The 49,584-nt window shown below is 58.8% G+C and carries 50 protein-coding genes and 2 pseudogenes (1 of these 52 only partly in view); 23 read left to right on the forward strand and 29 right to left on the reverse strand.

What is annotated here, in order from left to right:
* Together RID42_17875 and RID42_17880 are read right to left on the reverse strand one after the other, a co-directional pair.
* Positions 1-341: the beginning of a hypothetical protein gene (locus RID42_17875; protein ID MEQ8249547.1), read on the reverse strand. The gene continues 352 nt to the left of window position 1, outside the view; the window shows 341 of its 693 coding nt (coding positions 1-341); its start codon is at positions 339-341; the stop codon falls past the left edge of the window.
* Entirely contained in the window at positions 338-1,510 is a 1,173-nt protein-coding gene (locus RID42_17880) for an adenylosuccinate synthetase (protein ID MEQ8249548.1), read from the reverse strand. The genes RID42_17875 and RID42_17880 overlap by 4 nt, the downstream gene beginning before the upstream one ends.
* Before the next feature lie 539 nt (positions 1,511-2,049).
* Here RID42_17880 and RID42_17885 point away from each other — a divergent pair.
* Positions 2,050-2,616 (forward strand): hypothetical protein, encoded by a 567-nt coding sequence (locus RID42_17885; GenBank protein MEQ8249549.1) that lies wholly within the window; start codon positions 2,050-2,052, stop codon positions 2,614-2,616.
* Between the two features lie 130 nt (positions 2,617-2,746).
* On the opposite strand, the gene RID42_17890 is transcribed toward RID42_17885, so the two are convergent.
* Both RID42_17890 and RID42_17895 read right to left on the reverse strand, forming a co-directional pair.
* Positions 2,747-2,986, reverse strand: coding sequence for a hypothetical protein (locus RID42_17890; protein ID MEQ8249550.1), 240 nt, complete (start codon positions 2,984-2,986; stop codon positions 2,747-2,749).
* A complete protein-coding gene (locus tag RID42_17895) occupies positions 2,979-5,030 on the reverse strand; it encodes a DEAD/DEAH box helicase family protein (protein ID MEQ8249551.1) in 2,052 nt (683 codons plus the stop codon). The genes RID42_17890 and RID42_17895 overlap by 8 nt, the downstream gene beginning before the upstream one ends.
* 83 nt (positions 5,031-5,113) lie before the next feature.
* Here RID42_17895 and RID42_17900 point away from each other — a divergent pair, with 83 nt between their 5' ends.
* The gene (locus RID42_17900) at positions 5,114-6,649 is read left to right on the forward strand and encodes a DUF2779 domain-containing protein (protein ID MEQ8249552.1); all 1,536 of its coding nucleotides are present in this window, start codon (positions 5,114-5,116) and stop codon (positions 6,647-6,649) included.
* 502 nt (positions 6,650-7,151) lie between these two features.
* Here the strand turns inward: RID42_17900 and RID42_17905 are convergent.
* On the reverse strand, positions 7,152-7,556 hold the full coding sequence (locus RID42_17905; protein ID MEQ8249553.1) for a lecithin retinol acyltransferase family protein: 405 nt from the start codon (positions 7,554-7,556) through the stop codon (positions 7,152-7,154).
* A 49-nt stretch (positions 7,557-7,605) separates the two neighbouring features.
* On the opposite strand from RID42_17905, the gene RID42_17910 reads away from it, so the two are divergent.
* Positions 7,606-7,986, forward strand: coding sequence for a helix-turn-helix transcriptional regulator (locus RID42_17910; GenBank protein ID MEQ8249554.1), 381 nt, complete (start codon positions 7,606-7,608; stop codon positions 7,984-7,986).
* 465 nt (positions 7,987-8,451) lie between these two features.
* Here RID42_17910 and RID42_17915 read toward each other — a convergent pair.
* A protein-coding gene (locus RID42_17915) for an IS3 family transposase (GenBank protein ID MEQ8249555.1) occupies positions 8,452-9,575 on the reverse strand; the annotation gives its coding sequence in 2 pieces (ribosomal slippage) (positions 8,452-9,329 and positions 9,329-9,575; 1,125 coding nt in all).
* Positions 9,576-9,859: 284 nt separating this feature from the next.
* On the opposite strand from RID42_17915, the gene RID42_17920 reads away from it, so the two are divergent.
* A complete protein-coding gene (locus tag RID42_17920; GenBank protein ID MEQ8249556.1) occupies positions 9,860-10,789 on the forward strand; it encodes a hypothetical protein in 930 nt (309 codons plus the stop codon).
* 248 nt (positions 10,790-11,037) lie between these two features.
* On the opposite strand, the gene RID42_17925 is transcribed toward RID42_17920, so the two are convergent.
* The 5 genes from RID42_17925 to RID42_17945 form a co-directional block, all read right to left on the reverse strand.
* Positions 11,038-11,265 carry a hypothetical protein gene (locus tag RID42_17925; protein ID MEQ8249557.1) on the reverse strand — a complete coding sequence of 76 codons (228 nt, stop codon included), beginning with the start codon at positions 11,263-11,265 and terminating at the stop codon, positions 11,038-11,040.
* A 113-nt stretch (positions 11,266-11,378) separates the two neighbouring features.
* Positions 11,379-12,926: a phage terminase large subunit gene (terL, locus tag RID42_17930; protein ID MEQ8249558.1), complete on the reverse strand. Its 1,548-nt coding sequence runs from the start codon at positions 12,924-12,926 to the stop codon at positions 11,379-11,381.
* Positions 12,916-13,503: a DUF5681 domain-containing protein gene (locus RID42_17935; protein MEQ8249559.1), complete on the reverse strand. Its 588-nt coding sequence runs from the start codon at positions 13,501-13,503 to the stop codon at positions 12,916-12,918. The genes terL and RID42_17935 overlap by 11 nt, the downstream gene beginning before the upstream one ends.
* Positions 13,457-14,836: a DNA methyltransferase gene (locus tag RID42_17940; GenBank protein ID MEQ8249560.1), complete on the reverse strand. Its 1,380-nt coding sequence runs from the start codon at positions 14,834-14,836 to the stop codon at positions 13,457-13,459. Before RID42_17940 ends, RID42_17935 begins: the two co-directional genes overlap by 47 nt.
* 75 nt (positions 14,837-14,911) lie before the next feature.
* Positions 14,912-15,559, reverse strand: a complete 648-nt coding sequence (locus tag RID42_17945; GenBank protein MEQ8249561.1) for a hypothetical protein — start codon at positions 15,557-15,559, stop codon at positions 14,912-14,914.
* 286 nt (positions 15,560-15,845) lie between these two features.
* On the opposite strand from RID42_17945, the gene RID42_17950 reads away from it, so the two are divergent.
* Positions 15,846-16,316, forward strand: coding sequence for a mobile mystery protein A (locus RID42_17950; GenBank protein MEQ8249562.1), 471 nt, complete (start codon positions 15,846-15,848; stop codon positions 16,314-16,316).
* Positions 16,309-16,929: a mobile mystery protein B gene (locus tag RID42_17955; GenBank protein ID MEQ8249563.1), complete on the forward strand. Its 621-nt coding sequence runs from the start codon at positions 16,309-16,311 to the stop codon at positions 16,927-16,929. The genes RID42_17950 and RID42_17955 overlap by 8 nt, the downstream gene beginning before the upstream one ends.
* A gap of 7 nt (positions 16,930-16,936) precedes the next feature.
* Here RID42_17955 and RID42_17960 read toward each other — a convergent pair whose 3' ends face one another.
* Positions 16,937-17,158, reverse strand: coding sequence for a helix-turn-helix transcriptional regulator (locus tag RID42_17960; GenBank protein MEQ8249564.1), 222 nt, complete (start codon positions 17,156-17,158; stop codon positions 16,937-16,939).
* Between the two features lie 93 nt (positions 17,159-17,251).
* On the opposite strand from RID42_17960, the gene RID42_17965 reads away from it, so the two are divergent.
* Positions 17,252-18,193, forward strand: a complete 942-nt coding sequence (locus RID42_17965; GenBank protein ID MEQ8249565.1) for a restriction endonuclease — start codon at positions 17,252-17,254, stop codon at positions 18,191-18,193.
* Positions 18,194-18,207: 14 nt separating this feature from the next.
* Here the strand turns inward: RID42_17965 and RID42_17970 are convergent, their stop codons facing one another.
* Positions 18,208-18,420: a DUF3892 domain-containing protein gene (locus RID42_17970; GenBank protein MEQ8249566.1), complete on the reverse strand. Its 213-nt coding sequence runs from the start codon at positions 18,418-18,420 to the stop codon at positions 18,208-18,210.
* A gap of 359 nt (positions 18,421-18,779) precedes the next feature.
* Here RID42_17970 and RID42_17975 point away from each other — a divergent pair, with 359 nt between their 5' ends.
* The 5 genes and pseudogenes from RID42_17975 to arsJ all read left to right on the forward strand — a co-directional run bounded on the left by RID42_17975 (position 18,780) and on the right by arsJ (position 23,279).
* Positions 18,780-19,508, forward strand: coding sequence for a hypothetical protein (locus tag RID42_17975; protein ID MEQ8249567.1), 729 nt, complete (start codon positions 18,780-18,782; stop codon positions 19,506-19,508).
* 193 nt (positions 19,509-19,701) lie between these two features.
* A pseudogene (locus tag RID42_17980) lies at positions 19,702-20,037 on the forward strand (YnfA family protein).
* A 136-nt stretch (positions 20,038-20,173) separates the two neighbouring features.
* On the forward strand, positions 20,174-21,013 hold the full coding sequence (locus tag RID42_17985; protein ID MEQ8249568.1) for a helix-turn-helix domain-containing protein: 840 nt from the start codon (positions 20,174-20,176) through the stop codon (positions 21,011-21,013).
* Positions 21,010-22,005, forward strand: coding sequence for an ArsJ-associated glyceraldehyde-3-phosphate dehydrogenase (locus RID42_17990; protein MEQ8249569.1), 996 nt, complete (start codon positions 21,010-21,012; stop codon positions 22,003-22,005). The genes RID42_17985 and RID42_17990 overlap by 4 nt, the downstream gene beginning before the upstream one ends.
* Positions 22,002-23,279, forward strand: a complete 1,278-nt coding sequence (gene arsJ / locus RID42_17995; GenBank protein MEQ8249570.1) for an organoarsenical effux MFS transporter ArsJ — start codon at positions 22,002-22,004, stop codon at positions 23,277-23,279. Before RID42_17990 ends, arsJ begins: the two co-directional genes overlap by 4 nt.
* A 366-nt stretch (positions 23,280-23,645) precedes the next feature.
* Here arsJ and merF read toward each other — a convergent pair whose 3' ends face one another.
* The 3 genes from merF to RID42_18010 form a co-directional block, all read right to left on the reverse strand.
* Positions 23,646-23,852, reverse strand: a complete 207-nt coding sequence (gene merF / locus RID42_18000; protein MEQ8249571.1) for a mercury resistance system transport protein MerF — start codon at positions 23,850-23,852, stop codon at positions 23,646-23,648.
* A 164-nt stretch (positions 23,853-24,016) separates the two neighbouring features.
* The gene (locus RID42_18005; protein MEQ8249572.1) at positions 24,017-24,451 is read right to left on the reverse strand and encodes a helix-turn-helix domain-containing protein; all 435 of its coding nucleotides are present in this window, start codon (positions 24,449-24,451) and stop codon (positions 24,017-24,019) included.
* A gap of 105 nt (positions 24,452-24,556) precedes the next feature.
* Complete coding sequence (locus tag RID42_18010; GenBank protein MEQ8249573.1) at positions 24,557-25,573, reverse strand: MFS transporter; 1,017 nt, start codon at positions 25,571-25,573, stop codon at positions 24,557-24,559.
* Between the two features lie 560 nt (positions 25,574-26,133).
* Here RID42_18010 and RID42_18015 point away from each other — a divergent pair.
* Both RID42_18015 and merA read left to right on the forward strand, forming a co-directional pair.
* A complete protein-coding gene (locus RID42_18015; GenBank protein MEQ8249574.1) occupies positions 26,134-26,997 on the forward strand; it encodes a cytochrome c biogenesis protein CcdA in 864 nt (287 codons plus the stop codon).
* The gene (gene merA / locus RID42_18020) at positions 26,994-28,427 is read left to right on the forward strand and encodes a mercury(II) reductase (protein ID MEQ8249575.1); all 1,434 of its coding nucleotides are present in this window, start codon (positions 26,994-26,996) and stop codon (positions 28,425-28,427) included. The genes RID42_18015 and merA overlap by 4 nt, the downstream gene beginning before the upstream one ends.
* Before the next feature lie 189 nt (positions 28,428-28,616).
* Here the strand turns inward: merA and RID42_18025 are convergent, their stop codons facing one another.
* The 7 genes from RID42_18025 to RID42_18055 form a co-directional block, all read right to left on the reverse strand.
* Positions 28,617-29,144, reverse strand: a complete 528-nt coding sequence (locus tag RID42_18025; protein ID MEQ8249576.1) for a class I SAM-dependent methyltransferase — start codon at positions 29,142-29,144, stop codon at positions 28,617-28,619.
* 99 nt (positions 29,145-29,243) lie between these two features.
* The gene (locus RID42_18030; protein ID MEQ8249577.1) at positions 29,244-29,483 is read right to left on the reverse strand and encodes a rhodanese-like domain-containing protein; all 240 of its coding nucleotides are present in this window, start codon (positions 29,481-29,483) and stop codon (positions 29,244-29,246) included.
* Positions 29,484-29,508: 25 nt separating this feature from the next.
* Positions 29,509-31,029 carry a multicopper oxidase domain-containing protein gene (locus RID42_18035; GenBank protein MEQ8249578.1) on the reverse strand — a complete coding sequence of 507 codons (1,521 nt, stop codon included), beginning with the start codon at positions 31,027-31,029 and terminating at the stop codon, positions 29,509-29,511.
* A 151-nt stretch (positions 31,030-31,180) separates the two neighbouring features.
* Complete coding sequence (gene lspA / locus RID42_18040) at positions 31,181-31,675, reverse strand: signal peptidase II (protein MEQ8249579.1); 495 nt, start codon at positions 31,673-31,675, stop codon at positions 31,181-31,183.
* A 90-nt stretch (positions 31,676-31,765) separates the two neighbouring features.
* On the reverse strand, positions 31,766-32,149 hold the full coding sequence (locus RID42_18045) for a cytochrome c (GenBank protein MEQ8249580.1): 384 nt from the start codon (positions 32,147-32,149) through the stop codon (positions 31,766-31,768).
* Between the two features lie 102 nt (positions 32,150-32,251).
* On the reverse strand, positions 32,252-33,058 hold the full coding sequence (locus tag RID42_18050) for an exo-alpha-sialidase (protein ID MEQ8249581.1): 807 nt from the start codon (positions 33,056-33,058) through the stop codon (positions 32,252-32,254).
* A gap of 149 nt (positions 33,059-33,207) precedes the next feature.
* The gene (locus RID42_18055; GenBank protein ID MEQ8249582.1) at positions 33,208-33,354 is read right to left on the reverse strand and encodes a hypothetical protein; all 147 of its coding nucleotides are present in this window, start codon (positions 33,352-33,354) and stop codon (positions 33,208-33,210) included.
* A 702-nt stretch (positions 33,355-34,056) separates the two neighbouring features.
* Here RID42_18055 and RID42_18060 point away from each other — a divergent pair.
* From RID42_18060 to RID42_18080, 5 genes are all read left to right on the forward strand, one after another.
* Positions 34,057-34,875, forward strand: coding sequence for an SCO family protein (locus tag RID42_18060; GenBank protein MEQ8249583.1), 819 nt, complete (start codon positions 34,057-34,059; stop codon positions 34,873-34,875).
* Positions 34,876-34,949: 74 nt separating this feature from the next.
* Positions 34,950-35,486, forward strand: a complete 537-nt coding sequence (locus tag RID42_18065) for a TlpA disulfide reductase family protein (GenBank protein ID MEQ8249584.1) — start codon at positions 34,950-34,952, stop codon at positions 35,484-35,486.
* Between the two features lie 206 nt (positions 35,487-35,692).
* Entirely contained in the window at positions 35,693-36,700 is a 1,008-nt protein-coding gene (locus tag RID42_18070; GenBank protein MEQ8249585.1) for a DUF3179 domain-containing protein, read from the forward strand.
* Positions 36,701-36,892: 192 nt separating this feature from the next.
* On the forward strand, positions 36,893-37,471 hold the full coding sequence (locus RID42_18075; GenBank protein ID MEQ8249586.1) for a TlpA disulfide reductase family protein: 579 nt from the start codon (positions 36,893-36,895) through the stop codon (positions 37,469-37,471).
* A 107-nt stretch (positions 37,472-37,578) separates the two neighbouring features.
* On the forward strand, positions 37,579-39,690 hold the full coding sequence (locus RID42_18080) for a protein-disulfide reductase DsbD family protein (GenBank protein MEQ8249587.1): 2,112 nt from the start codon (positions 37,579-37,581) through the stop codon (positions 39,688-39,690).
* A 21-nt stretch (positions 39,691-39,711) separates the two neighbouring features.
* Here RID42_18080 and RID42_18085 read toward each other — a convergent pair whose 3' ends face one another.
* From RID42_18085 to RID42_18100, 4 genes are all read right to left on the reverse strand, one after another.
* Positions 39,712-40,323, reverse strand: a complete 612-nt coding sequence (locus RID42_18085; GenBank protein MEQ8249588.1) for a DsbE family thiol:disulfide interchange protein — start codon at positions 40,321-40,323, stop codon at positions 39,712-39,714.
* A 227-nt stretch (positions 40,324-40,550) separates the two neighbouring features.
* Positions 40,551-41,822 (reverse strand): M23 family metallopeptidase, encoded by a 1,272-nt coding sequence (locus tag RID42_18090; GenBank protein MEQ8249589.1) that lies wholly within the window; start codon positions 41,820-41,822, stop codon positions 40,551-40,553.
* 253 nt (positions 41,823-42,075) lie between these two features.
* Complete coding sequence (locus RID42_18095; protein ID MEQ8249590.1) at positions 42,076-43,080, reverse strand: DsbA family protein; 1,005 nt, start codon at positions 43,078-43,080, stop codon at positions 42,076-42,078.
* 88 nt (positions 43,081-43,168) lie between these two features.
* Positions 43,169-45,520 (reverse strand): heavy metal translocating P-type ATPase, encoded by a 2,352-nt coding sequence (locus RID42_18100; GenBank protein ID MEQ8249591.1) that lies wholly within the window; start codon positions 45,518-45,520, stop codon positions 43,169-43,171.
* Positions 45,521-45,762: 242 nt separating this feature from the next.
* On the opposite strand from RID42_18100, the gene RID42_18105 reads away from it, so the two are divergent.
* Entirely contained in the window at positions 45,763-46,206 is a 444-nt protein-coding gene (locus RID42_18105) for a helix-turn-helix domain-containing protein (GenBank protein ID MEQ8249592.1), read from the forward strand.
* Positions 46,207-46,892: 686 nt separating this feature from the next.
* On the opposite strand, the gene RID42_18110 is transcribed toward RID42_18105, so the two are convergent.
* Positions 46,893-47,591 (reverse strand): IS6 family transposase, encoded by a 699-nt coding sequence (locus RID42_18110; protein MEQ8249593.1) that lies wholly within the window; start codon positions 47,589-47,591, stop codon positions 46,893-46,895.
* 198 nt (positions 47,592-47,789) lie between these two features.
* Between RID42_18110 and RID42_18115 the strand changes: the two genes are divergently transcribed.
* Genes RID42_18115 through RID42_18125 form a run of 3 tightly spaced genes read left to right on the forward strand, consistent with a single transcriptional unit; the run spans position 47,790 to position 48,676 of the window.
* On the forward strand, positions 47,790-48,101 hold the full coding sequence (locus RID42_18115) for a hypothetical protein (protein MEQ8249594.1): 312 nt from the start codon (positions 47,790-47,792) through the stop codon (positions 48,099-48,101).
* Positions 48,098-48,250, forward strand: a complete 153-nt coding sequence (locus RID42_18120; GenBank protein ID MEQ8249595.1) for a DUF5681 domain-containing protein — start codon at positions 48,098-48,100, stop codon at positions 48,248-48,250. The genes RID42_18115 and RID42_18120 overlap by 4 nt, the downstream gene beginning before the upstream one ends.
* 6 nt (positions 48,251-48,256) lie before the next feature.
* Positions 48,257-48,676: a hypothetical protein gene (locus RID42_18125; protein MEQ8249596.1), complete on the forward strand. Its 420-nt coding sequence runs from the start codon at positions 48,257-48,259 to the stop codon at positions 48,674-48,676.
* A gap of 524 nt (positions 48,677-49,200) precedes the next feature.
* On the opposite strand, the pseudogene RID42_18130 reads toward RID42_18125, so the two are convergent.
* Positions 49,201-49,356 (reverse strand): annotated as a pseudogene (locus tag RID42_18130) (IS6 family transposase).
* Positions 49,357-49,584 lie beyond the last annotated feature (228 nt).

The raw sequence follows: 49,584 nt of genomic DNA on the forward strand, positions 1-49,584 counted from the left end.
CTCCAGATGCGTTCGCGCGACAACCAGAAAAACGTGTAGGAATTGAGCAAGCAATACCAATCAGTCGGCGTTAGACCGTCCTCGAGGCACTTCTCTAGTGCGCCATCAGACATTGGCTTTTGATCGCGGATCACAGCACCTTTACGATGCGGATGACTTAGGGGAACGGACTCGGGTCTACGAATTCTGCCGTAGCGTTTCCGTTTCTCTCCTTTGACCGCGTAGTCCTCTAGGAGAGCCCCAACACTCATGAGGCCACGCTCTCTAATTGCTGGCCATGCGCCCTGATGGGCCATGTGCCAGAGACGCGGATATTGCCGGACAAGCTCCTCTTCAGTCATTGGGATGGCTTGCGTTCTATCACGCCATCAGCAGCGAATGCCTTCGAAACCATTGAGACAGGGATTCCCGTGACGCGTTCAACGCGCTCGATAAAGCTGAGCGCCTCTACATTCAGCTCGTCGAAACATTTCGCTTTCCGGTTCTCAATCCCGAAGTAATCCGCAAACGTGACAGCGATCTCGGTGGCACCGTTTATCGCTGCTGCGTCACCCAATTGCGCCCAGTCGAACTCGGCTAGCCTGCGCTGCTTCCCGGAGACTGTGCCCGTCTCAGTGGATTTAAGCTCATCAATAGGGATCTTTGATCGCTGACTGAGTGTCTCGTAGCCTATTTCTTCGCCGATCCAACCCGATGGACCACCTACCCGGATCGGGTAGGTGCGCAATACCATAATGACGTTGCGGACATGCATTGGTGCGACGCCGGCATCGGCGAGGCAGCCAGCGACGGAGGTCTCACGGGAAGTGACGTGCGGATAGAGGCCATGGTGGATGCTCAGCATTGTCCCTTGCGTGCCCTCGATAAGCACCGTCGACTCATTTTCCTGGAGTAGACCCAAGCGGTCTCGCACTTTTCTCAAAAACGGAGCGAGTGCGTCGACGTCGCGTGCTAGTCGCACCGGTGGTCCGAAGGTCTTGTTTCCCTTTCCCCGGTTTAGAATTTTGCGAGCGTTTGCGGCGCCTACTCCCTGTCCGGTCGTTGAGATATTCTGCAGGCCGCCACTTTCAACATCTCTGTCGGCTTCTTCGATGATCATGGCCTGCGGATCGATTGAGAGCCGTTCTCCGGACAGCTTATGGTCTGCGATCTCTTTCATGAGCTGCGGCAACCAGATCGTCGAGCCGGCGCCGATCAATATCTCCGCCCTTGGGTTCGCGCCTGTGCCGGAGGGAAGCTGAACGTATTTGTAGGGTGGTTCAGCCACCCTATGACCGGCATTCGGACCTCCAATTCGGACAAGAGCATTGTAACGTGTAGCGATGTGGGCGCAGACATTTCCCTTGCCTTCGCTTCCGTATTGCCCACCTACGAGGACGTCGACAAGCTTCTGGTGACCTTGTGCCCCTGCCCCGAGCCCGCGCCAGGCTGCAGCCGTTCTTGCTAACAACACTGCATTGTAGTGATCCGTCTGGAGGACTAGGTCGGCGATACTAGCGAGGTTGCTCACCAAACGCTCGGTCCCGTGGCTGGCCGCATCACCGTAAGTATCGAATTCGCGAAGTTCCCTCGGTCGGCTTAGATACCTTCGCTCGAGTTCGTCTGGCGACGCAGTGAGATGAACATGAAAAACAGCGTCACCGAACTGTTCACGTAGTGCTATTAGTTGAGGTTTGATCCTGACTGAGTCCAGGAGAAGGAGCTCGGCATCAAGTCCCTCTCCAAGCGCTTCACTAACCGCATGGGCTACCCAACGCCCGCCAGTCTCGCTATCAAGTCGGTCCCCCGCCTCCTGCAGCGATCTCCTTTCATTTTCGCAACCGGTAGTAGAAAGTATGTACTTTCGGGTTGATACTCGAGCGGCGCCAAACTCTCGCTCAAGGGCTGCTGCGAACTCCGATTTGCCTGCCCCAATGGGCCCCGAGGTCACTACAATGCTCCTCACGGAAATCACCCCCTGCTAACGCCGAAGCTCCACTGCACCTAGATGTTGTATCAGGATGCAAGGTATGCAACAAGATGTTGAAAATAGGAAGGGAGAGTTGGCTCATGAACATGCTGAGATCGGTGGTGGCCGTGTCATTCGCTAAAGGTCCAACGATCATGTTGTCGAGCGGGAAGCAGTTCGATTTCCTTGATCCCCACAACAGTGAGTTTGACATCGAGGACGTAGCGCACGGCCTAGCTCATGTTTGCCGATATGCAGGGCAGTGCAGAGATTTCTACTCAGTAGCAGAGCATAGCCTGCTCGTATCGGATATGGTGGAGGACTACGCTTTCGAGGCACTCCTGCACGATGCGGCGGAGGCGTTCATCGGGGATATTACCCGACCACTCAAACAACTCGTGCCTGAGTTCAAGCGAATAGAGGCCGAGGTAGAAGATGCGGTTATCGAACGGTTCGGCATGCGCCGGGACTATCGAGCGACGGTAAAGGAAGCTGATCTAAGGGTGCTAGCTGCTGAACAACTGCAGATTATGGCTCCAGGCTGCGCAGACTGGGCGCAACAAGCCGGAATCGAACCGGCACCCATAAGGGTGCGCCATCTGCGGCCATCAGAAGCAAAGCGTGAATTTCTCGCGCGATTCGCCAAACTGTGCGGCATACAAAGCTAATGAAATACTTTGGTTGCGGTCACGGCATTCGTCTTCAGGAGCTGTCACCATCCCCAGGGTAGAGACGATCTATCGAACCCTTCGTTAGTTAGCGACTCCGCGTTGCTGAGCATTCGACCGCCCTAGCCCGTCAGCCAGGTGGCGCCAGATCCAGGCCCGCATAGAGGCCTTGCATCTTAGTCCAGGCCGCGTCGAGCATCGCCTTCGCGGCGGCGCGGCTGTAGCTGTAGTCGTCATTCGTCGCCCCGGTCTTCACGACGAGGCACATCTCACCCTTGGCAATCAGGTGAGCGGTGTTGCGACGACACTTCCGCTGTCGTTGAGCCTGCTCCACCCTGACGTGGACGAGGATGTCTCTTACCCTAGGCACTGGTGCTGTCTCCCTTCAGGGAATCCCTGATCCTGTCCCCCAACTTGTCGAGCGCGGTGAGTGCGTCTTCATTATCCCCGGCATCGGGGCTCTTCCGATTACCCGAGGAGATCCCGAGATGTTCATTGATTGCCTTGTGGAGCAGCGAGGTGACCGCGGCACGATTGTCTCGGCCAGCCACCGTCTTGTCGCGATTTCCGACCTCCCGGCCGTTGGGTGACAGGCGAAGGTCCCTAAGGATTCGGGCGACAACTGAGCCGGTACGCTGAGTGAGCCGCTTGCGCGCCTGGACGCGGCGCGCCTGCGGCTGAACGGGAAGATTGCCCGCTGCCGATACCGCCGACACCTCCTGCTGTTTGCGCCTGAGGGTCTCCCGTAGCTGATCCTTATTCACGAGGTCTCGAAGATGCAGGCCTCCGCCGATCTCATGGTCAAGCATCTCGTCCAAAACACGGTCGTCGTCGGGATCGAGAAATGAACGGTTGATAAACGACCCGATAATCTCGTTGTCGACGAGCATGCCAAGGTCGAAACGACGAGGCTCGCCAACTCCTTCCCCACCATCGCTTTCTGCTTCAAGCCACTTTTTGACCATCACTTGGTCGTCGAAGTCGAGTTCACGGAAATCGTCCCAGTGCGCGTCGGTATTCAGACCGACGTGCGACACGACGAAGGCGTTGTTATCAGGATGATCAGGTTTCGCCTCATGGACCACCCGCATCACCCTTCCTACAAATTGGATGTACGGCGACAGGCTCGCGTACGGCCTGAAGATCGCAGCAACACTGAGCGGCGGATGATCGAAACCTTCCCCCAGCATCTGCACTTGGACAATGCAGTCGAGTTTCCCACTCCGCAGGTTGGCCAGAACCGCCTCCTGCTTGTCCTTATCCATCTCGCCATAAATCTCGTGAGCGCTAAGGCCGCGCTCCTCATACAGCGAGCGGATCTGGCGGGCGTGATCTACCGAACATCCGACCGCGATCATCTGATGGCGATAACCACTTCGTTCTCGCAGCTCCTGCAGGTATTTGATGCTGGCATCGACAATGTGCCGGTTGCATTCGGGAGCCAGCGCGACGCCCCTTCGGAACCAAGCGTGCTCGCGCAATGCCATCACCTCTTCAAGGGTGTGACGTTTGGTGTCGTCTCGATAGGTGAACGACAGCTCTGATGGCGCGACGTTACGTGAGTGGATTTGCTTGATGTAGCCCTTCACCATCGCACTGGTGAACGGGTAGCGATAAATAACCTTACCGACAGGCCGCGATCCGTCGCTTCGAAAGGGCGTCGCGGTCAGGCTGATGACCTTGGCGTTCGGGAAGCGTTCGAATACCTTCGCCCAGCTCGGGGCAACGTTGTGATGCCCCTCATCGACCATGATCATGTCAAAGTAGTTGGGCGGAAATTGCGGGAGCCAGCGGTTAGCTGAACCGGCCAACTGATGGATGTTCGTCACTACAAAATGACTGGCATTGCAGTCGTGCAGATTAGCGTCGACACCATCGAGTACGGCGCGGAAGGGGCCAGCCGAGAAATCATGAATGGCGCCAGTACGTCGCCAAAAATTCTTGGGGTTACTGATGTCCAGCGCTTCAGAGACGCCGGTTCGAATCGTCAGATTAGGGGTGATTACCAAGACGCGCCCCTTGGCGATGCCGAATGGCAAGGTCGCGATCACTCCGGTCTTGCCGCAACCAACCGGGATTTGAAGGATCACGGATTCGTTCGCGCTCTCGAAATGGGTACGCACAGCGCGATGAGCGCCTTGCTGCGGCTCGCGAATCTGGCTATTCCCCTCGATGTCAGCAATCAAGCTCTGGAAAATGTGGTCCGGTTCCTCGGCCGCCTGCTCCGCCCGCCGATATTCCAACCGAAAGGGTTCGAGGTCTGGGCGACGGTAGAAGCGATAGCCGCTGCCAGGACGTCTAACCGATTTGAGGCGGCCGGCCGAATCCCATCGCCGCAGCGTATCCTTCGACACGCCGACGTACTCGGCGGCTTCCGATAACGTCAAGAAATCTGGGGAATGGTCGCGTAACATTCAGCAACCTTATGCAACATTGTGCATGCGGTCAAGTGGTTAAACTTGGGCTCGACAGAGGGCCGGACATTATCGAAGTGCAATTGACCTTGTCCAAAGACGTCCTCGCAACATTGGGGGCGGCACTCGCATACCTGATCGAAGACCTGGGTGTTGATCGGATAAAGGTCTCTGACATCGTTGAGGAATCGTTGAGGAAACGCTGGGTCAGTCATGTGGGCGATTTGGCACGCAGACAACTGGGCGATGTTTTTTGGCCAGTTCGCGAGGGTGGTGAGGCGGCTGACCCAATTAGGGTGGCGCAGCGTCTCCTGGAAAACCCACAGACAGCCGTTGAAGTTCCGATGGTACGCGACGGGCTATTCGCCCGCGCGGATGCTCTCGCGCTGGAAGGCGATGGATTTGTGCTGCAAGAAACGAAGGCGTCGACGTACAAGGCCAAGGACGACGGTAGTCCAACTAGACCCAAGGCGCATCATCTGGAAGACATCGCGATACAAGCTTGGGTGATGGAGAGTACTAACCTTGCAAGAATTCGATGCGAACTGAATCTGATCGATAGCAAATGGGTCTATCAGGATGAGGGGGACTACAGCGGTCTATTACGGCAGCAAGACGTTTCGGGAGAGGTGGAAACAATCGAGACGGAGGTAGAGGGGTGGCTGCACGAAGCCAACCAGTTGCTTGAGGCTGGTCGCCCGGAAGTATCGATGGGTAGCCAGTGCTACGCACCTCATCCATGTCCCTTTCAAGACCGTTGCCGCGAACTCGAACCGTTGGCCGAAGATCACCCACTAGAGCTGCTTCCCGGGAGCGGTAAGGCCCTGGCAAAAAAACTAAGGGAACAGGGTTACCGGAGTTTGCTCGACCCGCGCGAAGACGAATTCGTAGGAAAAGATGCCGCGCTATTTAAGCGCATGCAGGTGGGACATCGTGATGGGAGGGCTGTCCTTGAGCCAGATGCTGCCGAGATCATCAACCGGCTACCGTTTCCTCGGTACTTTTTCGACTTCGAGGGTATCGATATGCCTGTCCCTATTTGGACCGGTACGCGACCCTATGAGCAAATTCCCTTCCAGTTCTCCTGTCATATCGAAGAAGATGCAGGACAATTTCGTCACGAGGAGTTCCTCGACCTGGCTGGGACAGATCCGTCACCTGGGTGCATGGAGGCGATGATTCGAGTGCTGGCACCGGGTACCGACGGGCCAATCATCGTCTATAACGCGACGTATGAACGCTCCCGTATCAGGGAGCTCGGGCTTCGGCATCCTGAATATGCAGATTTAATGCGAGGATTCGAAGAGCGGCTGTTCGATCTATGGCCGGTCGTTCGCGATCACTATTACCACCCGGCTATGAGGGGCTCCTTTTCAATCAAATCAGTCCTGAAAGCCGTCTCGCCCGATCTCGACTATGGTGATTTGGACGAAATTCAATCGGGTTCCCGCGCTCAGGTGGGATATCTTGAGGCGATTTCGCCGGACACGTCCGAGGCGCGGAAGCTCGTGTTGGATCAAAGTCTGAGAGAATACTGTCGCCTGGATACTTGGGCGATGGTCGAGGTAGCTTTCTGTTTGTTAGGCGGGGAAAGAGCGGAGCGGCCGGAAGAGGACTGATGGACGGGCAATGGGGTCAGCGTCAGGGTGTAGTGAGCTTCAGAATCCGGTGCCTAGTTTGGTCTTGCCAGGCCCGCCGCCAATCGTGTCTTGATGGTCTAGAGCCGTGTTCATTTCAACGTCGTAGTGAGAGTTGAGAAGTCCGGATTGACAAGTGCGAGGAACATACCTGCCTCGGCAAGAGGTGTTTCTGCCTCTTTGTTGATGTTGCCACCCGCAAAGATTTCCCAATCGAACCAGGTCGAAATGGAACCTTCCCGCTTCAACTTAGAAGGGCGCGTGTGGAGTCAAGGTAGATCGGCCTCGTCTTGGTGGTAGTATAAGATGAATGCGTCCAAGGTCGCCTCCCAACCGGCGCGTCCATGCCGCAGGTTGCGGTCAATAGTTGTCGCCAGCCAAATATCAGCTAGCCCACACGCCATGAGCGAAACGCTAGCCCCCCGGATGTCGAGGTCCACTTGGATCGTTTCTTGAGGTCATTCAGGCTAGAGCTGATTGGAGTTCATGCGGCTCTTTTGCCCGAGATCACGAATGCCAACGCGAGACAACCAATGACCAGCGAGAGGCTTAGCTGAGGGCTTCTCTTTGGGATCCCCTGTACCTCCCGCACAAAATGTTCGCAGTTGTGCGAAAAAAGCCGGTAGGGCTTGCCAAGGCGTTCTCGCGCGCGTTCCACCACGACGTAATGGGGCAGGTCGCCACGCAGTTCTGGCAAGATGAAAATCTTCCTGCCGCCGGAGAACACGTTCATTGGCTGTTCGGTCACGGAACCCACGCCGCCTGATGCCGAGATCACTGTCTGCTCGCCGTTCGCGTCGAAGCTGTCAGTTACGATGGCTTGGTGAACAATGCCGGGGAATACCAACACGCCAACGGTGGTAGCCGGCGCAAGAGATCGTATCGTCATTTGAAGTCCTCGATTGTGTGTAAAGAGAATATGCGTTAAACACATATTCATGTCAAACGCAGAAACATCTCTACTCCGACCAGCGACCTCGTACCTGGCGATCGTGGGCCAGATCCTTGTGCGCCAACGCCATGAAAGAGGCCTGCAGCAAGCCGATATCGCGACGCAGATGGATCTAAGCCAGTCCGCTTGGTCGCGAATCGAGCGAGGTGAAGCCGCAATGACCCTCGACCAGCTGCGTCGCGCCGCGGCGCTCCTCGGCTCCTCCGGAGCCCAGATTCTCACGGCCGCCGATCAGGTGATTGCGGGGTTAGAACAAAAGGGCGTGGTCGTGGCCCCGGGGCGGGCAATACAACAGGAGGTGCCCGGGCTTGTTCTTATCGGTGCCATGGCGCTGGGTGCGCTAATTGCTAGCGCGATAGCGCGCTAACTCTGCCCTCGCGTCCGCGCTTGGTGTTTCCCAGTCGAGGCCAATTGTCACTTACCGGTGGTCCAGGAGCTGGACAAGAATAGCTACGGTTGTGGATGATGGACGTTGCGCCTCGTCGAATCCGGGGGCTTAGTCGGCAATGAGGGGAAGCTATGACGACGGTACTCCCGGCGATACTGAAATCCGGCGAGCCTGCTCGGCTCATCCCGACGGTAGCGGAAACTAGCAAGGAGGCACGAGCAGCCTCAATTTTCATTGCGACACTCGCGGCTGTTCCGGACTACGCAGCGATCTTGCTTGGCGAGCTTGATGTCCGCATTGGAGCTCGCTCGAGATTGAATTGCTTTACTGAAGTCACGACTCTGACGCCGACCGACGTGGGTCTCCGTCCTGATGGTCTTATTGTCGTAAGAAATGGCAAGCAGGAATGGACCGCTGACCCAGCCCCCTGATCCGGGCCACGGGTTAGTAGAGTCTGTTCATGTTTCCTTCTGCTGACCGGGTCTCGGTCTGTCTCTGTCGCCGGGCGTAGGCCGCAGGGGCCAGACCGCCGAGCGAGGTATGAGGTCGGTGCAGGTTGTAGTCGGCCCTCCAGTCTTCGATGAGGCGGCGTGCCTCGGCCAGGTTGCTGAACAGGTTCTCATTCAGGCATTCGTCGCGTAGCCGGCCGTTGAAGCTTTCGACGAAGGCATTCTGCATCGGCTTTCCAGGGGCAATGTAGTGCCACTCGATCCCGGTGTCCTGGCACCACTCGAGAACAGCGTGGCTGGTCAGCTCGGTGCCGTTATCGGAGACGACCATCTCCGGCCGACCCCGCCAGCCGATCATCTCGTCCAGCGCCCGCACGACCCGGCGTCCCGACAGCGAGCGGTCCACTACGATCGCCAACGCCTCGCGGGAGTGATCGTCGACCACACAGAGCGCCCGGAACCGCCGGCCGTCGCTCAGCGCATCCGAGACGAAGTCCAGGCTCCAGCGCTGGTTCACCCGGTCCGGCACCAGTATCGGGCGGCGGGTTCCCAGCGCCCGCTTCCGCGACCGCCGGCGCCGTACCGCCAGCCCTTCCTCTCGGTAGAGCCGGAACAGCTTCTTGTGGTTCACCTGCCAGCCCTCACGGGCCAGCAGGATGCCCAGACGCCGATAGCCGAACCGGCGACGCTCCCCCGCCAGCGCGCGCAACCGCTGGCGCAGCACCGCATCACCATCGCTGCGCTTCCGGTACTGGTAGGTCGACCGATCGAGGCTGGCTAGGCGGCACGCCCGACGCTCGCTGAGACCGTGCACATCCATCACGTCGTGCACCGCCCGCCGCTTCACATCGGGCGTCAGTAGTTTTTTGTTGCAAGGTCCTTCAGCGCCGCGTTGTCCAGTATCGCATCCGCCAGGAGCCGCTTCAGACGCGCGTTCTCTTCCTCCAGCGCCTTCAGCTTCCTCGCATCCGACACCGTCAGGCCGCCGTACTTCGCCTTGTATTTGTAGAACGTCGCCTCGCTCATACCGTGCTTGCGGCAAAGATCCGATGTCTTCGCCCCAGCGTCGTACTCCCGAAGCATCGCGATGATCTGCTCGTCCGTGAATCTGCGTCTCATGGTCCATCCTTCTCCTCCGATGGACTCTACATCCCTATGGCAGGAATTCATGGGGCTGGGTCACCGCCTTTGTCGAGGCTAAGATAGGTAAGGCCGAGCTTGGTGAGGAGCAGGTAAGGGACTATCTCCAGCTTGCTAAGCAGAATGGGGTGGATGCGCTTATTACGTTGTCCAACCAATTCTCTGCCCTACCAACACATCATCCTTTGAGTCTAACGCGAGCGGCTACAAAAGGCGTCCGCCTCTTCCATTGGTCCTGGCTCCACCTGCTGACCCACGCGACGATGCTGTTGAATGACGAAAGCGTTTCCATGGGAGAGCGTGGATTCGTGCTCCGCGAGATGGCTCGCTTTTTCGATCATCCGAGTTCAGGTGTAACGCGGTTTGATCGCATGAATGCGGAATGGAAGGAGCTAGTCGCCAAAGTCCAAGCTGGCGCAGCCTTGAGCAAAGGAAGTGATGAAGTGATCCGCGCCGTTGCCGCGTGGCATCAAGAAGAGCGCGACCTTTGCTTGCTGTTCAGCCGCAAGATCGGGCGGTCGGTCAATCTGATAATGCGCAGAGCTCACGCCAAGGACCAGTCCGAGAGACTGAAGGATGATTGCGAGTCCCTCGCGCGCGATTCGGAGCTGAAGTGTTCGATTGAGGTTCCAGGTGCCGCGGCACCCATCGACATAGCGGCACGTCTTGGACGCCGAAATATTACTTGTTCAATGCGCCTAGAGGCACCGGCTGACAAGAAGCGAGCGGTGTCTCGGGTTAAGTGGTTGGTGCGTCAACTAGGTGAGGTAACGGACCCCGACGCCGTCCACATTGCGGCACATTGGCCCGGTCGGTCACCTGCTACGCAGGCGACTCTTCGAGCGGTGAGGGAAGATGAATTCAAGATTCTGCGCGACGACGCATCGGTGCCGCGGGCGTTTGAGGTCTTGCTGGTTCGAGATCTGGCGGGGAAGTTTGCCGGCCAAAGAACGTTTATTGAGGGTGTGGAGGAGGCCGTCCCAAGCTTCTACGAGCAGGTTGGTCAGCATCTTCGGGCCTGGGTCCCAAGGCCGCCACAACTGAAAGAGCCACCGAAAATGCATGATCCAAAGGTCGACGCCGACAACCCTTCGGCCCGCCTGACCGAGACCGCCGTAGCGCATCCACCGTCGCCGCCGCATATCTTAGCTGACGAGCCATCCATCCCGCCGTGGCTACGTCGCTATGAGTGAGATCATGGTTTGATGCCATGCCATCACGGACTGCCTTCTTGAGTGCTCGTTTCTTAAAGAGTAGGGCCACCGCCTAGTCCCCCGAATCTTGATCCGCAATTCTTTCGCGATGGTGGATCACATCACCGAACCCGGCCACCAATATGCCAACAGGAAGTGCAACGATCGCGACAGCGGCGATCGAGATCAGGTCGGTGAAGATTTGCCAATCTCCGTCACGGGAGAGGCGTCGGCTTAACCGATCTTGGTCACAGTCGCGAGGCGGTCGTCCTATCCGTTAGGACGCTGGCTGCCTCCAGTAGGCGTTTGGTGGCTTCCAAGGCGGCAATGGCATCTTCAGCGGCGGCGTTTAGTGCGTCGAGTGATGCCCTTGGGTTTTGGCCACCCACCACCACCAGGAGGGCATCCTCAAGTCTTGCTGTGGCCTCAGCAAATAGGCGTTGCGATAGGTCGTCGTAGTCGGACTTGTCGGTCATCGGGTCTCACTTTGTCACCAATGACCGCTCTTCTCACCGCCACCGACAACGTGATTCTGCAGCGACGGTCGCAGTGCGTGCTGGCGTCCTGGCGATCGGCTGCGCGTCGTGGCCTAGTAGCCTGAGCCGTAGAAATCGCTTTCGCTGTTGCCAACGAAAATCTGAACCGGGCGATAGCCCCGGCCGAAGACCTTTGGCCGATGACGTTGTGCCCAGATCAAGAACTGCGAAATGCTATCGACCTGGTCATCGTGCTTACCCATGGGGAACCCCAGGAGTTCCTTTTCAAGATCTGCAAGCCAATGCGCTTCATTGGGCAGGTAAACGCGACCTGCTTCGATCCCGGCACTGGCAATCTCTAAGCGCGCCGCCTTGTCACCTTCGGGCCTGATCGCAATAACCGACAACCGGGTAGCGCTGCGCAGTTCTTGAATCAAACCCTGACCGACGCCGGCCTTTTCGATCAGAATAGCCTTCGCATCGTATTGTTTTGCGAGCCCGATCACCCGCTTCTTGAGCGTGGGGTAGTCGATCCGATCTCGGTAAACATGAAGCAGGTAGTACGCCTTGCCGCCGACGTCGAGCCACGTCGTGCAAACCGAGTAGTCGCCGTTGGCGCTACTGGCAGTATCCCAACTCTGGACGACGCGTGATGGGGGTGTTGCCTCTGGCGCCTTGTCATAGCGCTGTAGCCAAGCCCGCTTCACCATGTTGCCTTCGGCCGGGACCGGGTTCTGCTGATACTGCGCGGAGAACGCCCGTGAGCCCATTTCCTTTTTTGTCTGTTCGAGGTCTTCACGACTTTCGCGGTTGGGGTTGAGGAGGTCCCCGGCGCGTCGGTGATGGACAATACCTGGCCCGATCGGAATGTCCTCGTCGTGTTCGGCGATAGCCGGGAGGTTAAGGTGTGTCCACCCGCCTTCCTCGATCAGGTGGCCGGCAAGATCGTCCTCGTGCAGGCGCTGCATGATGACGATCTTGACGCCGTCCCGCTTGCTTTCGAGGCGCGAAGGGACCGCGTTCGTGAACCAGTCGATCACGGTGCGACGGCGCGCTTCCGAACCCACCTCTGACGCGTTGTGGGGGTCGTCCACGATGAAGTAGTGAACGCCGTATCCGGTCAGGGTGCCGCCGACCGAGGTGGCGAAACGGCCACCACTGAGGGTGGTCTCGAACTCGTCGGGGCTGTTCTTGCGGCGACTCAGAATCATCTTCGGAAACAGCCGGCGATAGAACGGCGTGTTGACCAACTGATGGGTCATGCGGGCGAACTTGTCGGACAGCTTGCTGGCGTAGCTTGCCACGATGAAACGTTGGGTTGGGTCCTTGCCCAGGCCCCAGGAGACGAAGGCGACCGAAACCGAGATCGACTTGAGATGGCGTGGCGGGATCGTGATCAGCAGCCGCTTGATGTTGCCCCGGTAGGCTTCATAGAGGTGCCAGGCCATCGCGTCGATGCACCAGGAATGTTGGTAGACCGCGCCGGGGTCGACGATGCTGACGGTCTTTTCGATGTAGGCGGCGAGATCTTCGCGGCAGACGGCATCGAACTCGTCCTGGTCGACCACGAGGTCACCGTCTAACGCAAGATCGCCGCCCGGTGTGGGGCGGCCTTCCGGGTTGGCCGTGGGTGTAGAATCGTTGTTGGCGTCACTGCGCATTGCTGTCTCCGTTCCGGTTGCGGTTCAGCCGGTTGAGGGCCCGGCGGATGGTTGCCTGGTCGCTTTCTGTCGTCGGGGTCTTGGTCGCGTCGTCGTCGTTGTCTTTTGGGCCGAAGTATTCCCGCATCAGGGCGAAGGCTTCACGAACGGCACCTGCCTTTCCATTGAGGGCATCGACGAGCGTTTTTAGGATCAGCGCCTCGGCGACCGAGAGGTTCTGGCGCTCGCCGTCGATGGTGATTTTGACTTTTCGGTTGAGGTGCTTTTCGACGAGGGTCGCCATGTTACGACTCCCCTTGGGGCGGCCTTTTTTGTTGCCGGACTCCCCCTTCTTCCACTGCGAGTGCTTCGGCGGGTTCTTGTATCCGCCGCCCTCGCTTTCGGGGCCGTTGCTGTCAGGGGCAGGCGTGCCGTCCGTCGCGCTTTCTGGCGGCGGACCACCCGATTGCTCGGGCGTAGTGTCGCCGTCGCCTGAGCCTTTGCTTTCCGGCGATGGCGTTTTTGCGTTGTCGTCCTCAGGAGGGGCGCGCTTAGACATTGCCAGCCTCCGAATCGTCGTCGTCGCCACGGTCGGCATGGCCGCGGTCTGCGGGCAGGCGCCGCGCCCGTACCGCCTGCATGGGCTCGCCGGTCTCGATGAGGACAGGTTCGTCATCGGTGAGGTCGGCATAGCGTTCGAGCATGAGCTGAACGTAGGGCGGGTCGATCTCGATCAGGGCCGCCTTGCGCCCGACACGGTGCGCGGCAAACAGGGTGGTCCCTGAGCCGCCGAATGGGTCAAGGATCAAGCCGCCCCGACGCGAGCAGTCCTTGATGGCGTCGGCGACCAGCGCGACCGGCTTGACGGTGGGGTGCATCGCCAGCGCTGCGTCACGTTCCGCGCCGAAGGCATTGGCCCCGGCGTAGGTCCAGACGTTGGTCCGATCCCGGCCGTGGCGGCCGAGTTCGACATTGTTGATGTGCGCTGCCGTGCCATTCTTATAGACGAGGATCAGTTCGTGCTGAGAGCGGTACAGTGAGCCCATGCCGCCGTTCGTCTTGTTCCAGACCACCAGGTTCTTGAACGATGTGTAGGCGGTCCGGCCGGCGGTCATGGCTTCGTAGAGGTGTCGCCAGTCCATAAAGATGAAGTGCAGGGCGCCGTCGTCGCTGGCAGCGGCCATGTGTTCGAGCACGGTCGTGAGGAACGCCGTGAACGCGGCTTCGGACATCTCACCCGATGCCATCAGGAATTCACGATGCTTCACCTTGCCCTTGCCCGAAACGTGCCCGGCGATCGGGACGTTATAGGGTGGGTCGGTGATAACCATCTGTGCGCGGCTGCCGCCCAACAGGCATTCATAGGCTGCAGGGTCGGTGGCATCGCCACACAAAACCCGGTGCACGCCAAGCTGATATACGTCGCCCGGCTGGACGAAAGACGGGCCGGGCGTCGGGACCGGGATTGTGTCCAGGGGGTCGGCCGCGTCCTGCGTGGTCGATGCGTCGATGATCAAATCGATCTCTGCGGTCTTGAAGCCGGTGATCTCGACATCGAAGTCGAGTTCCAACAGGTATCGGAACTCGATCGCCAGCATCTTTTCGTCCCATCCGGCGAGCTCGGCGATGCGATTGTCGGCAATCGTGTACGCCCGTACCTGGGCTTCGCTGAGATGGTCGACGCAGATGACCGGAACGTGGGTCATATCGAGCAGCTTGGCCGCCTGCCAGCGGCCGTGCCCGCAGATGATCATACCGCCAGACTTGATCAGCATCGCGCCGAGGAAACCGACCGCCGTCATCGACTTGGCGATTTGCCTGATTTGCGCCGATGCGTGTGTCCGTGGGTTGTTAGGGTTGGGGGTCAGGTTGGAAACCGGCCACATGACGATGTGGTCGGCGATCTTGAGGTGGTCAGGGATATCAGCCATAAGAGCCTCTTTTAGGGTTTCAATTAGACGTGATTACAATGCGAGGTACTAAGCGCAGAGAAATAGGTTTAGGGCCTAAGGCCGGCCCCGGCGTTTCGCCGGAGCTTGAGAAAGAAAGTCCGGCAACACCGAGCCAAGAAATCCGAGTTCGACCACCAGCGCGCTGCGAGTGGAAAGACGAAGGCCGCCGAGATGGTTAGCGAAATGGGCAGCGAGTTCGCCGCCGCCCCAGCACACGGTAGGCGCCAGGTCGATGGGGATGTCGTCCGGCAGCTTGGCCTGGGTCGGGGCAGAGAAGAGTTCGCGGAGTTCGACCTTTTGGATGGCGAAGTAGACGCTGACGTCGACGATCGGGATACCCATTGCATTGAGGTAGGTGGGTAGATCGGGGTGATTATCCGGATGGAGATGATCGTGGAGGTGGCGCGGCGGCCCCCCTTGAATCTCACTGAAGGCACCGGCGAGATCCGGCTCGCGAACGTGGCTGACGAGGAAGACAGCCTCGGACTGATTCACGCCGAGGTTTTGGAGGTCCAGCGCGACGCCAAGGCAAAAGACATCGAAAGTAGTGAACTGAGCTTCGTTGCCTTTGCCGGTGGGTTGATCAGCGGAAAATGCTCGATGGCTCGGGTTGATCTTTCCGGCGCGGTCGATCTCAAGAAGGCGCTTGATCCGGGTGCGGAAGCGTGGCGGCGCTTGGAGCGCGGCACCTCTGTGACGCATGGCGCGCCACAAGGCCCATTCGCATTGACTGCGTTGGAAAGCCTGAGATGAGGTCATGCCTTAGTTTAGGGGTGCTCTACTCTTTATACAACCTCAAAAGGGGTTACATAAAGAGTAGTAAAATATTTGAAATGGAGACTGACAATCGAAATTATATGTACGTTTCTATTCACTATTAGCGTATATATAACTACGTCGATCAAATCGATCATGCTCTCATCTAAGGCGATGGTGACCACTGAAACCGGTCTGATCGGCATGATTGGTGGCCATGATGAAGAAAACTATGAAAAAGAACCCGAACACCAACCTCACCGTGACCCGCCGTCAGCTTGACCGCCGTCTTGATCAGGCGCTCATCCGGACCCTGGCGCCGCCGCGCGACGGATGGATCAGGACGATCCGACTCTCGCTCGGCATGCGGATTGTCGACCTCGCCCGCAAAATCGGCGTTTCCGAGGGCAATGTCCGCCAGGCAGAGCGTTCGGAAATCCAGGACTCCATCACCCTCCGCAAACTTCGAACAATGGCTGAGGCGATGGACTGCGACCTCGTCTACGGATTTGTCCCGCGAGAAAGCCTCGAGGCCAGCGTCGCCCACCAAATTGCGCGGCGCGCGCAACGGGATGCACATCGAACGGCGCAGACCATGAGCCTGGAGAAGCAGGATCTTGAGAAGCAAGCCCTGCAACACTTGGTTGATGACTTAGAACGCGGCTATCAGGTTCACCCACCTAGCGACCTGTGGCGTGAGTGATCCTTTCAACACCGAGGACGGCCAGACGCCGCTCACCGCGGATGACCGCCTCGGGTTGATTCCCGGTCATATCCAGACCCGCGGTGAACTTGACGAACTCGAAGGGGCGAACATCAACACAGCTCGGCGCTGGATCGCCGGTCGACGATCGATCAATGCGCTATCAGTCGACCAGATGCGTGAGGTACATCGGCAAATGTTCGATCAGGTCTGGACCTGGGCAGGGGAGTTCACCCAAGAAGCAGATCGGGGTCTAGGACTCCCGACCCACGACATTCCGAGCGCGCTTCAGATGCTCGTCGACGACATTGCTTACCAACTTGAACACGCAAACCCCGAATCCGCTGAGCTCCTCGCCAACTACCACCACCGGCTCACCTACATCCATCCGTTTCCAAACGGGAATGGCCGTTGGGCCCGGCTCATGACTGACCTGTTGGGGCGGCGGATTGATGCCCCCACTATTGAGTGGGGCGGAAGGCAAGCGGATGATGATCTTCATCAGGTTGGCGCTCAAATGCGCGAGGCCTACATCGCTGCGCTCAGAGTCGCAGACGGTCACGATCTGGATCCGCTGATCAACCTAATACGAGATCGGTCAGCAGCCTCTTAGAGCCAGCTCATTTACGGCGCCGGGACTTTTCCAAGAGCCGCGCCGGCTCGACCTTCAGGGCCTTGGCCAGGATCGCAACGATTATCACGGTCGGGTTGCGGACGCCGCGTTCGATGCCGCTTACATAGGTCCGGTGCAGGTCGGCCTCAAAGGCAAGGTCCTCCTGAGTGAGGCCCAGTTCGGTGCGCAAAGCGCGCACGTTTTGGCCCAGTTGCCGCCGGATATCCATGGCCACAGGAGGCCGTCCGTGTAGACAAATCGTCTACAGACGATGAGTCACATTTGGCTGGACTTCGGGCCCAACGGACGCAAAGGTCGGGGCATGAGCGAACTTGAACCCATTGCGCCCGCCGCCATCCGCTACATCAAGTTGGGTGAGGGCGGTGCCTGGGAGACAGCCAGCCTCGACCACGGCGAAATCCATTTCGGCTATAGCGAGGTGCCACACGAGCCGGCGCAAGCCGGCGACTGGGACGCCGTGAGACAGGCCTGCATCACCGCTTATCAGGCCAAACGGCCGGGCGACTATGTCCGCGAGATTCGAGAGTTCTACGAACTCGGGCCCGACGCGTTGTGGATCACCTTTGCCCGGGGGCACCTATGGTGGGCCTTCGCTGAGCCCGAGGTGCATTGGCTTGGCGGGGAAGGGAAGACGCAAGGGTATCGGATGCGCAAGACAAAGGGTCCTTGGCGCAAGACCGATGTTGCCGGCCAGCCCCTGATCGCGGCCCAGCTCAGCACACGGCTTACCAAGACGGCCGCCTATCGCCGCTCGATTTGCCGCATCGAAGTGGAGGGCTACCTGCTTCGCCACATCAACGCTGAGCCTGATCCCCTGATCGAGGAGGCGGCGCGGGCCCGGCAAGATCTCGTCGAGATTGCCGACCGCATGATCCGAACCCTTCACTGGGCGGACTTTGAAGTCGTGGTCGACCTGATATTTGCCCGCAGCGGCTGGCAGCGGGTTTCGGCAGTCGGTGGCAGCACGCAAAAAGATACCGACCTGATCGTCGAGCAGCCGACTACCGGCGAGCGGGCGTTTGTTCAGGTGAAATCGAGTGCCGATCAGAGGGTCCTAGACGACTACATCAACCGCTTTACCGCGGATGGGACGATGGAGCGCCTGTTCTTCGTGTGTCACTCGCCGAAGACGGCATTCGTGACAGGTGGCGCGCCGTCGGTCCACGTTTGGGCCGGGAAGTCCCTCGCAGAAATGGTCGTTGGAACCGGCCTATTCGACTGGGTCGTTGACCGGGTGAGTTAGTCGACGTGCCGGCCCTACTTGTTCCTGTTGACGTTGTCTCGTTTGGAGTTATCGGGATTATCCCGAACGTACTTGCGCCCGCCGATCTTCACGACGTGATTGCCCGGGTGGTCACCTGCCTCAACTTCCTTAACGGGCTGGGTGCGCGGAACGTTCTTCCTGTTACCTATGTCATAGTTTTCGTTGCGTCCGCCAGGGCCGTCGTTCTTCCCTACGATCTTGCCCATGTGACCTTCCTTCTTATTTGCTGATCAATCCGATTGTACCGTTCGTTTGCGAAACGTCTGAACCATCTCGTCGGAGACATCCTGACGGTAACAAAGAGGCGCGTGGCCGCCAGGTTTGCTGTAGGCGCTTCGCTTGCCACAGCGACTCCCATTACGAGTCCGATTGAAAGGGCACGCGCAGGTTCCTGGATACTGCCTAATCGACTCCGAGATCATTCGTTCGCGAACCTGATCATTGCTGAACTGTCCTTGCTGGGCATCTGCCGACGCAGACGCCAAGAGTCCAACAGCTAGGGTTGCGACAGCGAGCAATCTCATTGTCATTGGCTCAATCTTGGGTTTAATGCACTTAGGATGCAATGCTTCAGATTGAGCTGAGCGAGGGGAATGATGTCGAAAATTTCGGGAGCTGTTCTAGTAAGCCCTGGGCGGGCGATGATCTTTGCGCCTTCATTTCATCCAGCCATCTAATGTCCACACTGTCCGCAGCGTGGAAACGTTGCCGTCAAATCTCTAAGGCGATTTACACTGCGATTGAGGCTGTCGATCGAACGGTAAACTCGTTTGCTCGAAAGGTGATTCGGGCCTTGATTGATCCTGTCTTGTTCTTTGGGTCGTTGTTCTTCGTTTTGCTTTCAATGACGACATTCGTCGATCCAAGTCAGATTGAGCAGAATTCCCGTCCAGAGGGAACAACGCTCGCGAACCTCTCAATCTCAGTTGTTTTGATGCTGTTGGCTTACCTGGCCCTTGGGGTGAGTTTGTTCCGGGAGAAGCGACATATCTTCCGGGTCTGTTGGGCAGCCTTCTTTGTTCTGTTTTTGCACCCCGTTTTCTTCTCATTTGTTTTCCGTGAAAGAGGATGTCTTCCTGGCTTCTCGTCAGTCGAAGATAACATCCTCGCGGTGTATGCGATCTGGACAGGGTCGGGACCAGATATTCAAGATGTGGAGGGGCCTTGTCGCGCTATTTTGGTCTCTGGCTCTTTGAGCGGATACGTAGGTCTGGCCATATTGTTTGCGATCTTTATTAGCCTCTTCGAAAGGTATCGCACTCGTACGCGTCCTCCTGGGGACGGCGTTTCTTAGAGTGGTTTTGAACCGCACGCGTTGTCGCATAATTACCGTTCTGGAAGGCAGGTTTGTTTTCGTGCGAGCGCGGCAGTGCTTGGCCAGGCCGACAGAGATGTCGATTCGAGGTGAAGATGAGGTTGGATATCCACTGGTAGACCAGGGTCACCTTCTATTTAAGTGAAGCAAGAGTGAATTCGGAACGAGACTTATGCCGACCTTGATCGCTTACCTCGGTGCCGCCGCTGCGGAGATTGCGGGCTCCTTCGCTTTCTAGGCGTGGTTGAGCCTCGACCGCTCAATCTGGTGGGTGTTGCCTGGTATTGCCTCGCTAGCACTGTTCGCCTACTTGCTAACACTGGTTGATAGCGCTGCCGCTGGCCGCGCATACGCCGCCTACGGCGGCGTCTATATTGCCAGTTCTCTTACTTGGCTCGGGGTGGTCGAGGGGGTTCGGCCGGATCGGTAGGATGTGGCCGGCGCAATCATTTGTCTCTTCGGCGCAGCCTTGATCATCGCCGGTCCAAGGTCATCAGCGGCCGGCTAGGCTTCATCTTTGTAGCGCCGTTTGTGCCCTAAAGGGTGTTGCGAAGTGATGCGCTAGCTACATTCACCCGTTCTTGGACGTCGAGGCTCACTGCCACAGGGCTTGCATGACCTAGTATTTCTGTTATTCATGAAATATGGAAAAAGATATCTCCGCACGTCTTTCGACGCTGGGCCATCCGGACCGATTGGCCACCTTTAGGCTGCTAATGAGGCGTTATCCTGACCGGGTGCCCGCAGGAGAGCTGAGTGAGGCGCTGGGACTGAAGGCGTCCACAATGTCGGCCCACCTCTCAGCCCTGATGAAGGCAAAGTTGGTCAGCCAGACGCGGGTTGCCACCTCGTTGCGCTACGCCATCGACATGGAGGAGGCGCGGCGCACCTTTGACTACCTCCTTCTCGACTGTTGTCGGGGTAGGCCCGAAGTCTGTTCGCCGGTTTCTCTGCTCTCGCCTTCAACCGGGCCATCCGACGGTAAATACAAGATCCTCTTTGTCTGCACAGGTAACTCCGCCCGGTCGATCTTTGCCGAATCGATCCTCCGCAAAGAGGCGGGCGATCGTTTCGAGGCTTGTTCGGCTGGTACGCAACCAACCTCCGAACTGAACCCATTTGCGTTGGAGGTCCTCAAGCAGGCGGGGCACGACACCTCGGTCTTGCGCTCCAAGAATGTTGCTGAATTCCAACACCCAGATACGCCCAAGTTCGATTTTGTCTTCACGGTCTGCAACAAGGCTGCGAACGAAGAATGTCCCGCGTGGGCCGGTCAGCCTATCAGTGCGCACTGGGGTTTGCCCGACCCTGTCCAATCTGAAGGATCCGACGCCGAGAAGGCTTTGGCATTCCGGGATGCCCACGATGCGCTCCGCAACCGCATAACTGCATTCACCACGTTGCCAATTGCATCACTTGACCGCATCTCTCTCCAGAAGGCCGTGGACCAAATCGGTAGTGCCGGCGTCGGAGCGCCAGCGTGACTACGTATGCATTGAACGGCCTCGGGCGTATGGGAAAGCTCGTCCTCAAACCGCTTCTGGAGCGCGGGGCGAAGATTGCTTGGATAAACGATGCGGTCGGCGATCCGTCAATGCAAGCGCACCTCCTTGAGTTCGATACCGTCCACGGCCGCTGGGACGCTGATTTTGGTCACGATGAAAAGTCCGTCACTATCAATGGCACGCGATTGCCATTCGTGGGCGCGAAGGACTTGGGGGCCTTGCCTCTCGATGGTGTGGACGTGGTCATCGATTGCACCGGGGCGTTCAAGTCAGAAGCGAAGCTCGCGCCGTATTTTGAGACGGTCAAGAAGGTCGTCGTTTCCGCGCCGGTCAAGGACGGGCCGACCGTCAATATCGTCTATGGGATCAATCACGATACCTACGATCCCGCGCGACACCACATCGTGACGGCGGCGAGCTGCACGACGAACTGCCTCGCGCCCATCGTCAAGGTGATCCATGAAGGTATTGGCATTCGTCACGGTTCGATCACCACGATCCACGATGTCACCAATACGCAGACTATCGTGGACCGACCCGCGAAGGACTTGCGTCGGGCGCGCTCGGCGCTGAACTCCCTGATTCCGACGACGACGGGCAGTGCCACGGCGATTACGTTGATCTATCCAGAATTGAAGGGGCGCCTCAACGGCCATGCCATTAGGGTGCCGCTTCTCAATGCGTCGATTACCGATTGCGTGTTTGAGGTCGAACGCGCGACAACGGTCGAAGAGGTCAATGCATTGTTCAAGGCTGCGGCCATTGGTCCGTTGTCGGGCATCCTTGGCTACGAGGAACGTCCCCTCGTTTCGGCCGACTACACCAACGATACCCGGTCGAGCGTGGTAGACGCGCCCTCGACCATGGTCGTCAATGGCACCCAAGTGAAGGTCTACGCTTGGTACGACAACGAGATGGGCTACGCGCACCGTCTGGCGGATGTTGCACTAATGGTGGGAGTCTCGATTTGAGCGCTACGACCGGACGCCCTGAAGGGCTGTCCGCCTACGTCGCCGTAACTGCGGCTTATTGGGCGTTCATGCTGACCGACGGCGCGCTGCGCATGTTGGTGCTCCTGCACTTTCACACATTGGGGTTCACTCCGGTGCAATTGGCCTACCTCTTCGTCCTTTATGAGGTAGCCGGCATGGCGACGAACCTTTCAGCGGGGTGGGTTGCCGCCCGCTTCGGACTGGCGCCGACGCTTTATGTTGGGCTTGGACTTCAGGTGTTCGCCTTAGTGGCCCTCACTCAACTCGACCCGACATGGTCGCTTGCCCTCTCAGTCTCGTTCGTCATGGTTGTTCAGGGAGTGAGCGGTGTGGCCAAGGACCTTGCAAAGATGTCCTCAAAGTCGGCCGTAAAGCTACTCGCTCCAAAGGATGGCGTCGGACTCTTTCGCTGGGTGGCCCTCCTGACCGGTTCTAAGAATGCTGTGAAGGGTGTCGGCTTCTTTCTCGGCGCGGCGCTGTTGTCGGCGCTCGGCTTTGTCTCGGCGGTCCTCGGCATGGCTGGGGTTTTGGCGGTAATCCTTGTCGCTGTTCTTGTGTTGACGCCACCTGGCCTTCCGAGGGGCCGTAGAAGCGCGAAATTTTCCGAGGTTTTTTCGAGGTCTGCCAACATCAATTGGCTGTCCGCGGCACGGATATTCCTCTTTGGTGCGCGAGACGTGTGGTTCGTGGTCGGGGTTCCAATCTACTTCTATGCGGTTCTCTCTGACGGTAGCCAGGAAAGCAACCGGTCGGCGTTCCTCATCGTCGGCATGTTCATGGCCATCTGGATCATTCTCTATGGTCTGGTGCAGGCGGTTGCGCCGCGACTCTTGCACGCCGCAAATAGGCCCGACGCCAACCTGATCGGCGCGGCCCGGACATGGGCCATGCTGTTGCTAGCCGTCCCCATTGCCTTGACACTCGCCGCTATTGCCTCTCCCGAGCCCCAGCTCTGGTTTACAGTTGCCTTAGTCGTTGGCCTCTTGGTTTTTGGCGCGGTCTTCGCAGTGAATTCCTCTCTCCACTCGTACCTGATTCTCGCCTTCGCGAAGAGTGAGCGGGTCACGATGGATGTTGGGTTCTACTATATGGCGAATGCAGGCGGCCGCCTCCTTGGAACGGTGCTTTCAGGACTCACCTACCAAGTAGGCGGGCTTGCGTTGATGCTTGGAACTGCGGCGGCCATGATCGCCGCCTCGGCACTCGCCGCGGGGCGGTTAACACCCGACAAGGTCGAACTCGGCTGCGCATGAGGACTTCCGAGTTGCCCGGCTTGCCGCCCTGGGCGCGGGCTGGACGGCGCGGCGTGAGTTTGCCTATGGGTCGCCGCGAGCCCAATCTGGCTTTGAGCGGCTGAATGCATGGCTCAGGCCCTGTATTGCGGCGAAGTCGAGTCCAGGTGACAATGCACTCTTGCCCAGTGTCGTTCACTCGCCGGGACCTTTAGGTCATTGGTTAGGATGAGTACTTTGCGGCGGCCGTCACGCTCGATTGCATCGAAAGAGACCCAGATGGTATTCGCTCTTCAGCGCAATTAACTAGCCCGCGATTCGCTGAGGAATGCGCGTGAAAAACGGAGGCTCACCCTTGTCGGCGTGCATTGGCGCGACAACGGTCGATTAACGCCGGCTTTGTCGTCTCCAGAGCCCATAGCCGGTTACCCCGAGAAAAATCGCCAGCGCCGGAAACAAAACGTAATCGAGCCAACCGAGCCAGGCCGAGAGACCCACCGCGCCGAGCACGATGACGAGTACCGGCGTGAAGCAGCAGATTGCGGCGATCACGCTTCCAATAATCCCGGTCCTCAGAATGTTCCGGTCTTTCATGTAGAAACTTGCTCAATCGAGCCGCGTTCATCCTGAGTTAGAGTAGATGTCATTGGCAGCACCCTTGGTTCCTAGCTGCCTCTTGGTAAACCCTGTAGGGCATACAGCATCAAGCGATTCATGAAGAAACACCGACCGTTCCCGACTTTGTGACTCAAGGCCACTTAGCTCGGGTTGGCCGATGACTGCATGAGGCTGTGAACAATTGGGCATTCTGGGACCACCCCTGCATCGCAACGTCCGGCGAGTTCTTTCAGGACGCGCTCCATCTTGCGGAGGTCCACGATCCTTTTGCGTATATCAACGACATGGTTGAGGGTAATCGCCTTCACTTGTTCACATGAGTCGTTTTCACGATCGGCCAGCAAGAGAAGCTCGCGGACTTGATCCAGACTGAACCCAAGCTCCCGGCTTCGCAGGACAAACGTAAGACGCGCCGCGGCTGGGTCGTCGTAGAGGCGATGCCCGCCACTTGATCGTCGCGGCTCGGGGAGCAGCCCGATCTTCTCGTAATAGCGAATTGTCTCGATGTTGCAGCTGGTGCGCCGCGCGAGTTGGCCGCGCGTTAGTGGCGCTCCCGAAGTCTTGACGGTGGTCATGGCAGCATCCTGTTGTGCCTGTAGTCACTACAGCATCTAGATCGCTTGAGTGCTTTTCAATAGGGGAACGCGATGCTGCGCAATAGCGACGGATAGGTTTGGCGCTCAGTTACGGGCGCTGGCGAGACGACTGAGAACAAGGAGCTGTAAGAAAGCTGCGACCGCCGCGGCCAGGAAAACAGCCTGCATTGAGACAAATTCGATCAAGGCCGCACCGCCGAGCGGCAGTAAGGCGGCCGGTGACGCCATGACATTGAAATAGGCTGCGTACGCAGGACGACGGTCATCCGGTGAGATTTCCATGAGGTAGCCGAGATAGCCGATGGTGGTTCCGTTGATAAGCGCACCGATCACGACAAATAGAGCTGCGAACGCCAGAAGGCCCAAGTCAGCGTCAAGCGCTATGAAGACGAGTACCACCACCGGCGGAACCAGTCGTACGATTGCGACGCCAACCAGCAAGCGAAGCTTGCCGTAGGCATCGCCGATCCGACCCCACAATGCGTTTGAGCTGAGTGCTCCGGCAGTCTGCGCGCCGAGAATGACGGCAACGTCGGCGCTGCCGACACCGAAGTCGATCGCCGCAACGATGTAAAACGGGAGCGCCATTAGCGTCGCGCCGCCGAGCCACTGGGAATAGAGAAACAAGCGGAAGCGGGAATCGACCCGCAACACGTGCCACCCACCACTGAGAAACTCCCGCAGGCTTTGTGCTGGCACGCCTGGACGATGCAAAATCGGCGGCTCGCCAGCTGAAACGAACAAGCTGGACGACAGCACCATCAGAACGGCCGCGAGAACGAAGATGACGGCGTAAGCCGGTAGGAGCGGCAGATCGTCCAGGAGCGCATCAATAGCGACGGCAACAAGAAGTGCCATCGCGCCGCCGCCAAAAAAACGCCATGCCAGCATTCGGCTGCGACGGTTGGAGGGAATGGACCGGCCCACGATGTCGTTGTAGGGCACGGCGACAATGCCGCTGACGAATGCGTAGGCGGTCCAGAGTGCGAGAAACACGGCGGTGAGTACGGGCGTCGGGAGCTCGCCACCGAACCAGAAGATCGCGCCGAGGAGCGCAAGACAGCCAGCCCTCCCGTAGGCGCCAAACACGTAGTACGGCATTCGCCGCGTGGCTCGTTGGGCGAGGAACCCAACGACGATTTGTGGCAAAAGCCAGCCCAATCTAAGAACGGCGCTAGCGGCGCCTACCGCGAAGACGCTGCCGGTTAGGTGAAAGACCAAGCTGGCCACGACGGTCGCAGAGTCAACGGCCGAAGAGCCTGCCTGAAAGGTCGCTCCGGCACCCGCGATCTTCCAGAACGACGATCGGCTCTCTCTGGGCTTGTCTATGGCGATAGCTGGCGGCCCTCGAAAATTGGTTCCTTTGATGGCACCGCCATCGTGATCAAAAGTAATGGAGGCACCGCGCGCATTGTCGCAAACATTTCTGCGCTTGCGTTAACGAGGGCCTTCCCGAAGTCGTGATATCAGCCGTGGCGATCGCCCTTGATCCTGTAGTTACTACAGACCTTAGATTGCCATGCCATGGGATCGCAACGCTGCATCAGGACCCGGCCTTGGCCGGGCATTGAGTCCCCTCCTCCCGGTCGGCGTTTTTCTCGCCGTGGGTCGAGTGGGGGCTCTCCAAGCAAGTGCTGCTCATGCGGCATAGGCCTGAACGCATGATTGGCAATCTTCTTTTCGCCTATATCGCAGGCGCTGTTGCAACGGCCAACCCCTGCGGCTTTGCCTTGCTCCCGGCGTTCATTGCCCGTCGTCTCTCTGCCGCCGATGCCGATTCTGGGCCGGTTCTTCGCGCTCTTGCCGTCGGTGGGATCACGACGCTCGGGTTCGTGTTGCTGTTTGGCGTCGTCGGCGGTGCGGTAGCCGCCGGTCTTCGAGGACTGGGGGCACTGCTCCCGGCGGTCGGCTTTGCCATCGGCGCAGCACTGGTTGTACTGGGCGTTGCCTCGTTGGCCGGTCGGCGGGTCGCCCTGCCGCTGCCTGGCTTTGTGTCCCGAGGTCCGACTGACGGTTTGGCAGGCGACTTCGTGTTTGGCCTCGGGTATGGCGCAGCGTCGCTGGGCTGCACGTTGCCGATCTTTCTTGCCGTCGCTGGTACGGCGCTAACCGAGTCGGTCGGACTCGGTGCCGTTAACTTTATCGCGTACGGCTTAGGCATGGGCACCGTGCTCTCTGCGCTCGCGGTGACCACGGCACTCGCACGTTCCGGGCTCGCCCAGACGATTGCGAGCGTGCTGCCATATATGTCCCGCATCAGTGGCACGATCCTGGTTCTGGCCGGTCTCTACGTGTCGTTCTATTGGCTGGCCGCACTAGGCGTCGGGCCGCCAAACCTGATTTTTATTGGCGATCAAGTCGCGGCCAAGGCCCGCGTATTAACGACCAGCCCCACACTCCTTGCCATCGTCGTTGTTGCGCTTGGGGTGGCCGGTGTTTGGTCGGCCGCTAGAAAGCGTCGGCCAGGGGCGTCCGGAAAAACCGCCTCACCAAAATCGAGCGAAACTGAAAAGGCTCTCCGATGAACATTTCGCCTGGAACTATCAACGCTGCCGAAGCGAAGACGTATGACCTCGCCGTAATCGGCGCTGGCTCGGCCGGCTTTTCCGCTGCCATTGGCGCCGCCGAGCTAGGAGCCCAGGTAGCGCTCATCGGGCACGGCACGATCGGTGGTACGTGCGTCAACATCGGATGCGTCCCATCAAAGACGCTGATCCGCGCCGCTGACGCGTTACACGCCTCTAGGGCGGCCAGCCGGTTTGACGGTATTCGGGGTGGCGCGACGCTCGACAACTGGCAGTCGTTACTCGCCCAAAAAGACGAACTCGTGGCGACCTTACGTTCATCCAAATATGCCAATCTCCTCAGCGAATACGATGCCATTCACTATCTGGAAGGCGAGGCAAACTTCACAAAGGAGGGCGTCTTCGTTGACGGCAACCTGCTCAGGTCCCCGCGGACGATCATTGCGACCGGCGCTGCGCCAACGATTCCGTCCATTCCTGGGCTTGAGTCCGTTCGCTACCTTACAAGTACTGAGGCCCTGGAATTGTCGACTCTGCCCACGTCCCTGGTGGTCATCGGGGCAGGATATATTGGGCTCGAACTCGCGCAGATGTTCAGGCGCTTTGGTGTCGAGGTCACCGTCGTATGCCGTTCGCGCCTGTTGCCGGCAGCCGAGCCAGAAATAAGCCAGGCGCTGGAGGCCTACCTCGTTGATGAGGGAATACGGGTCGTTAAAGGCGTCAGCTATCGCCGCGCCGAAGCCACATCGGACGGCGCACGGCTGATTGTCGAAACGGAAGGCGACGAAATGGCGTTGGAAGGCCAGCACTTGCTTGTCGCGACCGGGCGCCAACCGAATTCAGCCAACTTAGGCCTCGATGCTGCTGAAATCCGGGTCGGTGAGAACGGTGGGATCATAGTGGACGAGCATCTCCAGACATCGAACCCAAACACCTACGCTGTGGGCGATGTCACGGGACGTGACATGTACGTCTACATGGCAGCCTACGGTGGCAGGCGTGCCGCCGAGAATGCGTTAAACGACGCGGGTCACCGTTACGATTCGCGCGCGATGCCCGCCGTAACGTTCACCGACCCGCAGGTTGCGTCCGTTGGCCTCACTGAACGCACCGCGAAGGACCTCGGCCACCCCGTTAAAACGACCGTCCTGCCGATGGACGCCGTTCCACGTGCGCTGGCCGCCCGCGACACGCGCGGATTAGTAAAACTCGTGGCTAACAGCGAAACGGATATTCTCCTCGGCGCCCACATTCTTGCACCGGAGGCAGGGGACAGTATTCAGACCGCGGCGGTCGCGATCGCTCAGAACATGACCGCAAAGGCCTTGTCTGAGATGATCTTTCCTTACCTCACGTCGGTCGAATCTTTGAAACTCGCTGCGCAGACCTTCGAGAAAGATATCTCGAAGCTCTCCTGTTGTGCCGGTTAGCGGGGACGCTGGCGCGAACGAAGAAGACTTGCCGCGGAGTCGGCACGGGAAAAAACGAGCGCGTAACCGATTACGATACCCTCGACGCTGTGGTTGCTGCGCTGCTGGCGGAAGTCTGACCCACTGCTTCGTCGACCGGCGGAACCGACGTCTGAGGGAATTCGGACTTACTCCGTCAGCCACTCTTGTTCAGACGGTACCGTCTCGGGCGAACCGATAGAACATGAAATCCTGATGCGCGCCCGACGGGGTGGTGTGATCTTCCGACCCCGAGCCTTCTAGCCGAAGGAGATCGTCGAAGACCTTTGCGACGTCGTCCTCGCCGTATCGCACGACCGGCAGGCCGCTGCATCTCTCCGGACCGTCCGGACCAAACGTGGCTATCACGACATGGCCGTCCGATGCCAAACCGTTTGCGAGCGTTTTTCGGTAGGCCATGCGGTCGGCTTCGTCGGTGAGGAAGTGAAAGACCGCTCGATCATGCCATAGCGCGTAGCGCCGGCGGGGCATCCATTCCGTAACATCAGCGACGATCCAATCGACCGAGTCCTGGAAACGGCCCAAGCGTTCCTGGGCAAGGGCCACGGCGCGCTTCGATATGTCGAGGACGGTGGTGTCGGCATAACCCTGGTCGATGAGGGCGTCGATCAGTCGCGAAGCGCCACCCCCGACATCAATGAAAGGCGCGGCCTTGTTGATTCCAATCTGTGCGATCAGCTAGGCTTCGGTTCTCTGCCCTGGCTCGGCGGGCGCCACGTGTTCCACTGGGAGCCCCATCTGGTTCCACGCCTCCATCCCGCCGCGCAGCACGGCTAGCTAGCGTCCGCCTGCATTCTTCAAGATTTCGGCAGCCTTGGCCGACCGCTTAAAGGTGCGGCAGGCAAAGATCAGCGATCCGGATCCTTGCGACAACGCCTCGATATGCCGGTCAATCTCGTCGAACGGGATGTTTTCGGCTTGGGGAATATGGCCGAGCGGTCCTATGAAGTCGTCGTGGCCGCGGACATCGAGGACGGCTACCTCACCTTGGTTTAGCCGGTCGCGCCATGTGGCCAAGTCGATCCATTCGATTCTGCCGGTCTCAGGCCTTGACCACGAACTGACCCATCATGCCAGCATCCTCGTGTTCCAGGATGTGGCAATGGTACATGTAGGGACTATCCGGGTCGCTGTAGTCGGTGAAGCTGAGAAGCAGGCGCACGCGCTCGCTCGGTGCCACAACGACCGTGTCCTTCAGGCCCATCTCGCCTGGTGCTGGCGGTGCACCATTGCGGTCGAGTACGCGGAACTGCACGTCATGAATGTGGAAGGGATGGGACATCATTGAGGCGTTCTCGATTTGCCATATCTCCGAGGTGCCGACGCGCACGGCCTCGTCGATACGGTTCATATCCATCGCTTTGCCATTTATTGTGAAGGATCCGCCACCCATCATCATGCCGCCCATGCCCATTTGCAGGACAAAGCGGCGTGTGCCCACCGCCCGGTAAGGGTCGGGACGGCCCAAGTTGACGAGACGGTCGGGCAGCCGGGCCGATTTACTACGCTGCGCGCCGGGTCTGATGTCGAGAACATCAAATGACAGGTCGTCGCCCATCATTCGCTCCATCATCCCGCCCATCATGCCACCACCACCCATCATGCCGGTATTGGGCGCCGCGAGGGTGCGCAGCAGGGCAGGCCGGCCATCGTCTAAGTCAACGATGATTTGCGTCCGCTCAGCGGGGGCGAGTGTGATGCGCGACGTTTCAAAGGGACGCTCCAACAGGCCGCCGTCCGTGCCGATTTGCTGGAACGTCCGTCCGTCTGCGAATCCGACGGTGTGGGACCGGGCGTTGGAGCCATTGAGTATGCGCAATCGCAATTTGCTGGTGCGGGCCTCGAAATAGGGGCGCACCGTGCCATTGACCAGCAGGACATTCCCCCGCACACCCATCATCACACTGGGCATAGAGGTGCTGTATAGCAGCGAACCGTCGTTGCCGAAGGCCCGGTCCTGCAAGACCAGCGGAATGTCGTCCACGCCATAGTCGCTCGGCAGATCAAGGCGCGCGGTTTCGTCGTCGTCCACGTAGATGAGGCCGGCAAGGCCGTGATAGACCTGTGGGCCGGTGCGCGGGACCATGTGCGAGTGGTACCAGAACATGGCCGCGCGCTGCTTCACGACAAATTGCGGCGACCAGGTCTCTCCGTCCCGGATGACCTGATGGGGCCCGCCGTCTGCGCGGGCGGGCAAGTGAAACCCGTGCCAATGGATGGTGCTGGGCTCGCCAATCCGGTTCGTGACGTTCATGCGCACAAGCTCGCCCGCGCGCATTTTCAAGGTCGGCCCTAGGTAAGCGCCGTTGATGCCAAGCGTTGGGGTCTCTACACCGGTGAAGAATTGGGAAACTCCCTTTTGTAGGCCAAGCGCATAGGTTCGCACCCCATCGCGCACCTCGCCGGCAATGACCTGTGGAATTGCCAAGGGTTTGGGAGATGCGGCAAATGCCGCGGGACCAAACAACCAGCGCCGCGCATCGCGGCCTGATAATACTCCGGCTGTGGCCAGACCGGCGCCACCGAGCATCAACCCGGTCAGTGCGGCTCTACGCGAAATCATTCCACATCCAATTAAGTCGATAGGCCACAGTTGTCTCCTTCCGCTGCTGAATGAGCAAGTCTCCACTGATTGCTGACGCATTTCCGGTGAGTGCTTCGCGCCCCGGGGGAGCCCCGCCGGGTGTAGGCGAATGCGCCGGGCCACACTTTGTTCATGGCTCACGACTCGACGGTTGTTCACTTTCAAGAGCCGCGATCGCTTCGGCACGGCCATATGGGATAAGAAGCAAAGTCACGCCGCAGAATATGAAAGTGTCTGCCAGGTTGAAGGTCGGCCAGTGGTAACGACCAGCATAGAGGTCCAGGAAATCTGTCACCGCGCCATCGCCGAGACGGTCCACAACGTTGCCCAGTGCGCCGCCAATGATAGCGGCGAATCCTGCCGTATGTACCAGACTGTTTGATCGCCAAAGCGCGACTGAAAGGAGAATGACGATCACGAGCGCGAACGCCGCCAGCACATAGGGTGCGTGCGGGCTTTCTGAATCAAAGAGTCCGAAGCTCACACCGCGGTTATAGCCAAGAGTGATATTGAAAGAAGGCATTACCGGGATCAGGCGCGTTACATGCGTCTCGACAAACCATTTCGAAACCAGATCAATGACGAAAGTCGAAAACATGATCGCAGCTGCAAGAGAAAGCCGCATTGTCGTTCACCCTAAGAAGCAAAGGCATGGCAGGAAAATCTTGAGCGGATCGCGATTGAGGCTCATGAAGTGGCAATCTGCCGCCATCTACTATCTCCGGCTTTCCGCCTCTCGTTGGTATTGAAGGATGCGCTCGCCCCATGTGCTCTTGATATACGTAAGGGCTGCCCAAATTTCATCATCGGTCAGGATATCCTTGAAAACCGGCATGTCCGTTTTGTAGTCCGGCCCGACGATGTCCTGGACCCCGTTCTTGGTAATCCGAAAAAGATCAACATCTCGGTGATGCCATGTATGACCGCTGTCGTCGTGAGGCGGTGCTGGCAAGCGGCCGTCGGCTCCCCGTTTGCGCCAATCAGGCTGGCCCTCCAACTCCACCCCATGGCAACTCGCGCAGTTGTTCTGGTAGACCTGTTTCCCGAACACGATCTGAGCCTGATCATGTAGGTTCACCCCGCTAGTCTCGGTTTCGATGCCACTCGGTCGAAATACAATGAAGAGTGACACCAGAGCGACCGCCAAGACGCCACCTGAAACACCGAGAACGAGCGTCCGATGCCGTTCTTCTCTCACATTCTATTCCTCGTTTGGCGTCAGCGGCGCCCAAGTGACGCCGCCATCGTCCGTCTGGACAATTGAGGGACGGTTGGTCGTCCTGTCCGACGCAATGGCGAAGAGTTTGTCGGGGTTGGTTGGATGCTCGGCCAGGTGAAGCAGATAGCGCGCGCCCAAGCCTGGATTTAGGGTTGCCCAGCCTCGCTCTCGTTCGGCGGAACGGATAAAGCCCTGTCCAATCACGTAGGCATAGACCACGCCGCCGGCCGTAGTATGGATCAACGTGGTGGGCGCGCCGTCCGCGTAGCTTGGCCGCCAATTCCGTCCCCCATCGCCGCTGCGCAGAATGCCGGTTTGGGTTGCGGCATACAGCGAGTTGGTCCGAACAGAAGATGCCGTCAGGTCAATGAGGCCCTCAGGCGCGTTGCCAACGCGCCGCCATGTTTGGCCGCCATCGCTGGATTGTTGGATACCTCCAAACACGCCAAACATTACGTTGGGGTCAGCGGGGCTGACAGTCAGCTGGTGAAAATCGACCGGGCCACCTACGCCGTCTGAAAGCTTTTCCCAGGTCCGACCGCCGTCTCGCGAGGCAATCAGACCAAGGTTTCCACCGCCGACCGGATGTCCGCTGGCGAGAAAAACGGAGCGGTCCGTTGGGTGGGACGCGAACCCCATGAAGTCGTCTCGGGTGCGCGACAGGCGCTCGGCGTTTCCACTCCCGTGCACGGTGTAAACGCCATGGTGCGTCGCCAGCAGGAGGCGATCTGGATTGTCGGGATCGACGCCGAGGCCGTGAAAATGTGTGGTCTTGGCAAGCTCCGACACCGTCGTCCGCGTAGATTGAGCCTGCGATTCACCGGGAAGCACTCCGATTGCCGACAGGGCGATCGATGCGAAGAGTCCGAGGTAGAACGGTCTTCTCCACACTTCACCGTGAGAATGCAGCGGCCACCGCCCCTTCCTACGGGCGCCCCTCACCGGGAACCGTCCGGGGTGTGCGAGGTTGGAAAGAAGATGTATTTGGCCAGCGCAACAATCCCAAAGACAACGAGGACGGTGAGCAAAAGGCCGATCAGGCCCATGAGCCACATATCGCCGCCTCCCATCATTCCGTTCATCATGGCTTAAACCCTCCACCAAGGAGGTCTGTCGGACAAATTCGGTGACGCCGATCTGTTTGAATGGAGACCATCAAAGTAACTCCTGGACGCATTAACTGAATGGATGAATGGAAAGGGATTTTTTGCACGCCATGCTGGCAGGGCCCGTTAGGGCCTGCCGTGCTTGGCCACTCACCGTCTAGCTCGCGGAGTCGCTAGACTCGTGTGGTGGCGGCGCGGTCTATTTGAAGTGGTCGAGGGGGATAGGGGTCGGGAGCGTGCGACCAAACGAACGCCCGCGAGAGGGACGCAAGGTAGGGTGCCATCACCCTGCCGGCGAACGTGTCGACCAACAGCGGCAAAGTGGCGTTAGTGGTCGCGCAGAACGCTTCGCACCAGGACGCTTCCGGGCAGCCCTCATCTGTGCCGCCACAAGAGCCACACTCGGCGGCACTCGTGAAGGCAGCGTTCGCGCAGAAAGAAACCGCAGGGTCGGCCGCTTGGCTGGACGGGACAATCGCACCGAAAAGCAACCAGACTCCTAAAAGTCCAGCTAATAGACGTGTCGTGGTGGGCGCCCTCATGCCAGGAAGATACCAGTCAATCGAGGGACAGGAAAAGGATACTTAACTGACCACGGCCGCGCCAAATTGCCACATCGCTACCAAGGACCATTGAGACCAAGATCGATCATACATCGCTGAACTTCACGGGCCTGTGATAATGCCATCGCGATATAACACTTCCGCAGTTGCTGTTGCGATTCTGTGTTCAGCGCTCGCGGTGCCGCTGACGGCGGCGGCTCACTCCCTCGAAGATGTCGAGCAGCAGCAGCTGCGGCGGGAGCCGTACGTCGAAATCGTCAACCGGCCAGCGCCTGCGTTTGTGTTTGAAGACTCAACCGGCCGCGAAGTGTCGCTGGCGGATTTCAAAGGCAAAGTTGTCATCCTGTATTTCATCTATGCGACGTGCCCCGATGTCTGTCCGCTCAATACCCAGAAAGTTGTAGAGATACAGGAACGCGTCAACCTGACGCCTATGCTCGATCAAGTGCAGTTCATTGCGATCACCACCGATCCAGCGAACGACACGCCTGAGGTGCTAGAACAGTACATGACGGATCACGCTGTGGATCGCCGCAACTATATCTTTCTGACTAGTGGCGCAGATCGGGCGGAGGCGACGCGGGAATTGGCAGAGCAGTACCGACTTGCGTTCACACTTGCGGACGACGGGTATCAGGTGCATGGGGCGGTCACCAACGTGATCGATCGCGAGGGTAATCTCAGAGCGCGCTACCACGGTCTGGACTTCAACACGACCAACGTCGTGTTGTTCGTCAACGCCTTGATCAACGACCTCGATGCGCATCCCGTTTCGGCCTCGACGGCGAGGGCGCCGGTTACAGTTACAGCGGGTCGGCCGGGACCGGCGAGCAATTCGACACAAGCTCTCGTTGGGATTGCAGGACTCCTTATTGTTGCAGGTTTGGCAGCGTTAATGTTTTGGCGTTTGCGCAGCCGCCGGAAGTTGCGCACGTGAGGCCGTGCTTAGTCAGCCCGCTCCCTTCGGCATGGCGTCGCGAAGGGAATGCGTTGCTGGGACATGCGTTACCGATGGTTGTTTTAGCCGTAATTGTGGTGCTCGCCCCGAATGGGACGCTCGCCCATGGCAGGGATCATCCGAGGGATATTCGAAGCGCCCGCAGCCAGTTCGTGCACTTTAAGCCGTTGCGAACGGCTGCGGCGGTCCCGATCCTTGCGCCGGACGGGCGTGTTCACGACCTCAGTTTCTTTCGCGGCAAGGTGGTCTTGCTGAATTTCTGGGCAACTTGGTGTGCGCCCTGCATTGAAGAACTTCCCGCACTAGACCGCTTGCAGGAGCGGCTCGGTGACGATGCTTTCGAGATCGTCGCGCCGTCGATCGATGAGGATGATATCGCCGTGCCCGCTTCCTTTGTAACGCGCCTAGGACTGAAGGACCTGAACGTCTACCAAGATTCGACTGGCGAGGCGCAGAATGCATTTCCTCTGTACGGGCTTCCGGTTTCCTACTTGATCGACCACGAGGGCTTGGTGCTGGGTTATGTCGTCGGCGTCGTAAAGTGGGATTCGAGGACGGCCGTCAAATTTTTGCGGCACTATCTCCCGTAAATCGTCAATCACATAAGACGTCCAGGCGAGTTTCTTTCGAGGACTCACTGTGCCGCCGAGATCACACGCGCTCGCTGTGCCGTCCTTTCGGGCTACTCAGTGGTCAGTCGTTTAGGTCACCATTGTTTGATCCGATGTTGCTTAATCGACACGTACGGATGGCCCTAGTGTGGAGTAGCCGACCTGGGGCAATGAGGGACAGAGATATGATGGCGCGCTCGATTACGCTTAGTCTTGTGATTCTTTTGGTGATGGGCATCGAAGGTTCCGCATTCGCGAACCCTGACCAGTGGCGATCCGAGTGGTCGAGAACCAATTTCGACAAGTCGTCGGTACCGTTTGAGGAGATCTTTTCCGGGGGGCCACCGAAGGACGGAATCCCAGCGATCGACGATCCCGTCTTCGCCCCCGTTTCCGAGGTTACGGACCTCGCCGATACGGAGCCTGTGATCAGCGTCAATATCGGGGGCGACTGGAGGGCTTACCCGCTGCAAGTCCTGATGTGGCACGAGATCGTCAACGATACGGTTGGCGGTACTCCCGTGGCGATCACGTTCTGCCCGCTATGCAATAGCTCAATCGTGTTCGACCGCCGGGTCGACGATCAGATTCTCGATTTTGGGACGACCGGAAAATTGCGGTTTTCCGACCTCGTCATGTACGACCGTCAGACCGAGAGCTGGTGGCAGCAGTTTCTCGGCGAGGCCGTTGTTGGCGACATGACGGGAAAGCGCCTCAAGATCATTCCCAATCGAGTTGAATCGATTGCCAAGTTCCGTGAGCGCGCACCGGCAGGCGCCAAGGTTTTGGTGCCGAGCAACCAGCGCGCTCGCGCCTACGGCCGCAATCCCTATGCAGGATACGATTCGCGCGACAGACCCTATCCATTTTTCAATGGTGAGTTGCCAAGCGAAGTTGCCCCTCTTGCAAGAGTGATCACGATTGACAGAAGCGGCTCGGGAGTGAGGGAGGCGTGGGCTCTCGACCTGTTGCGAGAGAAGGGTCGTGTCGAGACAGACGACGGTTTTGTAATCACCTGGGAGCCTGGACAGAATTCTGCCATGGATGCCGGCGTGATCTCACAAGGGGTGGACATCGGCAATGTCGTCGTGCAGCGGCGCGAGTCAGACGGGACCCTGGTCGACTGGCCCTATGGGGTTGATTTTGCGTTCGCCTATAAGGCGTTCTTCCCGGATCAGTCAATCAAACAGTGAACGAAGGTGCTGAATATCTCGCTTGCCACGACCGCATTGACCGGCGTGCTCTGTATAGGAATCCCACTGGGTTTGGCGCCACACTGGTGAATTGGATTGGCGGCGGAGTCGCCTTCCTCCCAGCGATGTTTCTCGCATCGTTGCTACTGACTATTTTTTGCCTCGTTCGTCATTGGTCGCGGTAGGCCGAGGATGATCCGGAAGTACCCGATTGTCAGTGTTCTAGTCGTGAGCGCGGTCGTGGGTGTGATCGTGGCCGTCCTGTGGCCGGGGATGAAGGAGAGGGGCGCTGTTCCTCCGATCACGGGTCAGGTGCAGAACTTTATTCTTGCGCAGGCGCCCGGCCCGGGACCGGAGACAGCGTGGCGTGATGCCGACGGCGGATCCGTCAGTCTTGCGGACTTTCGCGGCCAAGTCGTGATGCTCAATTTTTGGGCTACCTGGTGCGCGCCCTGCATTCGCGAGTTGCCTTCGATTGATCGTCTTCAAGCCGAACTTGCCGGTGAAGACTTCACGGTGGTCGCGGTCAATATCGATCGGGGAGGCGTGGCTGTCGCCGCTCCGTTTTCTGAGCGCCTGGGTCTGAGGAATCTCGAAGTGTATGTTGACGCCGAAAGCACCTTCGCACGCGCGGTCCGCGTCAACGTGATGCCCACGACTATCGTATACGATCGGTCGGGCCTAGAGGTCGGACGGCTGGCGGGCGCTGCCGAATGGGATTCGCCGGAAGCATTTGCGCTTCTGCGTTGGTTCATTCAGGACCAAAGTTAGCTGTTGCAATGAGGTCTCTCTTTCTCCTACGCGCCCGGGCGATAGCGCCGCTGCGTACTTTCGGATGGCACCGCCTACGGGCATGGGCGCTAGCAACCTTGTTCGTTATGCCGGGTATTCTAGCGCTTGCGCAGACGGCCCATTCCGAACCGGGCACGAGCGATTGGATCGACTACGGGCAGGGCCAGATTCGCCTCGTCTCCGCGACAACTGGCGTGGTCGGAGAGGACTTGCTACTCGGGCTCCAGTACAAGATCGCGCCAGGTTGGGAGATCTATTGGCGTAGCCCAGGCGAAGCAGGCTTGCCGACCACGATTGATTGGCAAGGTTCAACCAACCTTGACACCACCACAATCCAGTGGCCGCTGCCGGGCCGGTTCAAGATCTTCGGTATCGACACCTTTGGCTACAAGAACGAGGTCGTCCTTCCGATTCCCGCGCGAGTCGTCGAACCGGGCGGTCCAACGGATATTCGCGCGGCGGTGAACTTCCAAACCTGCAAGGAACAATGTGTCCTGCACGATGTGGTCCTGAATCTCACTCTTCCGCCAGGCGGCGAACCTTCGAACCTGACTTCATTGATCAATCGCTACAAGGCCAGGGTCCCAACCCAAGAGGTCGGTTTCGGCCTCGCTGTCGAACGAGTCGAGATCGTCGAGGTCAGCGGCGGCCAGCTGGTACAGGTGGTGGCGACCTCTGCGGTGCCGTTTGCGGAACCGGACGTCCTCGTCGAGGGACCTAGGGACTATCGGTTTCTTCCGCCCAAGGTGCGAATCACCGATAACGGGACTCGCGCTGTGCTTCAGGTGCCGATCGAGCTGTCATTGCTTGGAAGCGAAGAGACAAAGCCGCCATTGGTGGGAACTGATCTTGTCTTGACCCTTGTCGACGGCGGCCGGGCGGTTGAGCAGGGGCTTGTGGCCACCGCGGGTCAGCCCGAGAACGTTTCTTTTCTTCCGCTGTTCGTTGTTCTTGGGCTTGCCCTACTTGGTGGCTTGATCCTCAACATCATGCCTTGCGTGCTGCCGGTTCTCTCAATCAAGCTGCTCGGTGTAGTTAAGCATGGGGGCGGTGAGAGTCGTCCGGTTCGCAGAAGTTTTCTGGCTTCCGCCGCCGGTATCTTGTTTGCCTTTGTCGTCCTGGCAACTTTTCTCGTCGGTCTTCAATCGGCAGGAATAGCCGTTGGCTGGGGCATTCAATTTCAGCAGCCGCTGTTCATTGTTGCTATGACGCTGCTCATCACGTTGTTCGCCTCCAACATGTGGGGCTTCTTCGACGTTGTCTTGCCACCGCGTCTGCTCGCGCTTGCCAACAGACTCCCAGGCGGAGGAACCGCGCGCAGCGAAGGGCTCGCCGGGTCGTTCGGGACAGGCGTCTTCGCAACCATCATGGCGACGCCTTGTTCGGCACCCTTCCTGGGAACTGCTATTGGCTTTGCGCTGACCCGCGGGACGGTGGAAACCTACCTCATCTTTGCAGCCCTTGGTGCTGGTATGGCCGTGCCTTATCTCCTGGTTGCTGCCGTTCCCGTGCTCGCAACCAAATTACCAAAACCAGGTGCCTGGATGGTGACCGTAAGGCGTATCCTCGGCCTCGCGCTGGCCGGGACCGCCGCGTGGTTGCTGTCGATCCTCGGTGGTCAACTTGGCGCCCCGACTGCCGTTATGGTTGGCGGCCTTATGCTCGCGACGGTCGCGGCCCTATGGGCCAGGAGACGGTACCCGGTACATGTGGTCCGGCGCCTCACGCCTGCGGCTGTGCTGGCACTCGGTATAACGGCAATGCTAGGCCCGCAGTGGGTGGATGCACGGATCGAGATGGCCGAAAGCGCACCCGTCGCCACTTGGCAGGCATTTGAGCCAGAGTTGATTCCAGGGCTTGTGGCAAGCGGCAAGGTCGTGTTCGTCGATGTCACGGCAGACTGGTGCGTGACTTGTCTCGTTAACAAGAAACTTGTGCTTGATCGTGGCCAGGCGGCGAGGCTCTTGAACCATCCGGACATGATCGCCATGCAGGGTGATTGGACCAACCCGGACGAACGCATTACCAACTTCCTCGCGACGTTCAACCGTTTCGGCATTCCCTTCAATGCCGTCTATGGGCCAGATGCCCCAAATGGACTAGTGCTTCCTGAATTGCTCAACGAAGCGCGGGTGCTCAAAACCGTTCGCAGGGCGGCTGGCCGTGACTTGCTGGCCGAAAATATTGCAACGCGGTGAGTGACGGTTGTTGGCGGGATATTATTCCGTGTCCCGGCCTGCGGCGGCTTTCTGCAACTGCCGGACCAACGGAAGAATGGTCTTCTCCAGATCCTTGGCCGTCATCTGGCCAATGTGTTTATAAGCGATCATGCCCTGGTCATCGACGATAAAGGTTTCTGGTACCCCGTAGACACCCCATTCGATGGATGCACGGCCGTCGAGGTCGGCCCCGGTTCGCTCATAAGGGTCGCCGAAGGTCCTAAGCCAACGTTCTGCGTCGTCAGGTTCGTCCCGCTGATTGATGCCGAAAATCGAGACAATATTGCGGCGCGATATTTCCATGAGGAGTGGATGCTCCACTCGGCAAGGCACGCACCATGACGCGAAGACGTTTACGAGTGATACCTGCCCCTTTAAATCCGCGCTCGAAAGGCCAAGGTCTCTCCCTTGTACGGGCTGGAGCGCGAATTCGGGAACCGGCTTGCCGATCAAAACGGAGGGAATTTCTCTTGGCCGCAGTGTGAGACCGATACCAAGTGCCACGGCGACGACGAGGAACACCGCAACAGGGGCTAGGTAGCGCGCCCGTCCGAAACTCCGCGCCCGTCTCTCGCTGTCGACATTTCCAATGACTTCCACTTCTTTTGTCATTTCTTACTCGATTCCCGCCGAGCGGCGGCCTCGACGGCGGCTCGACGCCAGGGACAACGCTAGCTGCTATTCTTGGTGGTGCAAAGTCGTGATGGGTCCGCCCATGGTTATCCGCCAGCCGCATCATCACCTGATATGAGGGCCCCGTTTATCTCGCTGTCGGCCCGGACCCCCTTCGGTCATTCCTCGCTCACATCTGAATTGGCGCGTTGGCATCAGATTATGTTTCAGGCGCCGCTAATTTTCTTTCGTAGACTGGCTATCTCTCGGCGCAATCGGGCTAGTTCGTCCGGCGCTAGCTTCTTCCGCGGTGGCAGGTCCAGCCTCATCGGGTTGATCTGAATTCCATTTTTCAAGACCTCGTAGTGGAGATTGGGACCCGTTGCGAGGCCGGTCGCACCAATGAAGCCGATGGTGTCGCCCTGGCGAACTCGTGAGCCGACTTTCAGGTCCGCTGCATATTCGCTAAGGTGGCCGTAGGCCGTCTCAAGGGCGCCGGCGTGCCGTATGCGCACATAGTTTCCGAAACTGCCCTTGAACCCACGCTTTACAACCAATCCGTCACCTGCAGCGAAGACCGGTGATCCGTGAGATGCTGCGAAATCGAGGCCCTTGTGCATGCGGCTGTAACCGAGAATAGGGTGGTCTCGTTTTCCAAACCGTGATGACAATCGCGCGCCATCGACGGGGGTCCTTCGAAGGCTCGCTTCAATGCTGTTGCCATTCGAATCGAAATAGCCAGTGAATCCGTCTCCCGTCGTGAAACGCACGAGAGATAGCGTCCGTTCATCGGCCTCAAGAGAGATGAATACGAGGGCGCCAGTGTGAGAGGTATGGTTCACGGCATCTTCGAACTTTTCGAACGCAAACGAAAAGCGGTCACCATTCTTGATGTCTCGTTGAAGATCGACCGCATGACCGAGGATTGGGTAAGCCTGCTCCAAGATTGACGACGGAATATCAAGGGCGCGGGCAGCCTCGTGAAGACTTTCCTTGATCGTGCCATCGGCAAATTGCAAGCGCGAAATATGCTCCACCTGTTTCAGTCTCGCCGTGTATTCGCCCCCATCCTTGCGATTGACGACAATCACTCGGTCGGTTTCAGGGGCCATGACGATGCTTCGAAGGAGTCGGGTCACCCCGTTTGACTCCTCTGTCAATGCGACCTGTATGGTTTGGCCTGCGCGTAGAGTTCTCGGGTCCACAAGGGCTTCGACGCTTGTGGCGGCTTTGAATGCCTCGCTTATAGGAATCCCAAGATCGACCAATACCCCGAGCAGGGTCATTCCCTCGGCGAGCGAAACGTCGATGACCTGGTCTGATTTGTCGACCAAATTGGGTATTTGAGCGACCCTCGCCCATGAATCGTTTGTTGGTTCGAGTGCGGGCTGCGTCAAGGTTTTGGTTGTCGCCGAGGTCGTTCGAGCAGATTCAAATGATTCGTCGTCCGAGGAGGTCCACGCAAAGAATATGACTGTACCGAGAATGGTCGCGCCCAATCCGAGCAACGCTAGGCTTGCGCGATTTGATCGCAGAGTAGCGACGCGGATTTTTAACAATCTCAACCGGAGGTGCCTCCATGACATTTTGTTCAATGTTCCTGTTCTCCTTCAACGATTTCTATTTTCCAAACGCGCCATTGCCGAGGTCGCGTAAGGTTCAGAGTTTTCAACCCGAGTTGGCGGGAACGATACCAGCTCCGCATACTTTGAACTGTGACAGAACCCATTAGGGCACCGCGAACCCTCATCGCTAACGGTCCCCGTTTAGAGCAGTCCTAACAGCATCGAAGAGCGGACCGTCAAGGTCGCCGTGAACGTGAAGCTTTCGACCATTCACGAAGAAGGTGGGTGTGCCTGATACCCCCAAACCAATGGCCTCCGCATAGGAAGCTTGTACGGCGTCTTCCGCGGCGCCGCTTGCAAGGCATGCCTCGAAATCCTTCCGCTCGAGTTTGATATCTGCACCGAGTGCTTGAGGTGAATCGTCCCTCAGATAGTCCTGCATTTCGAACGCGAGGTCGTGGTATTCCCAGAAGCGCCCTTGTTGGTTGGCGCAATAGGCGCCCATCGCCACAACGCGCGATATACCTGAACTGTTAACGGGAAAATCGCGGTATACCACGCGGATATCGTTTCCGAACTCCTGTAATAGCCGGCGAACGGTTGTGGTCGCGGCCTTGCAGTGCTCGCACTGAAAGTCCGCAAACTCGACGACGGTCACTGTCGCGTCGGCGCTGCCTTTGGACGGATAGCCTTCCGTTACAAGGTCGAAGCGAGGTTGTTGCGGAAGAGGCAGGTACCTCTCGTAGCCTTTCTCTTCTCGGATTCTCTCAATCAGGCCGTCCATTCGCGCCCGTTCGCGCTGCTCGCCGAGATAGTTCACGATTTCGGAGCGAATCTGGTCGAGCGGGCGGCCGATGCGCTGCTTGTTGGCATCGTAGAAGGTACGAATTTCAGTGTCGTTTGCGGGCGGAACGGCGAGCAGTTCTTCTCGTATTTCGTTGGTAGGTCGCCCCTCTCTTACCGACATTTCATCGATGTAGCGTTTGACGACGAATCTATCCAGAATGTCTCGGCGCTGTTCGTTGGTCTCAAGTTCGAGCTCAAACATTTCCTGTCGGAGGCGAACTGGCAGTTCCTCACTTCGGATTGTTTCGTCATCGTACCGGAACCCAAAGCCTTCAGCCGCGACGGCTGGCAGTGGTATGGCAATCGCGAGCGCGAACGCAATGACCCCGTGTCGAACAGACTTCATTTCTTCATTCCCATCTTATTTTCTCCAACATTTTCTAGCACCCTTCGCCCTCGATTCGCCCTTATCCGCAAGCCTGATAGGTAATGTCCTAGTGGCTGTGGACTGCCGCAGAGGCGTCAATTGGCTGACCCGTTCCATTCGTCCCGGTGCGCGCGGTTCGTAGCAGGCGAAGCGCGTTGCCTACAACCAACAGCGAAACACCGACATCAGCAGCTATTGCGCCCCAAAGCGTTGCGATGCCTGCGAAGGTGAGAATTGCAAACGCAGCTTTGACGCCTAGCGACAGAGCGATGTTTTGGTGAATGACTGCCAGCGTGCGTCTCGAATGACCAATCAACCACGGTAGTTTCTCCAAATCGTCGGTCATCAGTGCAATGTCCGCGGTCTCAATGGCTGCATCGCTTCCGGCGGCACCCATGGCGACACCGAAGCTGGCGCGTGCCATGGCTGGGGCGTCGTTCACGCCGTCGCCGACCATCGCGACTTCGCCGTATGCCTCCACAAGTCGCTCTACTGCGACGACTTTGTCCTCGGGAAGAAGTTCCGCGTGCACTTCGTCGATACCTATGGCATCGGCAATCGCATTCGCCGTCACGCGGTTGTCGCCGGTGAGCATGACGAGGTGCTCGACGCCGCCGGCTCGAAGAGCCCGAATGGTCGCCTCTGCCGTCGGCCGTACGGTATCGGAGATAGCAAGTAAGCCGCACACGTGCCGATCATTGCCGATGGCGACGACGGTGGTACCGTCTCGCTCTAGCGTCGCGGCTTGTGCCGCGATTTCCGGACTGTCCTGGCCGCGCTCGACCAGATAGCGGTGGGAGCCGAGCCAGAACGGTTCGCCCCCGAATCCTCCGATGACGCCTTTGCCCCGGAGCATTTGAACATCGCTCGCCGGGCGCGGCTGGATCCCACGCTCCTTCGCGAACGCGCTCACCGCGTGGGCCAATGGATGCGTACTAAACGCTTCAAGTGCGGCAGCGCGCTCGATTAGTTCCGCTTCAGTATGCCCATTCAGCGGGATGACACGCACGACTTTCGGTTTCCCCTCTGTCAGGGTGCCCGTCTTGTCGAACGCTAACGCACGGAGTCTCGCTGGTCGCTCGATGAAGACGCCACCCTTGACGAGGACGCCCTGACGCGCAGAAGCCGCGAGCGCGGCGACGATGCTGACTGGCGTCGAAATAACAAGGGCGCAGGGGCATGCGATGACGAGTAAAACCAACGCGCGATAGAACCAGTCGCCCCACCCGGCACCGAACGCGAGCGGTGGGACCAGGAATATCCCGATCGCCAGTACGATGATTGCCGGTGTGTAGATGGCAGCGAACCGTTCTACCCATTGCTCAACGTGCGCCCGACGGCCTTGGGCCTCTTCGACCATGCGGATAATGCGGGCAAGGGTCGTATCGTCGGCACCCTTGGTGCTTTCGACTTCCAGGGCGCCATCGCCGTTGATGGTCCCTGCGAAAACATCATCGCCAGCGTTCTTTTCGACCGGCACGCTCTCGCCGGTTATCGGGGACTGATCGACGCTGGTTGCGCCGAGCACAATCCGGCCGTCAAGCGGAATGCGCTCCCCAGGTTTGACGATGAATCGCGCGCCCACCCTCGCTTCGGCGGCAAGGATTTCTGTTTCTTCGCCCCCACCTGCCCTGATGCGAACCGTTGCAGGCGCCAGATCGAGCAGCGCCGACACAGCCCGACGGGCGCGGCCCACACTCCAGCTTTCCAGCATGAGCGACAGTGCGAACAGGAAAGTCACAGTTGCCGCCTCAAAGTACTCACCAATGCCAACTGCGCCCACAACTGCTATCACCATCAGCAGGTTCATATCGGGGCGAAACCGACGGGCGGCGAACCACGCCTTGGGCAGCACAAAGCGGAGGCCGAAGACAATGGCAACGGTGTATGAGGCGACTTCGGGCCAAGGAATGGCCTGGCCGCCGTGCCCGCCGAACAGTCTGATCGCTTCCCAGACGCCACCTGCGAGCCAAACGTGCAGGAAAAGCCCGCTAAACACGCCGAGACCGCTGAGGAATGTGAACCACACCTGTAGAAGCCGACGACGATCATCGACCGGGCTGCGCTTCTGACCTGGTCGCCAGTCCACAGCCTTCATGCCGGTACGCGCGACCGCCGATCGAACGTCTTGACTGGATACCGGTTGGGAATTCCGGAGGACCTTCATCCGGCCATTCAATATGTCGAAGGCGAGATGCTCTTCACCGCCAACTAGCGGGCCAACTTCTCGTTTTAGAACGGCCACCTCTTCCGCACAGTCAAGACCCTCGACCTTGAAGCTATGCCGCACCGCGCCACCGTGGTTGACCGCATCCGTAGCAGAGTATGGGCTATCGGCATCGCTTGTGTCGCACGAACGATCATCAGCGTGCTGATGACCGCGGTCATTCTGGTGCATATGTTCGTGTCTCTGTCGCATGACCTCGCTCCCGATTCGGCGCGGCGGCCGTACCCTGGAACCGAAGATCGCATCGGATCAGGTAAGTATGGCCGCAATCCGTAAGAACATAGGACCTACAGTGCCTGTAGGTTCAAGGGGCAATTGAATGCGGGTTGGGTCGGAGGTGGTGACCTGAGGAGCGCCTGCGGCAACACTTGTGTTTCGCTCGCGTCAAAACTACGTTTGAGAAGTAAACCTACAGAAACTAGAGGTGTAGGCCCATGATACTTAGCGGCACTCTCACGATCGGTGATCTCTCGCGACAGACCGGCTGCAAGGTGCAGACGATCCGCTATTACGAGGAGATCGGGCTCCTACCTGCGCCAGCCCGTTCTAGCGGCAACCAACGCCGGTACAACCCAGGGCACCTAGACCGCCTGGCGTTCATTCGTCACGGGCGGGAACTTGGCTTTTCGTTGCCGTCAATCCGCGAACTTTTGGGCCTCACCGATCATCCAGCTCGCTCGTGCGAGGCTGCCGACGCCATCGCGCGAGTGCAGCTAGTTCAAGTCGAAAGCCGCATCACGCGGCTGCAAACGCTCAAAAAGGAACTCAAGCGGATGGTGACGGAGTGTGCCGGTGGCCGCATCTCCGATTGCCGCGTGATCGAAGTTCTGGCCGATCACAATAAGTGCCTGCACGAGAATCATCTGCCGCAAGCTTGATTGCAGCTTGCTCACGGTGGGAGAGGGGACGCCAGAATTGGCGGAGGCTGTTGCCGCTGCCTCTCGCAGCAGAGCGAAACTCGTTCGCGATGCTGCGGCGGGCCCACAAGTTCGCCGGCGCGTGGATGCCAATGCACCCCACCTAACCTGTTCTCGAACGGGTCCGAGAGTTAGGTCGCGGATCGACCGATATCTCATTTGGTCCGAAACCGATCATCCGTTGAGGTCAGTGCGATGGACGCGACGGCTGTGCAAACTCAATACCGTTAGCCTCAGGGTGCCACAACGATGGCCGGAGTGCCGATCCCCATTTGAACCAGCGAATTCTCGAATTCCTGTACGCTGCATTCCCTGCAAGACAGGAATTGCTTCCCTGATACGGCGGTGATAATTCCCTGTTTTCACAGCAGGGAGTTTGCCTGCAACACACTGATATCGCGCCCGTATTCGGGTCAAAGTTCGGTCGGTGGTACACTGATTCAGCAATATTCCCTGTATTTTCCCTGTTAATCAGGGAACTTCAGTGGAGACTGGTTCGATCAAGACTGCCAGCACCGCCACCTTCTGCCTCAGTAGGCTCTCCCCACAAAATTGCGCACTCTTCTTCTTGAGACCCAGCGGTATGTCTGGAGGGTACTGACAAGTTAAGTCGTCCAAGGCGAAAAGAACCCTGCTGCTGCGCAGGTTCAAGCGGCGATGGTCGCAACCTCCCAGGCCCGATCAGCTAGGGCTCTCAGGCTCCGAAGGGTTCGCCGCGAGATCAGGTGGGGCTGGATATTGAAGGTGTTGTAGAAGGCAGCGTGAGCGGCAAGGAACCGTTGGGCTGAGCCCTGCGACTTGAACTTCTGCAGCTTTCGCTCCCGGCGCCGGATTGCCAGGTGGGAATTTTCGGCTCGGTTGTTTTCGCGCATGCCGCCCGGCCGATGGCGGTTCGCCAGGTTCAGATCCGAGACCGCCGCACCATACGACGCCAACCCGTCGGTGGTGATCGTTTCCGGGTTGACGCCCTGGTTCTTCAGAAGTCTGCGTAGAAGCTTCAAGGCAGCGGCCATGTTGCGGCGTTTCTGCACCAGGACATCCAGCACCTCGCCCTCGTCGTCGACCGCGCGCCAGAGGTACATCCGGCGCCCGGCGATCTTCACCACCATTTCGTCCAGATGCCAGCGGCCGGTGGGGCGATCACGGCGCCGACGGAGGTTGGACGCGATCAGCGGCCCAAATTTGTTGACCCAGCAGCGCACGGTCTCGCGGCTGACCTCGATGCCGCGCTGCGCCATCAGTTCCTCGACATCCCGGATACTCAGAGTGAAACGGAAGTACAGCCAGACGGCGTGCCGGATCGCATCCGGTGGGAACCTGTGACGTTTGAACGAGATTGGCGGCATATTCTCCTCTGGATCGGGCGCAACCTAGGCCACAATCCAGAGACAAGTTAGCGTTAGCCTGCCAGCACCATCGATCGAACGCTGACCATTACGCAGAACGGCCGGTCGCGTGAGGCCAGCGTCGACGAGGCGCTGCAGCACAAGACCTACCTCGATGCCCTCGCCGGTAACCGTGCTGCCTGTCGTCAGGTTCTAAAGATGATCGCGAAGCGGGAAAAGGCGATAGCCGCGAAGGCGCCGCCTGCACCGGCAGCGACAAGGATCATGGAGCCCAAGGACCCGAGAAACGCCGACGAGGCGCTCTTGATCCTCGGGGTCGCCTCGCCCGACACGAAGTGGGGCGGTTCCCCGGACGATGAACGCGAACGGCTGTTGCTGGAACCGTGGGCGGTAGAGGCGGCGCTCGCCCGACGCGGCGCGCGCCGGCTGTCGGCACGGGACATCGAAGAGGCGCGGCGGTCCACGCGCGATGCGAATAGCCTGTCCTGGCCCCCGCCGGTCGAAGAATGACAGAAGAACTGAACCCCGATCGGAGCACGGGAGAGGACGCTCCAGACGCTATCGGCTATCGCCATCCGCCCACATCAACACGCTTCAAAAAGGGCCACAGCGGTAACCCAAAGGGAAGACCCAAGGGCCGCAAAAATGGGCTGCCCTAGGATGCCGTGCTCGGGCAGAAGGTGACGATCCGCGAGGACGGCGTCGAACGTCAGGTCGGTGCTGCCGAAGCATTCCTCTTGTACATCACCAAGCGGGGTCTCGAAGGTGACGGCCCAGCCGCCCGCGCGACCATGGCTGCCATCGAAGTGGCTCGTGCCGCGCGGGGTGGCGTCAGCGACGCCCTGACCATCATCGTCAGAATCGTATCTCCGGGCAGTATTAGTGGTGGGCTCACCGCGCTCCGCATGGCGGTGAAGCATGATCGCTACCGGCCGACGGCGCGGATCGCGCTCGAACCATGGTTGGTGGAAAAGGCGCTCGAACGACTCGGTGATCGCCGACTGTCGCGCGAGGAGCAGTCGAAGGTATGGAAGGCAACACGGACGCCGAAGAAAGTGAAGTGGCCCGACTGGTGGAAAATTTGAGAATGACGGATCGGCAGGTTTAAGGCTCATAACTGACACGTGAACCCGGTTTAGTGCGAGGAGACCCCTGTCGCTTCGCTGATTCAAGCGGCAACCGGAGTGGCTTCCCACGCCGGTCGGATTGAAACGGACAGCGGTTACAACAAGGTCGCCAACCAAGTTTCCAAGTGGTTGCGGCCTTCGGACTCCTGAAAACTTGTAACCCTTAGATATTCGCTTAGGGAATAGGCGATTCTCGTTGTTTCGCCTGTCGTGCAGAGGCGGCGCGGCCCCTCGGGGAGCACCTCAGGCGGCGGTGTCGCGAAAGCTTAACGGAACTGCCATGGATCGCTTGATCCGGATCAAGCCAGCCGCTCGGTCGGCGTAGTCTACTGATCCACGAAGGAGGCAGAGGCCATGTTCAAGATAATTCGTGTCGCGGTCGATGGCTCGCGTCATGGCGAGCAGGCCGCACGGACAGCCGGAGCACTGGTACTGAAAAGTTAAGTCGTCCAAGGCGAAAAGATTCCTGCTGCTTCACATGCTCAAGCCGCGATGGTCGCAAAGTCCCACGCCCGATTAACTAGGGCTCTCAGGCTCCGAAGAGTTCGTCGGGAGATCAGGTGAGGCGGGATATTGAAGGTGTTGTAGAATGCGGCGTGTGCGGCAAGGAAGCGTTGGGCTGAGCCCTGCGATTTGAACTTCTGCTGCTTTAGAGACAAAGCAGCAGCGCTAAATCCGCCCGAAATCTCACCGGCTATCGCGATAATTTTTTTCAAACGTTGGAAGTCCTTAATCTTCACTCGGTCGAGGTCAAAGGGTGGGAATGGGTTTTCTGGTTGCGGGGAATAAAAACGACAAACACGAACAGCGGTTAGCTACTAGGCATCATCGACCGCCGCCGCCGCCGCCGCCGCCGCCGCCGCCGC

The sequence above is a fragment of the Alphaproteobacteria bacterium genome (assembly GCA_040216735.1).
Taxonomy (GTDB): Bacteria; Pseudomonadota; Alphaproteobacteria; order SHVP01; family SHVP01; genus CALJDF01.

What these genes read in the sequence shown, in the direction of transcription:
- RID42_17885 (MEQ8249549.1), top strand. Translation starts at nt 2,050, where the DNA reads ATGAACATGCTGAGATCGGTGGTGGCCGTGTCATTCGCTAAAGGTCCA.
- RID42_17895 (MEQ8249551.1), bottom strand. Translation starts at nt 5,030, where the DNA reads ATGTTACGCGACCATTCCCCAGATTTCTTGACGTTATCGGAAGCCGCC.
- RID42_17905 (MEQ8249553.1), bottom strand. Translation starts at nt 7,556, where the DNA reads ATGACGATACGATCTCTTGCGCCGGCTACCACCGTTGGCGTGTTGGTA.
- RID42_17910 (MEQ8249554.1), top strand. Translation starts at nt 7,606, where the DNA reads ATGTCAAACGCAGAAACATCTCTACTCCGACCAGCGACCTCGTACCTG.
- RID42_17920 (MEQ8249556.1), top strand. Translation starts at nt 9,860, where the DNA reads ATGCTGTTGAATGACGAAAGCGTTTCCATGGGAGAGCGTGGATTCGTG.
- RID42_17925 (MEQ8249557.1), bottom strand. Translation starts at nt 11,265, where the DNA reads ATGACCGACAAGTCCGACTACGACGACCTATCGCAACGCCTATTTGCT.
- terL (MEQ8249558.1), bottom strand. Translation starts at nt 12,926, where the DNA reads ATGCGCAGTGACGCCAACAACGATTCTACACCCACGGCCAACCCGGAA.
- RID42_17935 (MEQ8249559.1), bottom strand. Translation starts at nt 13,503, where the DNA reads ATGCCGACCGTGGCGACGACGACGATTCGGAGGCTGGCAATGTCTAAG.
- RID42_17940 (MEQ8249560.1), bottom strand. Translation starts at nt 14,836, where the DNA reads ATGGCTGATATCCCTGACCACCTCAAGATCGCCGACCACATCGTCATG.
- RID42_17945 (MEQ8249561.1), bottom strand. Translation starts at nt 15,559, where the DNA reads ATGCGTCACAGAGGTGCCGCGCTCCAAGCGCCGCCACGCTTCCGCACC.
- RID42_17950 (MEQ8249562.1), top strand. Translation starts at nt 15,846, where the DNA reads ATGAAAAAGAACCCGAACACCAACCTCACCGTGACCCGCCGTCAGCTT.
- RID42_17960 (MEQ8249564.1), bottom strand. Translation starts at nt 17,158, where the DNA reads ATGGATATCCGGCGGCAACTGGGCCAAAACGTGCGCGCTTTGCGCACC.
- RID42_17965 (MEQ8249565.1), top strand. Translation starts at nt 17,252, where the DNA reads ATGAGCGAACTTGAACCCATTGCGCCCGCCGCCATCCGCTACATCAAG.
- RID42_17970 (MEQ8249566.1), bottom strand. Translation starts at nt 18,420, where the DNA reads ATGGGCAAGATCGTAGGGAAGAACGACGGCCCTGGCGGACGCAACGAA.
- RID42_17975 (MEQ8249567.1), top strand. Translation starts at nt 18,780, where the DNA reads ATGCTTCAGATTGAGCTGAGCGAGGGGAATGATGTCGAAAATTTCGGG.
- RID42_17985 (MEQ8249568.1), top strand. Translation starts at nt 20,174, where the DNA reads ATGGAAAAAGATATCTCCGCACGTCTTTCGACGCTGGGCCATCCGGAC.
- merF (MEQ8249571.1), bottom strand. Translation starts at nt 23,852, where the DNA reads ATGAAAGACCGGAACATTCTGAGGACCGGGATTATTGGAAGCGTGATC.
- RID42_18005 (MEQ8249572.1), bottom strand. Translation starts at nt 24,451, where the DNA reads ATGACCACCGTCAAGACTTCGGGAGCGCCACTAACGCGCGGCCAACTC.
- RID42_18010 (MEQ8249573.1), bottom strand. Translation starts at nt 25,573, where the DNA reads ATGCCGTACTACGTGTTTGGCGCCTACGGGAGGGCTGGCTGTCTTGCG.
- RID42_18015 (MEQ8249574.1), top strand. Translation starts at nt 26,134, where the DNA reads ATGATTGGCAATCTTCTTTTCGCCTATATCGCAGGCGCTGTTGCAACG.
- merA (MEQ8249575.1), top strand. Translation starts at nt 26,994, where the DNA reads ATGAACATTTCGCCTGGAACTATCAACGCTGCCGAAGCGAAGACGTAT.
- RID42_18035 (MEQ8249578.1), bottom strand. Translation starts at nt 31,029, where the DNA reads ATGATTTCGCGTAGAGCCGCACTGACCGGGTTGATGCTCGGTGGCGCC.
- lspA (MEQ8249579.1), bottom strand. Translation starts at nt 31,675, where the DNA reads ATGCGGCTTTCTCTTGCAGCTGCGATCATGTTTTCGACTTTCGTCATT.
- RID42_18055 (MEQ8249582.1), bottom strand. Translation starts at nt 33,354, where the DNA reads ATGATGAACGGAATGATGGGAGGCGGCGATATGTGGCTCATGGGCCTG.
- RID42_18060 (MEQ8249583.1), top strand. Translation starts at nt 34,057, where the DNA reads ATGCCATCGCGATATAACACTTCCGCAGTTGCTGTTGCGATTCTGTGT.
- RID42_18065 (MEQ8249584.1), top strand. Translation starts at nt 34,950, where the DNA reads ATGGTTGTTTTAGCCGTAATTGTGGTGCTCGCCCCGAATGGGACGCTC.
- RID42_18070 (MEQ8249585.1), top strand. Translation starts at nt 35,693, where the DNA reads ATGATGGCGCGCTCGATTACGCTTAGTCTTGTGATTCTTTTGGTGATG.
- RID42_18075 (MEQ8249586.1), top strand. Translation starts at nt 36,893, where the DNA reads ATGATCCGGAAGTACCCGATTGTCAGTGTTCTAGTCGTGAGCGCGGTC.
- RID42_18080 (MEQ8249587.1), top strand. Translation starts at nt 37,579, where the DNA reads ATGCCGGGTATTCTAGCGCTTGCGCAGACGGCCCATTCCGAACCGGGC.
- RID42_18085 (MEQ8249588.1), bottom strand. Translation starts at nt 40,323, where the DNA reads ATGACAAAAGAAGTGGAAGTCATTGGAAATGTCGACAGCGAGAGACGG.
- RID42_18095 (MEQ8249590.1), bottom strand. Translation starts at nt 43,080, where the DNA reads ATGAAGTCTGTTCGACACGGGGTCATTGCGTTCGCGCTCGCGATTGCC.
- RID42_18100 (MEQ8249591.1), bottom strand. Translation starts at nt 45,520, where the DNA reads ATGCGACAGAGACACGAACATATGCACCAGAATGACCGCGGTCATCAG.
- RID42_18105 (MEQ8249592.1), top strand. Translation starts at nt 45,763, where the DNA reads ATGATACTTAGCGGCACTCTCACGATCGGTGATCTCTCGCGACAGACC.
- RID42_18110 (MEQ8249593.1), bottom strand. Translation starts at nt 47,591, where the DNA reads ATGCCGCCAATCTCGTTCAAACGTCACAGGTTCCCACCGGATGCGATC.
- RID42_18115 (MEQ8249594.1), top strand. Translation starts at nt 47,790, where the DNA reads ATGATCGCGAAGCGGGAAAAGGCGATAGCCGCGAAGGCGCCGCCTGCA.
- RID42_18120 (MEQ8249595.1), top strand. Translation starts at nt 48,098, where the DNA reads ATGACAGAAGAACTGAACCCCGATCGGAGCACGGGAGAGGACGCTCCA.